The organism is Streptomyces sp. NBC_01352 (genome assembly GCF_036237295.1).
GTDB classification, from domain to species: domain Bacteria; phylum Actinomycetota; class Actinomycetes; order Streptomycetales; family Streptomycetaceae; genus Streptomyces; species Streptomyces plumbiresistens.
In genome coordinates this window covers 5,027,373-5,083,776 of record NZ_CP108354.1, presented here as the reverse complement: position 1 = coordinate 5,083,776, position 56,404 = coordinate 5,027,373, and the positions used below count along the sequence as shown (strand labels likewise).

The window sequence follows — 56,404 nt, the reverse complement described above, 5'->3', positions numbered from 1 at the left end:
GGAGCGGGGCGGAACCAGGCGGCGCGGGCCTTCGCCGCCGCCCTGCAGTGCGTGAGCCCGGACCGCGCACTCGGTGGGATCCCCGGCTGCGGGTTCTGCGACGGGTGCCATACGGCGCTGGTCGGCACCCATGCCGACGTGTCCACCGTCGCCGCCGTCGGGTCGCAGATCCTCGTCGACGACATGCGGGACACCGTCCGCAAGTCGTTCACCTCGCCGGCGAACGGCCGCTGGCAGGTCATCCTCGTCGAGGACGCAGAGCGGCTTAACGAGAAGTCGGCCAACGCCGTCCTCAAGGCCGTGGAGGAACCCGCCCCCCGCACGGTCTGGATGCTGTGCGCCCCCTCCATCGAGGACGTGCTGCCGACCATCCGCTCCCGCTGTCGCCACCTGAACCTCTCGACGCCGGCGGTCGACGCCGTCGCCGACATGCTCGTACGCCGGGAGGGCGTCGAACCGGCCGCCGCGATGGCCGCCGCGCGCGCCACGCAGGGGCACGTCGAGCGGGCCCGCCGCCTCGCCACCGACCCCGCCGCCCGCGCGCGCCGGGCAGCCGTACTGAAGCTGCCGCTGCGGGTCGAAGACGTCGGCTCCTGTCTCAAGGCCGCCCAGGAACTCGTCGACGCGGCAGCGGACGACGCAAAGCAGCTCGCCGAGGACATGGACGGCAAGGAGACCGACGAACTCAAGACAGCGATGGGTGCCTCCCAGGGCGGCCGGATGCCGCGTGGCACCGCGGGCGTGATGAAGGACCTGGAGGACAAGCAGAAGCGACGCCGCACGCGTACGCAGCGCGACAGCCTCGACCTCGCCCTGACCGACCTCACCGGCTTCTACCGCGACGTCCTGGCCCTCCAGCTCGGCTCTCGCGTGGCGATCTCCAACGCCGACGCGGAGGAGGCCCTGGAGCGGCTCGCCCGCGCCGGCTCCCCGGAGTCCACGCTCCGCCGCATCGAGGCGATCGCCGCGTGCCGCGAGGCCCTCGACCGCAATGTGGCTCCGCTGCTCGCGGTGGAAGCGATGACGATGGCGCTGAGAGCAGGCTGAGGCTGAGGTGAGCTGAGGGGAGGGGCGCGGAGGGGGACGGGGCGGGGAGAGGTTGACCATGTCACTCGTACGAGCCATGGCGTGCACGGAGGGCATTCGGATGGCTGCACAGAGTTACGCTCGGTCGATGTACACCAGGCGCAGCTTCCGCCCCCTCACCACGGCAGGCCAGACCGATCCGCCCGTCCGGCGTTCCCGAACACGCAGAGCCCGCACCAGCAGTGTTCTCCTCGCCGCCGCCGCACTGCTCGTCTCCGCCTGCTCCTCCGGGAGTACGACGAGCTCCGGCAGCGCGGCGGCTCATGCGGCGCTTGTCGCGTTGCCGGAGGCCACGCCGGCCGCCCTCGCGTCGTACTACGGACAGAAGGCGAACTGGCGCAGCTGCGGCGTCCCCGGCTTCGAGTGCGCCACGCTGAAGGCACCGCTCGACTACGCGAAGCCGGCCGACGGCGACGTCCGGCTCGCCGTGGCGCGCAAGAAGGCCACGGGTCCGGGCAAGCGTCTCGGGTCGCTGCTGGTGAACCCGGGAGGGCCGGGCGGCTCGGCGATCGGCTACCTCCAGGCGTACGCCGGGATCGGCTACCCGGCCGAGGTCCGCGCCCGGTACGACATGGTGGCGGTCGACCCACGTGGCGTCGCCCGCAGCGAGCCCGTCGAATGCCTCGACGGGCGGGACATGGACGCGTACACGCAGACGGACATGACGCCTGACGACGAGCGGGAGACCACCGAACTCGTCGACGCGTACAAGGAGTTCGCGGAGGGCTGCGGCGCCGACTCGCCTCGGCTGCTGCGCCATGTGTCCACGGTCGAGGCGGCCCGGGACATGGACATCGTGCGGGCGGCGCTGGGCGACCCGAAGCTGAACTACGTGGGGGCGTCGTACGGGACGTTCCTCGGGGCGACGTACGCGGGCCTCTTCCCGGAGCGGGCCGGCCGCCTCGTCCTGGACGGCGCGATGGACCCCTCGCTGCCCGCGCGCCGGATGAACCTCGACCAGACGGCGGGCTTCGAGACGGCGTTCCAGTCGTTCGCGAAGGACTGCGTGCAGCAGCCGGACTGCCCGCTGGGCGGCAAGAGCACGACGCCGGCCCAGGTCGGCCGCAACCTCAAGGCCTTCTTCGAGAAGCTCGACGCCCGCCCGATCCCCACCGGCGACGCGGACGGCCGTACGCTCGGCGAATCCCTCGCCACCACCGGCGTGATCGCGGCGATGTACGACGAAGGAGCCTGGGCGCAGCTGCGCGAGGCGCTGACCTCGGCGATGAAGGAGAACGACGGCGCGGGCCTGCTGGTCCTCTCCGACGGCTACTACGAGCGGGACGCCGACGGCCGCTACGAGAACCTGATGTTCGCCAACGCCGCCGTGAACTGCCTCGACCTCCCGGCCGCCTTCGACACCCCGGACGAGGTGCGAAACGACCTCCCCGCCTTCGAGAAGGCGTCCCCGGTCTTCGGCGAGGGCCTCGCCTGGGCCTCCCTGAACTGCGCGTACTGGCCGGTGGGCGCAACGGGCGAGCCGCACCGCATCGAGGCGAAGGGCGCGGCCCCGATCGTCGTGGTCGGCACCACCCGCGACCCGGCCACCCCCTACCGCTGGGCCCGGGCCCTGTCCGCCCAGCTCTCCTCCGCCCGCCTCCTCACCTACGAGGGCGACGGCCACACCGCCTACGGCCGCGGCAGCACGTGTATCGACTCCACGATCAACGCGTACCTGCTCCGCGGCACCCCTCCGGTGGACGGAAAGCGCTGCTCATAACCCGTGCGACCGGCCCCGGGGACCCTACCCCCGGGGCCCGTACGGAGCACCCTCGGAAACTGTGTAGACTTTCCCTCGTTGCTGATCGCACCATGGTGCGGACGGCGTGCCGCCTTAGCTCAGATGGCCAGAGCAACGCACTCGTAATGCGTAGGTCTCGGGTTCGAATCCCGAAGGCGGCTCTGTAAAAGCCTCAGGACTCACTCGCCGTGACCTGGGGCTTTTGCTTTTGACGGATGTGGCGGCGACGGCGAGCGCGGGCCGCGCGGCTGTCAGCGGACTCAGTTTTGGCCCCATTCGTGCGTCCCAGTTGGGGCATGCACATGAAGAGCGCTCGTACGTCATGAGGCGGAAGCTCTGGGCTGAGGTCGGCGAGCTGCCTGCGCGAACAGCTGCGCGGTGCGCCGCTGTTCGCGCAGGTACTCACCAATCATGGGCGAATTCCATGGATGATCATTGCGGCCCTCTGCTCGGCACTTGAGCGAATGTTCCGGGTCGACCCGAAGACCGGATACGTCGGATACATGAACTCGTCTGGCACGATCTCCACCGTCTACCGCCCCAAGGGTGATCCGGTCGACTACTTCTGGAGCCAGTTCAAGTGAGCACCACCCGCCGGTTCGTGGAACGGATCCAGCAGATCGCCCTGGACCGGGGATGGCGTGACCCGGTTCTTCCCGGAAGCCTCCTCAGTGCCTGGGAACTCATGGTCGACCAGTGCGCGAGCGGGTACGAGTCCGATCTCTCCGAGTACCTGAACGACCTGTCGGTGCGTGGCCTTCTCCAGAGCGTCCTCGACGACCCGGACATTCAGGCGTGCGACGAGTACGCCTGGTTCGCCGCGGAGGTCCAGCGCATCGACGGCGGATTCCGGGACGTCCTTCACGACGGCCCTGTAGTCAGGCGCGGTGACTTCTACTGGTGGAACAGAAGGGTGCCGTCGTTCGGACAGCAGGAGTTCGTGGACGATGTCCGTGAGCGGTACTCGGTCGAACTCGGGGAGGTCGACTAGCCTCGATCTTGCGCAGCAGTAGTGAGCCGCTTAAAACTCGAAGGGCAGTGTCGGTGGCGTCGGCATGTGCGCCCTGGCACTGGTGGCCCCCTGGACGGCTTTCCTACTGTTCCGTTTCGCCTGCGAAGCGCAGGGAGATGGATCGCAGGACGTCCGTGGTGGAGATGTCGGTGCGGCCCTCGTCGTGGACCTCGGCGAGCTGTACGAAGGCGAATGAGAAGCAGTTGGCGATGCTCACGATGGTGGGGCCCAGCTCTTCGGTGACGATGGCCGCGGCTGCCTGGCCGCCCGCGTCGGCGGGCAGGTGGATGTGGGGGAGGGTCTCGGCGAGCAGTGCGGAGATGGCGCCGGTGAGCGCGATCTGCTTGCCGGGGTTTTCGCGGACCTGTCGCCGCATCTCGAGTGACTCGGTGAGAATGCCGACGACGCGCTGCATGATCTCTCGCTGATCCATGCGCGCAGCCTAGACGCCCGTCTCCGGCGGCCGCGGAGTCAGTTCTTGACGCTCCCGGCAGTGAGGCCGCCGACGATGAAGCGCTGGAAGATCGCGAAGACGCACACGACCGGGATGCTGATGAGGGTGGCGGTGGCCATCAGGGCTCCCCACGCGGTGCCGTGCAGGCCCACGAAGGAGTTGAGCAGGACGGTGACGGGCTGCACGGCGGGCTCCGAGGCGAGGGTGAGACCGAAGACGAACTCGCCCCAGCCGATGAGGAACGCCAGGCCGGCCACCGCGAACAGGCCGGGCACCATGACCGGCAGGACGACGCGCAGCAGGACGCCCACCGGGCCGCACCCGTCGACCATCGCCGCCTCCTCCAGTTCCCTCGGCACACTCCGCAGGACCGGGCGCAGCACGATCACCGCGAAGGGCAGGGTGAGGGTGGTGTCGGCGGCGATCAGACCGAGGTGGGTGTCGTCGAGGCCGGCCCGGCGTTCGAGGATGAACAGCGGGGCCGCGAGCACGATGCTGGGCGGCAGTTGGGCGATGAGCAGGGCGAGCACCATGGTGCCGGAGCCGCGCATCGGGATCCGGGCGAGCGCGTAGGCGAGGGGGACGCCGAGGAGCAGGGTGAGCGCGACCACTCCGCAGGAGATCACCACGCTGTTGAGCAGGGCCTGGGGCAGGGCGTCGGCGGCCAGCGCCGTCGAGTAGTTCTCCGTGGTGACCGGTACCGGGAGCCACCGCGGGGTGTCGGCCTGGATCCGGTCCGGCTCGGTCAGGCTGGTGTTGACCATCCAGTAGACCGGCAGGAGGAAGGCCGCGGTGATCAGCGTGGCGACGGCGGTGCGCAGCCAGGGGCGGCGGCCCCGGGTCACGCCGCTTCTCCTTCCCTGCGCAGCCTGTGCACATAGAGCCCGCCCGCGAGCAGGGGGACGAGCAGCAGGAGCAGGCCGGCCGCGGCGCCCTCGCCGAAGCGGAAGAACCTGAAGAAGATCTCGTAGACGTAGAGCGACAGGACGCTGGTGGCGTCGACGGGACCGCCGCCCGTCATCACGAAGATGATGTCGAAGACCTTGAAGGTGTAGACGAGCCCGAGCAGCAGTACGGTCACCGACACGGGCCGCATCAGCGGGAGGGTGATCCAGCGGAAGCGCTGCCAGACGCTCGCGCCGTCGATGGCGGCGGCCTCGTGGAGTTCCGGGTCGATGGTGTGCAGCCCGACCAGGAGCAGCAGCATGTTGAAGGGCACGCCGACCCAGACATTGGCGAAGACGACCCCGGCCAGCGAGGTGCTCGGGTCGGTGAGCCAGTCGTGGGACAGGGCGCCCAGCCCCGTCGCGCGCAACAGGGCGTTGTAGGCGCCCGATTCACCGTCGAGCATCCAGCGGAACAGGGTGCCGCTGACCACCGGGGGCAGCAGCCAGGCCACCAGGAGCAGCGACCGCAGCAGCCCGTTCAGCGGGAACGGCCGGGCGAACAGCAGGGCCAGGGCGAAGCCGATGACGAACTGGAACAGCAGCGACGCCAGGGTGAAGACGATCGAGAGGCGCACGGCGTGCCAGAAGTCCGGGTCGGTCACGGTGGCCCGGTAGTTGTCGAGGCCGTTGAAGCGCGAGGCACCGCCGAGCAGCGTGCCGAGGTCGACGTCGTGCACGGACATCCACACGTTGTAGAGCAGGGGGTAGGCCAGGAAGAGGCCGAGGAAGGCGAGGCCGGGGAGGGAGAACAGGTACCCGGCTCGGCGGCGGCGCGCGGAAGGCGAAGCGGGGTGACGCCTGCGGACCGGCCTCCGGTGACGCCTCCTCACCGGCTCCCCAGCGCCTTGTCGATCTTGACGGCCGCGGACTTCGCCGCAGCCGTGGGCGCGGCGGAGTCGGTGAGTACGGCCTGTTCGGCCACGGCGACGGCCTGCGAGGCGTCGGCGTAGTGCGGCCCGTACTGACGCGGACGGGCGACGGGCAGCTGGCTGAGGAAGAGCCTGAGGGCCGGGTCGGACGCCCAGGTGCCCGTGTCCGCCAGGTCCTTGCGGGCGGGAAGGTTGCCGAGCGCCACCAGGTACGGCACCAGGACCGACGGACGCTGGGTGTACTCCAGGACCTCCCAGGCCTTGTCCTGGTGCTTGCTGCTCTCCATCACGACCCAGTTCTCACCGCCCAGGCAGGTGGCGGACGTCCGGTCGCGGGGCAGGGCGACGACCTCCCACTCCAGGTCGGCCTGCTTGAGGGAGGGGAGCTGCCAGGGGCCGTTGATCTGCATCGCGGCGCGCTGGTTGACGAAGCGGGTGTTGACGTCCTGCTGCGTCCAGCCCACGCACTGCTCGGACAGCGAGCCCTTGGCGACGAGGTCGTCGAGGAAGGACAGCGCGGTCGCGCCGTCCGTGGCGAAGGTGTCCAGGTCGCCGCCGGCCTGCCACAGGAACGGCAGGAACTGGAAGACGCCCTCCTCCGTCCTGATCGCGCTCATCGCCAGGCCGTACCGGTCCCCACGGGTCAGCTTCTGCGCCGCGTCGGCCAGCTCGTCCCACGTGGTCGGCGGCTTCACTCCGGCGGAGTCGAGCATCCTGGTGTTGCAGTACAGGGCGAGGCAGTTGCTGTTGTTGGGGATCCCCAGGGTCTTCCCGTCGACCTGGCAGCCGGCCCAGGGGCCTTCGTAGTACGTGCCCGACTGGCCCCACTCCTCGACCCGGCCGGTGAGATCGGCCAGCAGTCCGCTGCCGCCGAGTGAGTTCATGGCGACGTTGTCGACGATGGCGATGTCCGGGAGGTCACCGGAGACCGCGCCCAGGGTGATCTGCCGGTCGAGGTCCGCGAAGGGGAACGTCCGGCGCTCGATCCTCACGTCCGGGACGTTGGACTCGATGTCCTTGACCAGCCGTGCGAAGGCGGGCTGGAAGTTGTCCAGGGTGAAGTAGTCCCACCAGGCGAGGGTGACCGTCCCGCCGCCGCTCTGCCCGCCCGAGCCACAGGACGTCAGGACGGACCCGAGGCCGAGGGCGGCGGCTCCCGCTCCGGCGGCGCGCAGGAAACCGCGGCGGTCGACGGCGTACGACATGCTCTGCTCCCAGGTGTCAGAAGTCGGAATCCGGCAGATCAGGGAAAGCGTCCAGGTCAGGAAAAGCGTCGAGATCCGGGAACTCCCGATCGGGCTCCGAACCGGGCACCGGTCGGCAGGGACCGGTGCTGGCCCGCAGGGAGATCAGGGGTTTCAGCAGGACGTGCCGGGGAGGTGAGTCCGGTGAGGTCAGGCGTCGCATCATCAGGTCGACGGCCACCCGGCTCATCTCCTTGGCGGGGATCTCCGCCGCGGTGAGCTGCGGATCCACCTGCTCCGCCCAGCGCCCGGCCGCCACGCCGACGACCGAGAAGTCGCGCGGCACGGCGCGACCGTGTCGGGTCAGCCCGCGGTACAGGCCCACCAGGGCCGCCTCGTTCATGGTGACCAGCGAGGTGGTCGCCGGATCGTCCAGCAGGATCTGCTCCAGGACCGCCTCCCCGGCGGCGACGTCGTCGTCGCAGAGATACGCACGGGGGGTCAGGACCTGCTCCGCCATGGCCTTGGTGTAGCCCTCGAGTCCGAGGTGCGCGAAGCCGTAGCCGCTCTGGAAGAGATCTTCGGACCGGTTGACGAAGGCGATCCGGCGGTGGCCCAGGTCGGCCAGGTGGTACACGCAGCCGCGCGCCAGCCCCGCGAAGTCCAGATCGACCCAGCCGGTCTCCTCCGCCCGGCTGTTTCTCCCGATGGTGACGAAGGGGAAACCGGCCCTGGCGAGGTGCTCGACCCGGTCGTCCTCCAGCAGGATCTCCATGACGATCACGCCGTCCACCCGCCGCCCGTCGATCATCCGTCGGAAGGACGGGTCGCTCGCCCGGTCGGCGGGGCAGAGGAGAAGGTCGTAGTCGTATGCGGTGGCGGCCTCGGCCACTCCGCCGATGAAGGTGAGCTGCCCCTCGGTGTAGTCGTGATGGCGTCCTGCCGGGGGATAGACGAGACCGAGGGTGCGTGTGCCGCGTGTGCCGCCTTCTGCCGGGGTCGTCCCTGACCTCGCGCGTGCGCTGTCTTTCGCCGGGGTCCTTGCCCCCGTGCGTGCTCCGCCTTCCTCCGCGGCCCCCGCCCCCGTCCCCGCCCTCGTCCCCACGCGCGTGGCGCCCTCCTTCACGCCCCCCGCCCCTGCCCCCGCGCGGATGACGCCCACGTCCGAGACCCCTGCCCCCGCGCGGATGACGCCCACCTCCGAGACCCCTGCCCCCGCGCGGATGACGCCCACCTCCGAAACCTCCGCCCCCGCGCGGGTGACGCCCACGTCCGAGACCCCTGCCCCCGCGCGGGTGACGCCTCCCTGCGAAACCTCCGCCCCCGCGGGCGTGCCGCCTCCCTGCGGAACCTCCGCCCCCGCGCGCGTGCCGCCCCCCGCCGGAACCCCCGCATCCGTGGGCGGGGCGGCTCCGGTGGCGCTGGGATTCTGCGTCGGTCTCGTCATCTTCAGCTGACCGGCAGGGGTTGTTCGGCCCAGATGGTCTTGCCGGTGGGGGTCTGGCGGGTGCCCCAGCCCTGGGTGAGCTGGGCGACCATGTGCAGCCCGCGTCCGCCCTCGTCGTAGGTACGGGCGCGGCGCAGGTGCGGCGCGGTGCTGCTGGCGTCGGAGACCTCGCAGATCAGCGTTCGGTCGCGGATCAGTCGTAGGCCGATGGGGACCGCCCCGTAGCGGATGGCGTTGGTGACCAGCTCGCTCACCACCAGTTCGGTGACGAACGCCGCTTCCTGAAGCCCCCAGAGGGCCAGCTGGCGGGAGGCCTGGGCGCGGGCGTCCGCGACGATCGCCGGGTCGGACGGCAGGGACCAGGCGGCGACCTGGTCGGTGTGCAGGGCGCGGGTGCGGGCGAGGAGCAGGGCCACGTCGTCGTCGGGGCTGTCGGGGAGCAGCGCCTTGAGTACGGCGTCGCAGGTGACCTCCAGCGAGGGGGTGGGGGAGCCGAGGGACTCGCACAGCCGGTCGAGGCCGAGGCCGATGTCGTGGTCGCGGGCCTCGATCAGGCCGTCGGTGTAGAAGGCGAGCAGGGTGCCCTCGGGCAGTTCCAGTTCGGTGGCCTCGAAGGGCAGGCCGCCGACGCCCAGGAGCGGCCCGGGGGAGAGCTTGACCACGCTGACCGTGCCGTCGGGATAGAGCACGACGGGCGGGGGGTGGCCGGCGCTGGCGAGGGTGCAGACGCGGGAGACGGGGTCGTAGACGGCGTACAGGCAGGTGGCGCCGATCTCGCCGGCGGACGGCATCTCCTCGGGGATGTGCTCGTCGTCGTAGGTGAGATGGGTGACCAGGTCGTCGAGGTGGGTGAGGAGTTCGTCCGGGGGGAGGTCCACGTCGGCGAGGGTGCGCACCGCCGTGCGGAGCCGTCCCATGGTGGCGGAGGCGTGCAGTCCGTGCCCGACCACGTCGCCGACGACCAGGGCGACCCGGGTGCCGGACAGGGGGACCACGTCGAACCAGTCGCCGCCCACGCCGGCCCCAGTGCCGGCCGGCAGATAGCGGTACGCGACCTCGACGGCCGCCTGCCGGGGCAGGCCGTGGGGCAGCAGGCTGCGCTGGAGGGTGAGAGCGTTGGCGTGCTCCCGGGTGTAGCGGCGGGCGTTGTCGATGCCGACGGCCGCCCGGCCCGCGAGTTCCGCGGCGAGGACCAGGTCGTCCTGCTCGAAGGGGTCCGAGGAGCTGCCCCGGGCGAAGACCGCCACGCCGAGCGTGATTCCGCGGGCCAGCAGCGGGACCGCCATGATCGAGTGAAATCCGTACGCCCGCACGCTGGCGCTTCTGGCCTCGTGCCGGGTGATCCACTGGACGAAGTCGGGGTCGTCCGTCCCGCTGAGCAGGGGTCGGCCGGTGGCCAGGCAGCGGGCGGGGGGCGAGAACGCGGGGTAGGTGTCGACGTGGCCGAGGTGCACGGCGGCCCCGGGCACTCCCTCGGCGGCGAACCGGTGGGCGGCCCGGCGCAGCACCACGGCCGCGTCGAGCGGGCCCGGGACCGGCTCCTCCCCTCGGGTCACGGAGTCGAGCAGGTCCACGCTGACGAAGTCGGCGAGCCGGGGCACGACCAGATCGGCGAGTTCCTGGGCGGTGCGCTCCACGTTCAGGGTGGTGCCGACACAGGCGCCCGCCTCGTTCAGCAGGGCCAGCCGCTGCCGGGCCCAGTGGTGCTCGCTGCTGTCGAACGCCGCGGTGCCGACCCCGCACACCCGGCCGGTGGAGGGGTCCCTGACGGGCCACATCTCGATGATCCAGGCGTGCTGGCGGGAGGAGGACGGTCCCGGTGCGAAGCGCTCGTAGCGCATCGGCTCCGCGTCCTGGGCCACCTGGTCGACGAACCGCAGGAATCCCTCGTCGGCGTCCTCCCCGTCGAGGACGTCCGGGTAGGGCGAGCCGGTGTCCGCTGACGCCACGGTGTTCGGCCGCCAGTGGCGCGAGCGGGTGGTGAATGTGGACATGGCAACGGAGGACTGGGTGCACGCCCACTCCACCATCCTGCGGTCGTAGCCCGGCTCGGAGGTTTCCGCGGTGGCGGTCACGACGAGCCCCTGGGCCTTTTCGTCGCCGTCCAGCGAGGGGTAGGAGTGCAGGGCCAGCTCGACGCGACGGCCGTCCTGGTGACGGAAGGCCGCCGTGCCGCTCCACTCCCGCGAGTCGATCCGGGTGAACCCGGCCGGGCGGGAGCCTTCCACGGCGAGCAGGCCGGCCGCGGAGTGCCCCACGACGTCCGAGGCGCGGTAGCCCAGCAGCCGCCGAGCTCCCTCGCTCCAGCCCGTGACGGTGCCTCGGGGGCTGATGGTGGCCGTGGCGGCTCCGGTGTCCATCCTTGCTCAATTCGCGCCGGGCGTGTCACTCATAGTCCTCAGCGTGCCCGTCGCACCAGAAACGGACAAGTCGGACTTGGTCGAGTGGGTTGCGGTGCCGTCCGGCGATGTCGTCGGGCGATGTCGTCGTCATCATGTCGTCGTCATCGCCCGACGTTTGTCATCGCCCGACTGTTGTCATTGCCGGACTTGTACTTAGGGAGTCCTTACAGTGAACGGCTAGCATCGCGAGCGCGATGGCCGGCCGGGATTGGGGTGAGAACGTGCGGGAACCGAGGATCGGTGTCGCCGTGGTGACCATGGGGAACCGGCCGGCGGAAGTCGACGCGCTGCTGGAGTCCGTGGCCAAGCAGGACCTGGCCCCCCGGCGCATCGTGATCGTCGGCAACGGTTGCCGCCTGCCCGAGTTCGCCGCGCGGCTGTCGCTGCCCGGCGAGGTCACCACCATCGACGTCGAGGAGAACCTCGGCTGTCCCGGCGGGCGGAACGTGGCGCTGGCCCGGCTCCGGGAGTTCGGGGACGTCGACGTCGTGGTCGAGCTGGACGACGACGGGCTCCTCGTCGACGCCGACGTGCTGCGCCGCGCGGCGGAGCTGTTCGCCGCCGACCCGCGCCTGGGCATCGTCGGCTTCCGCATCGCCGACGAGCTCGGGGAGACGCAGCAGCGGCACGTCCCCCGCGTCGGCTCCGCCGATCCGATGCGCGGCGGGTACGTCACCGGGTTCCTCGGCGGCGGACACGGCTTCCGTATGACGATGCTCGGCGAGATCGGGGACTGGCCCGCCGAGTTCTTCTTCGCCCACGAGGAGACCGACCTGGCCTGGCGGGCCGCCGACGGCGGCTGGCGGATTCTCTACGCGCCCGAGCTGCTGCTCCAGCACCCGAAGACCTCGCCGGCCCGGCACGCCATCTACTACCGGGTGAACGCCCGCAACCGGGTCTGGCTGGTCCGCCGCCGGCTGCCCCTCGCGCTGATTCCCCTGCACCTGGGCGTGTGGATGCTGCTCACGCTGCTGCGGGTGCGGTCGGCGGCGGGATTGCGCGCGTGGTTCGGCGGATTCGTCGAAGGCGTACGGGAGCCTGCCGGCGAGCGGCGCCCGATGCGCTGGCGGACCGTCTGGCGGCTCAGCCGACTGGGACGGCCGCCGGTCATCTGACGGCGTTGCGGCCGGGCGCCTGAGCCGGCAACACCCTTTTCCTCAGAGAGGGGGATTCACTTCTTTCCCTCAGGGAGGGGCAATTCACTTCGCGTCCGCGTAACACTCCACCACCGCCGTGCTGAACGGAAACCGCACCGGCGTCTGACCGAACGTCAGCCGGCCCGCCAGCTCCGCCGCCTCCCGGATCGCCGCCACGACGGCCTCGGCCTCCTCCTCGGGACAGTGCACGATCACCTCGTCGTGCTGGAAGAACACCAGTTCGGCCGCCATGTTCGCGCAGGACTGCCGCAGTGCGGCGAGCAGCAGTAACGTCCAGTCGGCGGCGCTGCCCTGGACGACGAAGTTGCGGGCGAAGCGGCCGCGGGCGCGGGCGTCGGTGGACGCGTACCCGGGCACCCACTGACGGTCCCCGGACTCGTCCTCCGCGGCGGGGATGCCCGCCTCCTCGGAGGCGTCGTCGCCCGTCCCGGCCGCCGGTGGGCAGGTCCGGCCGAGCCAGGTCCGCACGAGCCGCCCCTCCTCGCCCGCGCGGGCCGCGTCGTCGACGTAGGCCACCGCGCGCGGGAAGCGGCGTCTGAGCGCGGCGAGGTTCTTGAGCCCGTCGCCGGAGGTCTGGCCGTAGACCGCGCCGAGCACGGCGAGTTTGGCCTGGGCGCGGTCGCCGGAGAAGGCGCGGTCGGAGACGGACTGGTACAGGTCGGTCTCCCGGCCGGCCACCTCCATCAGCCCGGGGTCGCGGGAGATCGCCGCGAGGACGCGCGGCTCCATCTGGTCGGCGTCGGCGACGACGAGCCGCCAGCCGGGATCGGCCACCACGGCCCGACGGATGACCTTGGGGATCTGCAGCGCGCCTCCGCCGTTGGTCACCCAGCGGCCGGTGACGGTCCCGCCCGCCTGGAACTCGGGCCGGAAGCGGCCCTCGCGCACCCAGTCCTGCAGCCAGGACCAGCCGTGCGCGACCCAGATGCGGTACAGCTTCTTGTACTCGATCAGCGGCTTCACGGCCGGATGGTCGACCGACTCCAGCTCCCAGCGCCGGGTCGACTTCACCTTGATCCCGGCCTGCGCGAACGCCTTGACCACGTCGGCGGGCAGGTCGGGGCGGACCCGGCGGCCGAAGGCGGCGGACACCTCGTCGGCAAGTTCGGCCAGGCGCCGGGGCTCACCACCGCCCGCGTACCGCTCGCCGAGCAGTTCGTGCAGCACCCGGCGGTGGACGTCGGCGCTCCACGGCAGTCCGGACCGGTTCATCTCGGCGGCCACCAGCATCCCCGCCGACTCGGCCGCCGTCAGCAGCCGCATCCGGTCCGGGTGCGCGGTGGCGTCGTGCCGGCGCTGCTGCTCGGCGTACACCTCGACCAGGTCCGTCAGCGGCAGGTGCACGGACTGCGGCTCGAACAGGGGCGACTGCGAGCCCGGTTCGGCGGACCGCTGCGGCGGATCCGGCGGTACGGGGCCGCCGCGCAGCCGGGCCAGGGCGGCGGCCGCCGAACGCGGCTCGCCGGAGCGCCCCTCGTGGCCCAGCAGCAGTGTCTCCGCGTCCTCGACGTCGTAGCACCGCTCCACTCGCACCCCCGTGGCGAGCAGACGCGGGTACGTCTCGGCCGTGGACCGCCACACCCAGCGCGTGACGTCCGGCAGGCCCCGTACCGCCTCGGCGGGGTCCGGCGCCCGCCGCACCGGCCCGGCGAGCAGCCCGCCGGGGCCGAGGGGGGCGAACTCCACGCCACCGTCCTCGGCCGGAGCGAGAGCCCACCGGTCGGTCATGCTGCGAGTGTGGCAGGAGGGTCTGACAATGACCTCTGACCTGCTCGGACCTGCTCCGACCTGGCTCTGAGCTGGATGCGACCTGGTCCGGCCTGCTTTGACCTGGCTCCGACCTGCTCCGACCTGCTCCGACCTGCTCCGACCTGCTCCGACCCGGTCCGGCCTGGTCCGGCCTGGTCCGGCCTGGTCAGTCCTGTTCGCCGAGCTTCACCGTGACCTCGGCGAGTGCCGCCGCGATGTTCCCCTCCACCGCCGGCTTGGTGATGCCGAGGCCGGACAGGACGCCCTCGCCGTTCTCGAACTCCAGCAGGGCGAGCAGGATGTGCTCGGTGCCGATGTAGTTGTGGCCGAGGCGGAGGGCCTCGCGGAAGGTGAGCTCCAGGACCTTCTTGGCGTCGGAGCCGTAGGGGACGAGCTCCGGGACCTCCTCGGCGGCGGGCGGCAGCACGGCGGTGGCGGCCTGGCGTACGGAGTCCAGGAGGACGCCCTGCGCGGTGATCGCCTTGGCGGCCAGACCGTCCGGTTCGGCCAGCAGGCCGAGGACCAGGTGCTCGGGGCGGCCCTCGGGGTTGCGGGCCGCGACGGCCTCGTTGTGGGCGGCCATCACCGTGTTGCGGGCGCGGGGCGTGTAGCGGCTGAAGCCGGCGTCCGGATCGAGGGCCGCCGACTCCTTCGGCACGAACCGCTTCTGCGCGGCCTGCCGGGTGACGCCCATGCTCTGGCCGATGTCCGTCCAGGAGGCGCCCGAGCGCCGTGCCTGGTCCACGAAGTGGCCGATCAGATGGTCGGCCACCTCGCCGAGGTGCTCACCGGCGAGCACCGCGTCCTGGAGCTGCTCGAGGGGCTCGGCATGGACCTTCTTGATGGCCGTGATGAGGTCGTCGAGACGTACGGATGACGTGATGTTGGGGTTCGTCGTCATGTGTCAACCTTAGGTTGACAGTGAGCAAGTGTCAACCGCGGGTTGACATCAGCAGACACCATGACGCGAGTTCCGGAGTGAGACCGGAGTGAGACGATCGTCCGGTGAGCAGCACCGTCGAACGCGCCTTCCAGGCCGCCCTCTACGCCGACACCGACTCCGCCCTCGACACCGGCGCCTCCCTCCTCGCGGCCGACCCCACCGCGGACGCCGAACTCGACCGGCGGGGCCAGGAGTTCGTGGCGACGGCCTGGCGGCGCGGCTGGCAGCCCGCCGACGTCGTGCGGATCGTGCGGCGCGAGCTGGACGACGTGCACGCGCGCGTGCTGTCCGCGCTGATCCGCGCCCAGGCGGCGTACGACCGTCCGCGCGGCCCTCGCTGGACCGCCCAGCTCGACGAACTGGCCGCCGAGGCCGCCGAGGCCGCCGAGGCCGCCGAGGCCCCACCCCGCACGGACCGCTTCTCGTACGCGACCGTCGTCCTGGAGCTGTACCGCCTCCTCCTGAGCCTGCCCGCGATCGAGCCCCTGGAGCAGCCCGCCGCCGCCCGGCACCACTCCAAGTCCGAGTCCCGCATGCTCGCCCGTATCCGCGCCCTCCTCGCCAAGGCGGAGGCGACCGGCTTCCCCGAGGAGGCCGAAGCGCTCAGTTCCAAGGCGCAGGAGCTGATGGCCCGGCACAGTGTCGACGAGGCGCTGCTCGCTGCCGGGGCGCCCGCGGCCGACGCCCCCGGCGCCTGCCGGATCGGGGTCGAGCCGCCGTACGAGCAGGCCAAGGCGGTGCTGCTGGACGCGGTCGCCACGGCGAACCACTGCCGGGCCGTGTGGAACGAACCCTTCGGCTTCACCACCGTCGTCGGTTTCGAACCGGACCTGGAAGTGGTCGAGCTGCTCTACACCTCGCTGCTCGTCCAGGCCCAGTCCGCGATGGCGAAGGCGGAGGCGGCGCAGCGCGCGGGCGGCCGTAAGCGGACCAAGGCCTTCCGGCAGTCCTTCCTCGCGGCCTATGCCCACCGCGTCGGCACGCGTCTGGCCGCGGCGGCGGACACCCAGGTCACCGACGATCTGCTGCCGGTCCTCGCCACCCGCGAGGTCGCCGTCACCGACCACCTCGACCGCATGTTCCCGGAGACCACCACCACCCGCCTGCGCGGCGTCAGCGACGAGGCGGGCTGGACGGAGGGGTCCCAGGCGGCCGACCGGGCCCAGGTCCGGGCGCGCCGGCCGCTCGGCTGAGGAGGCCGCCGAGGCGGAGAAGGCCGCCGAGGAGGCCGCGCACCTGTCGCCGGGTCAGTCGCCGACCTGCTGGAACCCGCTCACCGTGGCGTCGGGCTCGCTCCCGTCGCCCTTCAGCGCGACCTCGCCGTACGACCACGGGAAGCCGTGCGTGGCCGTGGCTCCGGGCAGGCTGAACTTTCCGGTCTTCACGGCGAGGCTCTGCGCGCCGCCCGCCTCGCCCCGGACATAGGTGATGGTGAAGGACACGGCCTGGTTCGCGGCGAGGGTCAGCTTCTGGGCCGTGGCGGCCGGGTCCGCGGGGACGTCCGTCGAGGTGTCGCCCGCCTGGAGGCCGACGGTGGGGAGGCCGTCGAGGGTGCACTCGGTGGCGCTGTTGGTGATCGTGACGGGGACGGTGCCCGTGTCCCCGGCGGCCGGGGCCTCGGCGGCGGGCCCGACCTCGACGGTGACCTCGTCGAGCTTGCAGGCGGTGCTCGCGGTGCTCTCCTTGCCGGTCTCCGCGGCACCGCCGCCGTCGTCATTGCTGCCGCTGTCGTCGCAGGCGGTGAGGAGGAGGGCTGCGGCGAGGGCGGCTGCGGCCAGGGAAGGGGCGGTGCGCATGAGGGTCCTCTGAGTGAGCGTGATGCCGATAGTCGAGTGCATGGATCATCACGCATCAGGCGGTGGTGCGGTTGCCCGCCCCGCCCGGGAGACCCGGTCGCCCGGGACGGAAACTCAGGACCCCAGGCTCGCCGTCGGCAGCTCGCTCGGCAGCTGTCCGCCCTCCGACCTGGTGTAGGTCTCCGTGCCGAGACCGCCCTCCCAGGTCACCTCGAGCGTCGACCCGCCGACGGAGTCGACCGTGCCCTCGGCCCGGTTCTTGCTGCCGTCCGAGCATTTGAGGCGGATCGTTTCCGCGCCCGCCTCCTTGCTCGCGGTGCCGCTGCACACCGCCCCGTCGGTGGCGAAGAGCCCGGCCTTGGCGCCGGTGATCACCAGCGCCACGGCCTTGCCGTCGGTGGTGGCGAGCCAGCTGCCCTCCAGCTCCTTGGACGCGCCCCCCTCGCTGCCGCCGGTCACGCCGCCGGTGTCCGCGCTCCCGGACGGGCTCCCGGACGCACTCGCGCTCGCGGACGGGCTGGGGCCGCCGGAACCCTCGTCGTCGGAGCCGCCGTCGCCGCTGCACGCGGTCAGGGTGAGCGCACCGGCCAGGGCCGCGGCCGCGGCGGCGGTCCGCACCCGCCGCCGCGCCGCCGTACACGAGAAGGTCGCCGAAGTCACTGGAAGCTCCCAAGCTGTAGCCGGTCGCCCCGTCGGCCGAGTCGGCCGGAAAGGACCGCAGCAAGCTACCAGGGCGTAACCGGGCCTACCAGGACGACTTGCGAACGCCCGGCAGGTACCCCGCGTGCGCCTGCTCACGCAGCCCCACCCGGGAGAGCCCGAAGGCACGGAAGTAGCCGCGGGGCCGCCCGTCCACCTGGTCGCGGTTGCGGACACGGGTGGCGCTGGCGTCCCGCGGCTGCCGGCGCAACTCCTCCTGGGCGGCGAGCCGTTCGGCCACCGTCGAGGACGGCCGTCGGATGATCTCCTTCAGCTCGGCCCGGCGGGCGGCGTACCGCGCGACGATCACCTGCCGCTGCTCGTTCTTCGCGATCTTGCTCTTCTTCGCCATCAGACCTTCACCCCTCGCGCCCGGATCCGGGCCACGGCCGCCTCGACGCCGATCGTGTCGACGGTCTTGATCCCCTTGGTGCTCAGCCGCAGCCGTACGTGCCGGCCCTCGCTCGGCAGCCAGTAGCGCTTGGACTGGATGTTGGGGTCGAAGCGGCGCGAGGTGCGCCGGTGGGAGTGGGAGACGCGGTTGCCGAAGCCGGGCTGGGCGCCGGTCAGCATGCAGTGGGCGGACACGGGTGATGCACCTCTCTCGAAGCAGTTGTAGAAATGGAATTCATTTTCAGTAAGATATCAGCATGGCTCGCAACGAACTCCGCCCGGTCATCAAGCTCCGGTCCACCGCCGGGACCGGCTTCACCTACGTCACCCGCAAGAACCGCCGCAACGACCCGGACCGCATGACGCTGCGCAAGTACGACCCGGTCGCCCGCCGCCACGTCGACTTCCGAGAGGAGCGCTGACCACCGCCATGCGCAAGGGAATCCACCCGGAGTACCACCCCGTCGTCTTCCGCGACCGCGCCGCGGACTACGCCTTCCTCACCCGCTCGACGATGACCAGCGAGAAGACGGTCGAGTGGGAGGACGGCAACACCTACCCGGTCGTCGACGTCGAGATCTCCGACGTCAGCCACCCCTTCTACACGGGCACCGCCCGCGTCCTGGACACCGCCGGGCGCGTCGAGCGCTTCGAACGCCGGTACGGAAAGCAGGGCTAGCGCCGTGGCCGTGCCTTCCGCACTCTCCGTCGTGATCGTCGGCGGGCTGCACGCCGACGCCCGCAGGGCGGCCGTCGCGCGGCTGCTCGCCGACGTGCCCGGCAGCGTCGTACTCCACCACGACCTGGCGACCGCCGCGGCCGGCACCGTCGTACGGACCATCCGCGACGCCACCGGCATCATCGACGCCGGCGAGGCACCTCTGGTCAACGACTGCGCCTGCTGCGCGCTCCGCGAGGACCTGGTGCCCGAGCTGCGCCGGCTCGCCGAGGTCGGCGCGACCCACCTCGCGGTCGTCGAGCTGTGGGACTCGGTCGAGCCCAAGGCCATGGCCGAGGTGGTCACGGCCGGCGGGCTCACCGTCACCGGCGTGATCACCGCCGTCGACCCGGCGCTCGTCCTGCCGTACCTGGCCAACGGCGACGACCTGGCCGACGGTGGCCTCGCCGCCGCGGCCACCGACCAGCGGACGGTCGCCGACACCTTCGCACGGCAGCTGGAGTACGCGCCCGTCCTCGCCCTCGCCGACTCCCCGGAGGCCGACGACGAGGACCGGGAGCTGCTGGCCCAGCTGCATCCGACGGCCCGCCAGGTCCCGATCGGCCACGGCGACCTGGCGGGCGCCCGGCCGGAACTCGCCCGCGCCGCCCGCGCCGGCTTCGACGTGGAAGCCGCCGCGGCCGCCCAGCACCCCGCGTGCGCCCTGCTGCCCGCCGAGGCGGACGCCCACGGCGTGTCCACCCTCGTCTGGCGCCGGCACCGCCCCTTCCACCCGGAGCGGCTGTACGAGGCCCTGGAGGACATCACCTGTGCCGCCGCCCGCAGCCGGGGCCGGTTCTGGCTCGCCGACAAGCCGGACGCGCTGCTGCACTGGGACGCGGCCGGCGGGGCGCTGTGCGTGGAGAGCGCGGGCCCCTGGCTCGCGTCCCTCCCGGACGCGGCCTGGGAGATGGTCCCGCCGGTGCGCCGCGCCGCCGCCGCGCTGGACTGGCACCCCGAGCACGGCGACTGCTGCCAGCACCTCGTCTTCACGTCCCCCGGCCTCGACCGCGACGGACTGGAGTCGCTGCTGGAGTCCTGCCTGCTGACCGACACCGAGTACGCCGCCGGGCGCGACGCCTGGAAGCGGCTGCCGCCCGCCTTCGACACCCTCCTGGAGGTCTGACCCCGCCATGCCGCCCCGCAAGACCGACCGCAAGCCCGTCAAGAACCGGCCCAATCCGCTGGATCAGGCCAAAATCACGTACATCGACTACAAGGACACCGATCTGCTGCGGAAGTTCATCTCCGACCGCGGCAAGATCCGCAGCCGCCGGGTCACCCGCGTCACCGCTCAGCAGCAACGACTGCTGGCCCGCGCGATCAAGAACGCGCGGGAGATGGCACTGTTGCCGTACTCCAGCCGCTGACGGCGGCTCCCCGGTATCGCACCGTGAGCACCGGCCGGGCGACGGTCCATTCCCGGCCATCGCCCGGCCGATGGAACACGAACGCCGTGCAATGCGTCTCTTTCCAAGGCAAGCCTTGGTGCGCGGCGGCATCGGCAAAACGTCCGTCAAAGCTGTAACCGCAGGAACACCCCCCGTGCACGTGCATCTGCAGATGCATCCGCCCATGCGTCTGCACATGAACAGGGCTATGATCCGGTCCAATTGACCAATGCATCAATGGCCTCATCAGCCAGTGCACCACCGGGGAGCGACCTGTGGACCACGACGTGTACGACGTTGACGACGCGTCCGGCGTGTACAACGGCATGCCGGCCCCCAGGCTGGACGGGGTGGCCTGGCAGAAGAGCAGGCACAGCAACTCGCAGGGCTCCTGCGTGGAGTTCGCCCGGCTCCCCGGCGGCGAGGTGGCCGTACGCAACTCGCGCTTCCCTGACGGACCGGCGCTGGTCTACACCCGCGCCGAGATCGAGGCGATGCTGCTCGGCATCAAGGACGGCGAGTTCGACCACCTGATAGCGAGCTGAGCCGGGCCGCTCCGGACCGTAATGTCACAGTTGCACCGCGTAACGCGCGTAGAACCCCGGCGTCAGAAAACGCCGGGGTTCCTCATTCGCCGGACTGCGGCTGGGGCAGCCGGAACAGCGCCCAGACGACCTTCCCGCCCAGCGTGCCCGCCAGCGGATGCCAGCCCCAGCTGTCGCTGAAGGAGTCGACGAGGAACAGTCCGCGGCCGGACTCCGCCGAGAAGTCGTCTGCCTCGCGGGCGATGGGACTGTCCGCGCTGGGGTCGCGCACCGCGCACACCAACCGCTCGGTCCACCGCATCAGATGCAGCCGCACGGGCGGGCTCTGCTCCGGTACGCGCGGGGTGTTGGCCGGCAGTGCGTGCCGCAGCGCGTTGGTCACCAGCTCCGAGACCACCAGACAGACGTCGTCGAAACGGTCGCCCAGATCCCACCCGTCCAGTGTTCTGCCGGTGAACTGGCGTGCCTCGCGCACGGCTTCGTAGCGAGCGGGCAGTGCACACGAAGCGGCGTTGGACACGGCCGCGGGGTCCAGCGGCGGAAGGCCCTGCCGTAACGGCTCGAGCATGGTCGATCCATTCGTCCCCATGCGAGGCACTCCCGGGAGGTCGCGGTCGTTGCGATGCAGCGGTTGCGCGGGACCATGGTTTCGGATGCGTACAGCAGATGCAAGGGCAGATGCACGTGCACGTGACCGAATTGGACCCTCCCGTACCGCTTGTTGGCCAATTTTTCCGCCATCTTCTCCCCGACTTCTTGCCCACTCCTCCCCAGAACCTGTCTGCCCGCTGTGCGGATGGATCAAATATTTCCATCTCTGTAATCGGACGAGTACTGCTCGGAGTGTTTTAGTGGCAGACTTCGGCGTCTGAAGACGGTTGGGGAGGCTGACGAACGTGAGCGCGGGAGAGCCCGGATCGGTGGTGCGGCGGATGCTGCTCGGCTCGCAACTCAGGCGACTGCGTGAGGCACGCGGGATCACCCGTGAGGCCGCGGGGTACTCGATCCGCGCCTCCGAGTCGAAGATCAGCCGGATGGAGTTGGGCCGGGTGAGCTTCAAGACACGGGACGTGGAGGACCTGCTGACGCTGTACGGCATCACGGACGAGGCGGAGCGCAACTCGCTGCTCTCCCTCGCCAAGGAGGCCAACGTCGCGGGCTGGTGGCACAGTTACTCGGACGTGCTGCCGAGCTGGTTCCCCACCTATGTCGGCCTGGAGGGCGCGGCGTCCCTGATCCGCGCCTACGAAGTCCAGTTCGTGCACGGCCTGTTGCAGACCGAGGCGTACGCGCGCGCGGTCGTGCGGCGCGGCATGAAGGGCGCGAGCGCGGAGGACGTCGAGCGGCGCGTGGCGCTGCGCCTGGAACGGCAGAAGTACCTCCTGGAGGACGACGCCCCCGAGTGCCACATCGTCCTTGACGAGGCCGCCCTGCGCCGCCCCTACGGCGACCGCGAGGTGATGCGCGGCCAGTACCAGCACCTGATCGAGATCTCTGCGCGCCCCAACGTCCGGCTGCAGATCATGCCGTTCAGCTTCGGCGGGCACTCCGGCGAGAGTGGCGCGTTCACGATCCTCTCCTTCCCGGAGTCCGATCTGTCCGACGTCGTGTACCTGGAGCAGCTCACCAGCGCGCTGTACCTGGACAAGCACGAGGACGTCGCCCAGTACGAGAAGGCGCTGAAGGAACTCCAGCAGGACAGCCCAGGGCCGGACGAGAGCCGGGACCTTCTGCGGGGTCTCCTCCAGCTTTCCTAGGGTTCTCCCCAGGTTCTCCCCAGAAGATTGCCCAGAGTGCCCAACTCGCTTGAGACGCAAGTACGATGACGTGTGATCAGACCGTGACGTTGATCGTGTGTCTGCTAGTGATTTGGGGATCACATGTCGTCCTACTTCACCGACCTGGCTCAGCAGTTCATCGACGGTGAGTGGCGCCCGGGCACCGGCTCCTGGGACATCATCGACTTCAACCCGTACGACGACGAGAAGCTGGCATCGATCACGATAGCCACGGTCGACGAGGTCGACGAGGCGTACCAGGCGGCCGCCCGCGCCCAGAAGAAGTGGGCCGAGACCAACCCGTACGCGCGCCGCGCCGTCTTCGAGAAGGCCCTCAGACTGGTCGAGGAGCGCGAGCAGGAGATCGCCGAGGTGATCATCGCCGAGCTCGGCGGCACCCGGCTGAAGGCCGGCTTCGAGCTCCACCTCGCCAAGGAGTTCCTGCGCGAGTCGATCCACCTGGCGCTGCGCCCCGAGGGCCGGATCCTCCCGTCGCCGGTCGACGGCAAGGAGAACCGCCTCTACCGCGTACCGGTCGGCGTCGTGGGCGTGATCAGCCCCTTCAACTTCCCGTTCCTGCTGTCGCTCAAGTCGGTCGCCCCCGCGCTCGCCCTCGGCAACGCCGTCGTCCTCAAGCCGCACCAGAACACACCGATCGTCGGCGGCTCCCTGGTCGCGAAGATCTTCGAGGACGCGGGCCTGCCCGGCGGTCTGCTCAACGTCGTCATCACGGACATCGCGGAGATCGGCGACGCCTTCATCGAGCACCCGATCCCGAAGGTCATCTCCTTCACCGGCTCCGACAAGGTCGGCCGCCACGTCGCCACCGTCTGCGCCGCGAACTTCAAGCGCTCGGTCCTCGAACTGGGCGGCAACAGCGCGCTGGTGGTCCTCGACGACGCGGACATCGACTACGCCGTCGACGCGGCCGTCTTCAGCCGGTACGTCCATCAGGGACAGGTCTGCATGGCCGCGAACCGGGTCCTGGTGGACCGTTCGGTCGCCGAGGAGTTCACCGAGAAGTTCGTCGCCAAGGTCAAGACTCTCAAGGTCGGCGACCCGCGCGACCCCGAGACCATCATCGGCCCGGTCATCAACTCCTCCCAGGCGGACGCCCTTTCCGGTGTCGTCGAGCAGGCGATCGCCGAGGGCGCCACGGCGCTCGTGCACGGCACCACGACCGACAACCTGGTCGAGCCGTCCGTCCTCACCGACCTCCCCGCCGACTCCGCCCTGCTCCGGCAGGAGGTCTTCGGCCCGATCGCCTTCCTCATCCCCTTCGACGGCGAGGAGGAGGCCGTACGCATCGTCAACGACACCCCGTACGGCCTGAGCGGCGCCGTCCACACCGGTGACATCGAGCGCGGCGTGAACTTCGCCAAGCAGATCGACACCGGCATGTTCCACGTGAACGACGGCACGGTCCATGACGAACCGCTCGTCCCCTTCGGCGGCGAGAAGCACTCCGGCATCGGCCGCCTGAACGGCGACAACACGGCGGACTCGTTCACCACGCTGAAGTGGATCTCGGTGCAGCACGGGCGGAGCGGGTTCCCGTTCTAGGTTTCACCGGCGGCCTTTCTCCGGCCGCTGTTTCTTCGGCTGTCGCGGCCCTTGCGGACAGAAGCTGACCGCAAGGGCCCGTAGCTTCGTCGGTGTCGGGGGAAACCCCGGATCATTCCGAATCCGACGAAAGGCGGCCGGTCATGGTCACTCACGTGCGAGCCGAGGCGCAGGGCGACGAGCGCGGTGCGCTGCTCTCCTTCCTGGCCGAGCAGCGCGGCGGCATCCGGCGCGCGGTGCTCGGGCTGACGGACGAGCAGGCCTCGTCGCGACCCAGCGCCAGCGAACTGTCCCTGGCCGGCCTGCTCAAGCACGTCGCCGAGGTCGAGCAGGGATGGGTGGCCCGCGCGAAGGGCGAGGCGCCGGTGGTGAAGCGCGACGAGTCGAACTGGCACGAGTGTTTCGAGCTGGTGGATGACGAGACCGTCGAGGCGCAGCTGGCGTACTGGGAGAAGGTCGCCGCCGACACGGAGGCGTTCGTCCGCTCGGTCCCGAGCCTCGACGACACCTTCCCGCTCCCGAACGAGCCCTGGTTCCCGCCGGACGAGGCCGTCTCCATGCGCTGGCTCGTGCTGCACCTGATCCGAGAGACGGCCCGGCACGCCGGCCACGCCGACATCGTCCGCGAGTCCCTGGACGGCGCCACCGCCTTCGAACTGGTGGCCAAGGAGCAGGGCGCCTCCTGGGGCTGACCCGCGGCGCCGCGACGCGGCGGCCTAATCTGGACCGCATGTCAGCGATCCGTCTCCTCGTGCTCGGCGCGGTGCGCCAGCACGGCCGGGCCCATGGCTACCAGGTGCGCAACGACCTGGAGTACTGGGGCGCGCACGAGTGGTCCAACGCCAAGCCCGGCTCGATCTACCACGCGCTCAAGCAGATGGCCAAGCAGGGTCTGCTGCACGCGCACGAGATCGCGCCGTCCACCGCGGGCGGGCCGCCGCGCACGGAGTACGAGCTCACCGAGGCCGGCACCGAGGAGTGCTTCAGGCTGGTGCGCGAGGCGCTGACCTCGTACGACCAGAAGATGGACCTCAAGTCGGCGGCCATCGGCTTCATGGTGGAGCTGCCGCGCGCCGAGGCCGTGGCGCTCCTGAAGGAGCGGATCCGGCGCATCGAGGAGTGGCGCTCCGCCGTCACCGAGCACTACGTGCCCGAAGAGGGCCCGGAGCAACTCGGCCACATCGGCGAGATCATGAACCTCTGGGTCCACACGGCGGACGCCGAAGCCGAGTGGACCCAGGGGCTGATCGCCCGCATCGAGGGGGGCGCCTACACCTTCGCGGGTGAGGGCGAACCCTTCGTCGGCATCCTGGCCGAGGGCGAGGAGAACCCGTACGCGACGGATGAGCGGCATCCGGGAGACGCCCGCTAATCAAGTTTGACCAATGCGATACGCGGTGATACTTTGCTGAGGTAGTCAAGTTTGACTAACGAGTGGGCGGACGAGTGAGCAAGGGAGTGGCAGTGGCCGACACGGCGATCACCGTCGAAGGCGCACACAAGAAGTACGGCGACAAGAAGGCACTGGACGGACTCGACATGCGGGTCGGGCGAGGGACGGTGCATGGCGTGCTCGGGCCGAACGGCGCGGGCAAGACGACCCTGGTCCGCATCCTCTCCACCCTGCTGCGGCCCGACGCGGGCCGGGTGGAGGTGGTGGGCTACGACCTCGTGACGCACTCCCAGGAGGTTCGCTTCCGTATCGGACTGCTCGGCCAGCACGCGGCCCTCGACGAGGAGCTGTCCGGCCGCCAGAACCTGGAGATGTTCGGCCGGCTGTACCACCTGGGCGCCCGGCACGCGCGCGTGCGGGCCGTCGAGCTCCTGGAGCGCTTCGGCCTCGCCGACACCGGCCGCAAGCCCGTCAGCGCCTACAGCGGCGGCATGCGGCGCCGCCTCGACCTGGCGGCCTCCCTCATCACCGACCCCGAGGTCCTCTTCCTGGACGAACCCACGACCGGCCTTGACCCGCGCGGCCGCGCCGAGGTGTGGGCCGCGGTCCGCTCCCTCGTGGGCGCCGGTACGACGGTCCTGCTGACCACGCAGTACCTGGAAGAGGCCGATCAGCTCGCCGACCGCATCTCGGTCGTCGACCGGGGCCGCGTCATCGCCGACGGCACGGCGGACGAACTGAAGGCGCTGACCGGGGGCGACCGGATCGACGTGGTCCTTCGGGACGCGGGCCAACTGGGCGCGGCGGGGGCCCTGTTGCCGCTCGCCGCGTCGCAGGTGTCCGTCGACGCCGACCGCCGGCTGCTCAGCGCGCCGGTCACCGACCGCATGGCGGCACTGTCCGGTGTCGTACGGGCACTGGAGGAGGCCGGCATCGAGGCGGAGGACGTGGCCCTGCGCCGCCCGACGCTGGACGAGGTGTTCCTGCACCTCACCGGCGGCGACCGAGAAGGCGACCAGCGAGTGGGCGACCACCGGGTGAAGGAGGCCGCGTGAGTACGAGCACGAGTACCAGCACAAGCACGTACGCCACGAGCCGGCACGCCACGCGCGCGTACGCACTGACCGATTCCTGGACCATGACCCGGCGCGAACTCGCCCACTGGGCGCGGCAGCCGGTGCAGGTCGTGGTCGGCCTGGTCTTTCCCGTGATGCTGCTGCTGATGTTCGGCTACCTCGTCGGCGGCGGGCGGGAGGTCGAAGGGGGCTACGTCGACTACCTGGTCCCCGGCATGCTCGCGCTCACCATGGCCTTCGGCCTGGAGGGCACGATGCTCGCCGTCACGCAGGACCTCAACAAGGGCGTGATCGACCGCTTCCGGTCCATGCCGATGGCCAACAGCGCGGTATTGGTGGGCCGTTCGGCCGCCGACATGCTCCAGTCGGCGGTGGGTCTCACGGTGATGATCGGCGTCGGGTACGCGATCGGCTGGCGGCCGCACGGCGGGGTCTCCGGCCTCCTCGGAGCCGTCGGGCTGCTCCTGCTGTTCCGTTTCGCCATGCTGTGGATCGGCATCCACCTGGCGATGCTGGCCGGGAAACCGGAGCTGGTGCAGGCCGTGCAGATCCTGGTCTGGCCGATCGGCTTCCTCTCCAACGCCATCGCGACCCCCGAGTCCATGCCGGGGTGGCTGGGCACGGTGGTCGAGTGGAACCCGATGTCCCAGACGGCGACGGCGGTACGGGACCTGTTCGGCGGGCCGGGCGGGGAGCCGGGGCATGTGTGGGCGGCGGTGGTGTGGCCGCTGGTGCTGCTGGGCGTGTTCTTTCCGTTGGCGGTGCGGAGGTTCCGGGGGTTGAGCAAGTAGGGCGGGGCGGACAGTTGGAGGGGCGGAGGGGCGGAGGGGCGGAGTGTCGGCGGGGCGGCACAGCGGCGGGCGGTAGGGCGGCGGGGCGGGCGGCAGGGCGGCTCCGAAAAGTCGTCGTGGGGGAGTGGGAACCCGGATGCGGCGAGCGGTGTACCAGAAATGACAGTGCATCGCGGCCGGGCGGATCCGGTGGATCTGTGGTGATCGGGGGGTTCCCATGAGGTGGGTCAGGGGCAGGGCGGTGGTGGCCGCAGCGCTGGGCGTGCTGGCGTTGGCGACGGCTTGCGTGGACGCGGGGGCTGAGGACGGGCGTACGGGGGCCGGGCGGGACGCACGTGCGGGCGAGAGAGGGGATGCGGGGGCCGCCGGGGCCCCTCGTGTCCCGTCCGCGCCGGACCTGCCCGGCTTCGTGGCCGGCACCGGCTTCGCGTCGGACGGCAGCGGGTTCGCGCTGTTCGCGGAGTGCGGAAAGTCGCGGTGCCGACACGGAGTCGCCGTGCTCGACCGGGGCGCCGGCGCCTGGCGGCTGGGGCGCTCGCCGTTGCCGGACGTGACGGGCGACCTCGGGATCACGGCGGGCCTGGTCGTGCTGGGCCCCGGCCGCGCGCTCATCACCGAGGGCGCCTGGCCGCCGCCGGACGGTACCTGGTTCACCGCAGACGGGGGCCGCAGCTGGAAGCGGGGCTCCAGCGAGCCCTCGGGCACGACGCCGGTCGTGCCCGAGGGGGGCGCCCTGGTCGAGGACTGCCTCCGGACGGACCCGGAGGGGAACGGCTGCGAGCGGTCCCGCCTCGCCGCGATCCTGCCGGACGCGGGGGAGTACAGGACGTTGGCGACCCAGCCTCCCCTGACAGGCGCGGTGCGGCCGGCGGGGGAGGTCGCGGAGGAAGCCGAGAGCGGTCCCGTGCGCGGGCCGGCCGCGAGCCTCCTGTTCGCCGCCGGCAGCGACCCGCACTCCGGTCGGCCCGCCCTCGCCGTCAGCGAGGACCGGGGGCGCAGCTGGCGACTGTCCCGGCTGCCGGGGGCGGCGGAGCACGGCTCGGGTGCGCACGTGGTCGGCGCCGCGCGGTCGAAGGTGCTGTACGCGGTCCAGCCGGGCGTCCCGCCCGACGAGGACGACGTGAAGAACGGCCTGCTCGCCCTGTACCGCAGCACCGACGGCGCCCACACCTGGGCGCGGGTCTGGAAGCACCGGAAGGGCGTGGAACCGCGCTCGTCGCTCGGCGCCCCGGTCGCTGCCTCCGATGGCAGCCTGACGATCTACGGCGAGGCAGGCGTCTGGCGCAGCACCGACGGCGGGCGTTCCTTCACAGGGGCCGGCTCCCAGGGAATCGCGGGCTCGGTCACCCCGACCCCGCTCGGCTACCTGTGGAGCGACCCCCATGGCGCCGGGAGCTTCCGCATATCCGCCGACGGGGTCCACTGGACGTCGTTCGACCTGGGCGACGGGAACTGACGGGGGCGCACCGCACAGCCGGCTCAGTGATGGAAACCGGTGGCCGCTTCCTTGTCGTGGGTCAACGGGTGCGGCTGTCGGCGCAGTTCGGGCACCAGCCGCCCCAGGTCCTCCACAAACAGCTCGGCGAGGTCGACCGAGAACCCGTTGCGGCACACCACCCGCAGGACGGACAGGTCCTCACGGTGGGGCGGGAAGGTGTAGGCGGGCACCAGCCAGCCCCGCTCACGCAGCCGCCGGGACACGTTGAAGACGTCGTACGCCCCGGGCGCGGTCGTGAAGGCGAACACCGGCAGCTGGCCGCCCCGGGTCGGCAGCCGGAAGTCGCCGAGCGCCTCCATGCGTTAGGCGATGCCGAGGGCCACGTCCCGCGTGGACTGCGGGGCGGGTCTCCTCAGGGGATAGGGGGTTCGTCGGCGGGTTCAGACGACCGGGGTTCCGTCCTTGCGCAGCTGCATCTGCGGACGCCCCGTCACCAGGAGCCAGGCGGGCAGGGAGGCGATGCAGAGCAGGGCGAGGATCGCGGGGGAGGCCACCAGCACGGCGGCCGTGAACAGGCTCACCCAGCCCTGCCGGGTGATGGCGAGAAGCATTCCGAGGACGCCCGCGGCGACACCGACCGCCGGGTGCACGGCCGGCACCAGGGCATGGGCACCGAGCCCCAAGGCGACGCCGACGAACACGGCCGGAAAGATCCGCCCGCCCCGGAAGCCGCAGGACGCGGCGACGAGCAGCGCGGCCAGCTTCACCACCGCCATCGTCGCGAACTCGCCCGCCGACCAGCCCTCGGGGCTGCGGGCCAGCTCGCCGACCTCGTCCAGCCCCTTGAAGAGCGTCAGATGCCCGCCCAGGGCCGCCAGCAGGCCCAGTACGAGCCCGCCCGCCGGAAGGGCCAGCATCGGGTGCCCGAGCCGGGCGAAGGCGCCGTGGACGTAAGGGAAGGCGTACACGGCGACCATGCCGAGCAGCGCCGCCGCCGACGCGACCACCAGCACCGCCAGCAGGTCGCCCCAGCCGGGCCGCCCGATGGCGGGCAGATGCAGATCGAAGGTCGGACGGGCCACCAGGGCGGTCGTCAGGGCGCCGGCCGCGGCCGCGACCAGCGGCGCGAAGACGTTGTCCCACAGCGCCCCCTTCAGCTGCTTCCCGGCCAGCGCCTCCGAAATGAGCAGCGCCGCCGCCACCGGCGTGCCGAACAGGGCCCCGATCGTCGCCGCCTCCGCCAGCGCCGGCCACAGGCCGCCCGGAACCCGCGGGAGCAGCCGGCTGCCCAGCCAGAACGCGAGCCCCACGTTCACGGCGATGATCGGGTTCTCAGGACCGAGACTCGGCCCGCCCGCGAGCATCAGCCCGGTCGCCAGCACCAGCCCGGGCAGCACGGCGGGCGGGAGAACGGGAGCGTCGAGGCCGGTGGTGGCCGGGTCGGGACCGGCGTGCCCGGGCACCTTCCACACCACTAACCCGACCGCCACGCCCGTCGCGGTGAGCACGACGAGCATCCACAGCACGGAGTACCGGCCGATCCCCAGCGCGTCCGGCAGGTCCTGCCACAGCACGTCCTGGAGCTTCCCGGCTGCCGCGCTCACCCCGACGAAGAGCAGGCTCGCGCCCACCCCTACGACGAGAGCGGGGAGGATCAAAGGCAGCAGGGTGCGCGCCGGGGTCGCCGGGGCGGCGGGTGCCTGCTGCACGGTGTCCTGGGCCACGGGCTCACGATAAGCGGACAAAACCGGCCGAACATCCGGAGGGATCCGGCCGGGCCCGCCGCCTCGCACCTGGCCGGGGAATCCGGGAAATCCGGCTTGCACCTCACGTCACGTGAGGACCCACCGTGGAGTGCGTACCGAGAAGGGAGCGGACGAAGTGAGCTATTCCGTGGGACAGGTCGCCGGTTTCGCCGGAGTGACGGTGCGCACGCTGCACCACTACGACGACATCGGCCTGCTCGTCCCGAGCGAGCGCAGCCACGCGGGCCACCGGCGCTACAGCGACACCGACCTCGACCGGCTGCAGCAGATCCTGTTCTACCGGGAGCTCGGCTTCCCGCTCGAGGAGGTCGCCGCCCTGCTCGACGACCCGGCCGCGGACCCGCGCGCGCACCTGCGCCGCCAGCACGACCTGCTGACCGCCCGGATCGAGAAGCTGCAGAAGATGGCGGCGGCCGTGGAACACGCCATGGAGGCACGCACGATGGGCATGAACCTCACACCACAGGAAAAGTTCGAGGTCTTCGGCGACAAGGACCCCGAGCAGTACGCCGAGGAAGCCGAACAGCGCTGGGGCGACACGGAGGCGTACGCCGAGACACAGCGCCGCGCCGCGCGCTACACCAAGGACGACTGGCAGCGCATGCAGGCCGAGGTCAACGACTGGAGCGAGCGCTACAACGCCCTGATGGACGCCGACGAACCGCCGACCGGCCAGGCGGCGATGGACCTGGCCGAGGAACACCGGCAGCACATCTGCGGGTGGTTCTACGAATGCTCGTACGAAATCCACCAGGGCCTCGGCGAGATGTACGTCTCCGACGAGCGTTTCAAGGCGTTCTACGACTCCATGCGCCCGGGGCTCGCCGAACACCTCAGGGATGCGATCAAGGCGAACGCGAGCCGCAGCACGTCGTAACCGCTGGCCCAGGGTGCACAGCTTTGTCCCAGGCGGACCACAGTGCATCCTGGGGACGCCCATGGAACCTGGGCCACGACAGCTGCGTTGATACTTTTGGGCAGTCAGCCTCAGCCCGTCCCCCATCAGCAGGAGCCACAATCCCGTGACCACGCTCGCGCTCGGCCCCGAGTGGCTCAGCCCCGACTACCTCATCGAGACCTTCAGCCTGCCCGGCATCCTGCTGATCGTCTTCGCCGAGTCCGGGCTCTTCGCGTTCCTGCCCGGCGATTCGCTGCTGTTCACGGCGGGACTCTTCGTGGCGGAGGGGAACTTCATCAGCCAGCCCCTGTGGCTGGTCTGCACGCTGATCGTGCTCGCCGCCGTTCTCGGCGACCAGGTGGGCTACATGATCGGCAAGTTCTTCGGCCCGAAGCTCTTCAGCCGTGCCAACTCCAAGCTCTTCAAACAGGAGAACCTGGAGAAGGCCCACGAGTTCATGGAGAAGTACGGTCCCAAGGCGATCGTCCTGGCCCGCTTTGTGCCGATCGTGCGTACGTTCGCCCCCATCGTGGCGGGCGCCGGCCGTATGAAGTACCGCACGTTCCTCACGTACAACATCGTCGGCGGCGTGGCCTGGGGCGTCGGCATCACCGTCGCCGGCTACTGGCTCGGCCAGATCGACTTCATCAAGACGAACATCGAGGCGATCCTCATCCTGATCGTCTTCGTCTCCGTGGTCCCGATCATCGTCGAGTACCTCCGCGAACGCTCCAAGAAGAAGCGCGCCGCCGCCCAGGCCCCGGTCGCCGCCTACCAGCCCCCGGCCATGGACGACGCGACGACCCAACTCCGCCGCATCCCCCCGACGGACCAGCCGTACGGCAACCAGGGGAACCAGAGCCAGCAGGGCCAGCAGGGCCGGCAGGGCGACCAGGGCCAGCAGCAGTACGGCTACGACGAGTACTACGGCCAGCCCTCGCAGCAGCAACAGCAGCAGCCGTACGCCCAGCAGTACCCGCAGGGCTCCCAGCAGTACCCGCAGGGCTACGGACAGGACCAGTACGGCGCACAGCAGGGCAACAACCAGCAGGACCCCTACAACCAGGGTTACTGACAGGCGGCCATGGGAGGCGGGGCCGTGTCACTGTCGGCAACGAGGCTCGTGGCCGAGGCTCGTGGACGCCCGGCGCTCAGAACCCGCGGGTGCGTTTCGCGGCCCGCCGCCCCGCCGCACTCCCCGCCCCCGGCAACCGCAGGAACAGCCGCGAGATCTCCGACCCGAGGTTGACGCCGATGGCGATGGCCATCGCGAGCGCCGCCGCCTTGGACAGCGACACCAGCCCCTCGTCGACCTGGTTCTGCGCGATGGCCAACAGCCCGAAATACGTTGCGGAACCCGGCAGGAGGGGCCCGATCGCCGCGGTCGTATAGGGCAGCGCGGAGGCGAACCGGTACCGGGACAGCATCTGGCCGAACAGGCCGACCAGCCCCGCCGCCACCGCCGTGGACGCGACCGGCGAGAGATCGCCCGTGTAGTGCATCGCGCCGTACACCGACCAGGCGACCCCACCGTTCAGCGTCACCGCCAGCACGGTGGAACGTTCCTGCTGGAGCAGCACCGCGAAGGTCAGGGACAGCAGCATCGACGCGCCGATCTGCCACAGCGGATCCGCGCCGATGCCCAGGGCGGCGTCCGGGTTGAGGCTGGCGCCGAGCTGCACGCCCACGTAGAGCATGATCAGCACGCCGACGACGATGCCGACGAAGAGGTACATGACCTCCAGCAGGCGCGCGGAGGCGGTGATGTAGAAGCCGGTCAGACCGTCCTGGACGCCCGCCACCAGCGCCCGCCCGGGCAGCAGGGCGAACAGCCCACCGGTGACGACCGCGGAGGCCTTCACGTCCACGTGCGCGAGGGTCAGCGCGATCCCTATCGCGGCCGGCGGCATCGCGGCCACGGTGAACTGGTAGAACTCCGGCAGCCCGCGTCCCGCGCACAGCCACGCCAGCCGGTCGCCGAGCATCGCGCCGAGCGCGGCCGCGACGAAGACGATGTAGTCACCGCCGACGAGCACGGAGGCCGCACCCGCCAGCAGCCCGCTCGCGGAGGTCAGCACCCAGCCGGGATACGGGTGCCGGTTGCGCCGGATCTCCGCGAGCCGCCGGTAGGCCTCCTCGAGGGAGATCGCCGTGTCCGGGTCGCTGAGGTCGTCGACCAGCCGGAACACGGCCGCCAGGCGCGTGTAGTCGGTGCCGCGGCGGCGGACCGTCCGGGAGGCCGTCACCGGGTCCTCCACCAGGGACGGCTGGTACGAGATCGACAGCAGGGTGAAGGTGACGTTCGGCTCGCAGCGGTCCAGGCCGTAGGAGCGGCAGACCGCGAACATCGCCGCCTCGACGTCCTCCGCACCCTCACCGCCGGCCAGTAGCAGCTCGCCGATACGCAGCGTCAGGTCGAGCACCCGCGGGACGGCCGGGCCCTCCTCCTCGACCTTCTGCAAGAGCTCCGGAGCGGGCCGCTCGGCCACCGGCATCCGCAGCATCGTGCGCATCCGGTCCTGCCAGGGCGCGTTCTTCGTGAGGCTGATCAGGGGGATGCCGGTCGCCGGAGTGAACGCGGCCGGAGCGTCCTGGGCGCTGTAGGTGCGCGGCGGACTGAACGCCGACCCCTCGGACTCCGCCACGGGCGTCTGCGGCACGCCGAGCCCCTTGGGAACCGCGAACTCCGACGTGGTCTCGGACTCCGTGGCGACACCCCTGGGCGCGGCCAGCCCTTCGGGAACCGCGAACTCCGATGTCGTCGAGGAGTCGGCCGGATCCCCGGAAACGCCGGTGGGAGCGGTGAACCTGCTCCTGGCCTCGTCCGACCGCGGCTTGCGGTCCTTCGCGTCCGTCACTCCGTAGCGCTCCCTGTACGACACATGCAGCAAGCCTCAGTATGCGCACACATACGCGAAGGGGCCGCACGCGCATGCGTGCGGCCCCTTCGCAACAGCAGGCTCAGTGACCGCCCTGGTCCTTGAAGCGCTTGTACGACCGCTCGATCTCGGCCTCGGCCTCGGTGCGGCCGACCCAGTCGGCGCCCTCGACCGACTTGCCGGGCTCCAGGTCCTTGTAGACCTCGAAGAAGTGCTGGATCTCCAGACGGTCGAACTCCGACACGTGGTGGATGTCCCGCAGGTGCTCCACGCGCGGGTCGTGCGCCGGGACGCACAGCAGCTTGTCGTCGCCGCCGGCCTCGTCCGTCATACGGAACATGCCGATCGCGCGGCACTGGATGAGGCAGCCCGGGAAGGTCGGCTCGTCCAGGATGACCAGGGCGTCCAGCGGGTCTCCGTCCTCGCCGAGGGTGTTCTCGACGAAGCCGTAGTCGGCCGGGTAACTGGTCGAGGTGAAGAGGCGACGGTCCAGGCGGATCCGACCGGTCTCGTGGTCCACCTCGTACTTGTTCCGCGAACCCTTCGGAATCTCGATCGTGACGTCGAACTCCACCGGTGGCTCCTCCATGATCAGCACATAGTTCTGGTGGTTAAGTGTCCCTCACGCAGGTGTGTGATCGCGAAAGGGGCTGGTGGTCGTGCCAGAGCGGAGGCCTTGGCGGGCCGCGAGACCGCATGTGACGCGGGTCGCGGACGCCGTACGACCGCGTCTGGCACAGGCCGCGGACGCCGTACGACCGCGTTTTGCGCGCGCCGCGACGGCCGCGAAGCCGAGGCTCGCACGGATCGCGCGGGCCGCGAAGCCGCAGGTCGCGCGGATCACGAGGCCGAAGACACCGAAGACCTGGCAGTACACCGCGGGCGCCGCCACCGCCGGACTGGCGCTGGCCGCCGCAGTGGTGACCGCCGCGGGCCCCTGGGACTCCACCGGTCAGCGTACGGCGGAGCGGGACCGGGCGGTCGCCCAGGAGCGAACGGGTGGCGCAGATCACGACGGCTCGTCCGGTTCGGTGGGCGGGGCGCCCCGGCCCGCCCCCAGCGCCGCCTCCGTGCTCGCCGGCCTCGGCGGTGCCACGAACGGCGCCAAGAGGGCCCCGACCGGCCCGGCCCTCGCCGAGGTCCTGAGCCCCCTCCTGAGGGATCCGGCGCTCGGCGCCCGCTCCACGGCGGCGGTCGTCGACGTCGCCACCGGCAAGCGGCTCTACGGCACGGGCGCCGACGAGGCCCTGACCCCCGCCTCCACCACCAAGATCGCCACCGCCGTCGCCGCCCTCTCCGCCCTGGGCGCCGACCACCGCCTCACCACCCGCGCCGCCCTCGAACCCGACACCGACGAACTCGTCCTCGTCGGCGGCGGCGACCCCACCCTCACCGCCCGGAAGGACGCCGAGGGCTGGGCGAGCCTGCGCACCCTCGCCGACGACACCGCCGCCGCCCTGAAGAAGCGCGACATCAACCAGGTCACGCTCTCGTACGACACCACCCTGTACGCCGGTTCCGAACGTCATCCCATCGGAGTCAACGACAACCTCGCCCTCGTCACCGCCCTGATGGCCGACGAGGCCCGCACGGACGACTCCGCGAGCGGCCCCGCGCCCCGCGTGCCGGACCCGGCGGCGGACGCGACCCGTACCTTCGCCGAGCTCCTCGAGGACAACGGCATCAAGACGACGTCCCCCGGCCCCTCCAAGGCCACCGGCCGCGCCGAGTCCCTCGCCACGGTCTCCTCGCCGCCGCTCTCCGCCCTCGTCGAACGCATGCTCACCAACAGCGACAACGACATCGCCGAGGCCCTCGCCCGCCAGACGGCGGTCGCGACCGGCAAACGCGCCGACTTCGACGGCGCCGGCCGGGCCATCGGCGCCCAGCTGAAGAAACTCGGACTGCCCGTGTCGGGCGCCGCCTTCAAGGACGGCAGCGGCCTCGACCGGAACGACAGACTCACGGCGGACCTCCTGACGGCCCTTCTGGTGAAGGCCGGCGACCCCACCCGCCCGGAACTCCGCCCCGCCCTCACCGGCCTCCCGGTGGCCGGCTTCACGGGCACCCTGACCAGCCGCTACACGGACGGCGCGGCAGGGATCGTACGAGCGAAGACAGGCACCCTGACCGGCGTGAACACGCTGGCGGGAACGGTGGTGGACCAGGACGGCCACCTGCTGGCCTTCGCGTTCCTCACGTCGAACACGACCGACCCGGCGGCGGCGCAGTCGGCGCTGGACAGGACCGCGACGGCTCTGGCGGCGTGCGGTTGCAGGTAACGCGGCCCCGTCAACCTCGCGCGGCCCTGCCCCAAGCGGTAGCGCTCACGTACGGTTGACGCATGACGAGCATCGGTGGTGCCGAGATGGTCGACTGGAATCTCGCGGTCGCGACCGCGACCCGGCTCGTGCGGCCGGGCCCCGACGTGAGCCGTGACGAGGCCAGGGCCGTCGTCGCGGAGCTGCGTCGGCATGCCAAGGCCTCGGAGGGACACGTCCGGGGCTTCACTCGTTTGGGGACGGAAGACACCCACGACACCCCGGTCCTCGTCGTCGACCGACCGGGCTGGGTCCGGGCGAACGTCGCCGGCTTCCGGGAGCTGCTGAAGCCGCTGCTGGACAAGATGCAGGAACGGCGCGGCAGCACCCCCGGCGGCGCGGTCCTCGGCGCAGTAGGCGGCAAGGTGACGGGCGTCGAGCTGGGGATGCTGCTGTCCTTCCTGTCCTCGCGGGTCCTCGGCCAGTACGAGACCTTCGCCCCGGCCACCCGCGAACTCCCGGCGGGAGCGAACGGCGGCGGCCGTCTGCTCCTCGTCGCCCCGAACATCGTGCACGTGGAGCGCGAACTCGACGTACAGCCGCACGACTTCCGCCTGTGGGTGTGCCTGCACGAGGAGACGCACCGCACGCAGTTCACGGCCGTGCCCTGGCTGCGGGACCACCTGCAGGGCGAAATCCAGTCGTTCCTGGGGGAGACCGAGGTCGACCCCATGACCGTCCTGGAACGCGTCCGGGAGGCCGCCCAGTCGCTCGCCGGCGGGCGCCCCGAGGGCGAGGAGGACGAGGGCGGCAGGTCCATCGTGGAGATCGTGCAGACGCCCGCCCAGCGGGAGATCCTCGGCCGCCTCACCGCCGTGATGTCCCTCCTGGAGGGCCACGCCGACTTCGTGATGGACGGGGTCGGTCCGGACGTCGTGCCGACCGTCGCCGAGATCCGCGAGAAGTTCCAGCAGCGTCGCGCCAAGGGGGCCTCCCGACTGGACATGGCCCTGCGCAAGCTGCTCGGGCTGGACGCCAAGCTCCGGCAGTACCGCGACGGCGAACGCTTCGTGCGGGCCGTCGTCGACCAGGTCGGCATGGACGGCTTCAACCGCGTGTGGACGTCCCCCAACACCCTCCCGACCAAGACGGAGATCGCCAAACCGGCGGACTGGGTCGCGCGGGTGCATCGCAAGGCCGAGTCGTGAACAGCGCGCCGAGGTCGTGAAGCGAATCCGGCCGACGGCAGGCGAACGCCCCTCCAATCACCCGTCCGAGGGACCGTGAGCGATGGGTAGGCGTGCAATGCTCGGGGAACGGCCCGGTTCTGTCACCATCTACACACTCTGAGTGACCGAACCCGGGCTCACCCCCGAAAACTTCATGAAGGGAACCGGACATGGGTCCCCATCCTGCGGTCGCGGCGATACGCCTGGCGGTCCGCCGCGTCCTCCACGACATCCTCACCGAGCACAGCCGTACGACTGCCGGTCGTACGACCGAGAGCGGTACGACCGAGAGCCGTACGACCGGCGAGCCCGGCGCCTTTGACGACCCCCCGCACGAGCGCGCGCCGTCGCCGCTCGTGCTCGTGGCGTGCTCCGGCGGCGCCGACTCCATGGCCCTCGCCTCGGCCCTCGCCTTCGAAGCCCCCAAGCTCGGCCTCCGCGCCGGCGGCATCACCGTCGACCACGGCCTGCAGCCCGGCTCCGACCTGCGCGCCGACGAGGTCGTCCTGCGGCTGCGTGAACTCGGCCTCGACCCGGTCGAGTCCACCGCCGTGACCGTCGGCCGCGAAGGCGGACCCGAGGCGGCCGCCCGTGACGCCCGCTACGCCGCCCTCGACGCGGCCGCCGAACGCCACGGCGCCCTCGCCGTCCTCCTCGGCCACACGCGCGACGACCAGGCCGAGACCGTCCTGCTGGGCCTCGCCCGCGGGTCCGGCATCCGCTCCCTGTCCGGAATGGCCGCTGTTTCCGGGGGGCCGGGGGCCGCCCGCCGTTACCGCCGCCCCTTCCTCCAGCTCGACCGGCAGACCGCCCGCAAGGCCTGCATGGTCCAGTCCCTGCCCGTCTGGGACGACCCGCACAACGCAGACCCGGCGTACACCCGCTCCCGGCTGCGCCACGAGGGCCTGCCCGCGCTGGAGAAGGCGCTCGGCAAAGGCGTCGTGGAGGCCCTCGCCCGTACGGCCCAGCTCTCCCGCGACGACGCCGACGCCCTCGACGCCTGGGCCGGTCAGGCCGAGGCCGCCGTCCGGGACGCCGCAGGGCTGCTGGAGTGCGCCAAGCTCTACGCCCTGCCGCCCGCCGTACGCCGTCGCATCCTGCGCCGCGCCGCCATCGAGGCCGGCGCCCCGGCGGGCTCGTTGTTCGCGCGTCACATCGAGGAAGTCGACCGGCTGATCACCGGCTGGCGCGGCCAGGGAGCCATCAATCTCCCGGGCAAGGTCGTGGCCCAGCGGCAGGGTGGCAGACTGGTGATTCGGCAAGGCTGAATCCCGGCCTCTCCGTGCACCTCGGCGAGGGGCAGGGCAGCCGGTTGGACGACCGAAAGTGATGCGGGTGGACGCGAAAGACATGGGTGCCGACCTCAAGTCGGTGCTCATCACCAAGGAAGAGATCGACGCGAAGCTCATGGAGCTCGCCGCGAAGATCGACGCGGAGTACGCGGGCAAGGACCTGCTGATCGTCGGCGTCCTCAAGGGCGCGGTGATGGTCATGGCGGACCTCGCCCGGGCGCTGTCCACCCCCGTCACCATGGACTGGATGGCCGTGTCGTCGTACGGCGCGGGCACCCAGTCCTCCGGTGTGGTGCGGATCCTCAAGGACCTCGACACCGACATCAAGGGCAAGCACGTCCTGATCGTCGAGGACATCATCGACTCCGGACTGACCCTGTCCTGGCTGATCTCCAACCTTGGCTCGCGCGAGCCCGCATCCCTCAAGGTGTGCACTCTGCTGCGCAAGCCCGAGGCCGCCAAGGTCGCCATCGACGTCCAGTGGGTCGGCTTCGACATCCCGAACGAGTTCGTCGTCGGTTACGGCCTCGACTACGCCGAGAAGTACCGCAACCTCCCGTTCGTCGGTACGCTCGCGCCCCACGTCTACGGCGGCTGAGCCAGACAGCCCAAGCCCTGTAAGACGATCGGGAACCCCAGCGGGTTTCGCGCCGTTGGAGCATGCAGACGGGTTCACCGGCTGTCCTGTGCGGCTTCGGTCCACAATGCTGGGGTACCGTCAGAAGAACTGTCTTATCAAACTCACTATGGCAGGAGGGACGGGGCGGCACCGCTCCGTATGGATGGACGTGAAGCGATACTTCCGTGGGCCGGTCATGTGGATCGTGCTGGCCGTCCTTGCCGTGGTCGTGTTGATGCAGGTCGTCGGCTCGTCCGGTGGCTACAAGACGGTGGACACCGGCCAGGTGATCCAGGCGATCAATGACAACAAGGTCGAATCAGCCAAGCTGACCACCGGCGACGAGCAGACCGTGAAGGTCCAGCTCAAGGACGGCGTAAAGGTCGAGGGCAGCTCGAAGATCCAGGCGAGCTACATCGGCGACCAGGGTGCGACCCTCGCCGGCACCTTGCAGAACAAGTACCAGGACAAGCAGATCCCGGACGGTTACACCGTCTCGCCGACGAAGCAGAACGCTTTCGTCGGGATCCTGCTCTCCCTGCTCCCCTTCGTCCTCATCGTGGTCGTCTTCCTGTTCCTGATGAATCAGATGCAGGGTGGCGGCTCCCGAGTCATGAACTTCGGGAAGTCCAAGGCGAAACTCATCACCAAGGACACCCCGAAGACGACGTTCTCGGACGTCGCGGGCTCGGACGAGGCCGTCGAGGAGCTCCACGAGATCAAGGAGTTCCTGCAGGAACCGGCGAAGTTCCAAGCCGTCGGGGCGAAGATCCCCAAGGGCGTACTGCTGTACGGCCCTCCCGGCACCGGCAAGACCCTGCTCGCGCGTGCCGTCGCGGGCGAGGCCGGCGTGCCGTTCTACTCGATCTCCGGTTCCGACTTCGTCGAGATGTTCGTCGGTGTCGGTGCCTCCCGAGTGCGTGACCTGTTCGAGCAGGCCAAGGCGAACGCTCCGGCGATCGTCTTCGTCGATGAGATCGACGCGGTCGGCCGCCATCGCGGCGCCGGCCTCGGCGGTGGTCACGACGAGCGCGAGCAGACGCTGAACCAGCTGCTCGTCGAGATGGACGGCTTCGACGTCAAGGGCGGTGTGATCCTCATCGCCGCGACGAACCGGCCGGACATCCTCGACCCGGCACTGCTGCGTCCCGGCCGCTTCGACCGCCAGATCGCGGTCGACCGTCCGGACATGCAGGGCCGTCTGGAGATCCTCAAGGTCCACCAGAAGGGCAAGCCGGTCGCGCCGGACGTCGACCTGTCGGCCGTCGCCCGCCGCACCCCCGGTTTCACCGGCGCGGACCTGGCGAACGTGCTGAACGAAGCGGCGCTCCTGACGGCGCGCAGCGACCTGAAGCTCATCGACAACCACATGCTGGACGAGGCCATCGACCGTGTTGTGGCGGGCCCGCAGAAGCGGACCCGGATCATGTCGGACAAGGAAAAGAAGATCACCGCGTACCACGAGGGCGGCCACGCCCTGGTCGCGGCGGCTTCCCCGAACTCCGATCCGGTCCACAAGATCACGATCCTCTCGAGAGGCCGTGCTCTGGGCTACACGATGGTCCTGCCGGACGAGGACAAGTACTCGACCACGCGCAACGAGATGCTGGACCAGCTGGCTTACATGCTGGGCGGCCGCGCGGCCGAGGAACTCGTCTTCCACGACCCGACCACCGGCGCTGCGAACGACATCGAGAAGGCCACCGCAACGGCCCGCGCGATGGTCACGCAGTACGGCATGACGGAGCGTCTCGGCGCCATCAAGTTCGGTGGCGACAACACCGAGCCGTTCCTGGGACGTGAGATGTCGCACCCGCGTGACTACTCGGAAGAGGTCGCCGCGCTCGTCGACGAAGAGGTCAAGAAGCTCATCGAGAACGCGCACAACGAGGCCTGGGAGATCCTGGTCGAGAACCGCGACGTGCTCGATCAGCTGGTGCTCCAGCTGCTGGAGAAGGAGACGCTGAACAAGGAGCAGATCGCCGAGATCTTCGCTCCCATCGTCAAGCGTCCCCCGCGGCCGGCCTGGACCGGCTCCTCCCGCCGCACGCCGTCCACCCGTCCGCCGGTGCTTTCCCCCAGGGAGCTCGCACTGACGAACGGCGCCAACGGCGCGACGCCGGCGATCTCCACCGCGAAGTCCACCGCGGCGGAACCCGCCCCGGTGGCCGAGCCCGCCCCCGAGGAGCGTCCGGAGAGCTGACTCCTCGGACACTTCGGGGCACGGTGACCTCACCAGGCCCGGAATGGATGCCGCGCCCCCCAGGTTCTAGCCTGGGGGGCGCGGCATTTTGCATGTCCGCAGCGAGGCGCGTGGTCCACACGCGCGACAGGCACAGGAACGAGGCACCAGATGACCGACCCCGTGACGCTGGACGGCGAGGGCTCGATCGGCGATTTCGACGAGAAGCGGGCCGAGAACGCCGTACGCGAACTGCTGATCGCGGTCGGTGAGGACCCGGACCGCGAGGGGCTTCGGGAGACGCCGGGGCGGGTGGCGCGGGCGTACCGGGAGATTTTCGCGGGGTTGTGGCAGAAGCCCGAGGACGTGCTGACGACGACGTTCGACCTGGGGCACGACGAGATGGTGCTCGTGAAGGACATCGAAGTCCTGAGCAGCTGTGAACACCACCTGGTGCCGTTCGTCGGCGTCGCCCATGTCGGGTACATCCCGTCCACCGACGGCAAGATCACGGGGCTGTCGAAGCTGGCCCGGCTGGTGGACGTGTATGCCCGCCGGCCCCAGGTGCAGGAACGACTCACCACGCAGATCGCCGACTCCCTGATGAAGATCCTCGAGCCGCGCGGGGTGATCGTCGTCGTCGAGTGCGAGCACATGTGCATGTCGATGCGGGGGGTCCGGAAGCCCGGGGCGAAGACCATAACGTCGGCGGTCCGGGGCCAGCTGCGTGACCCCGCCACCCGTAATGAGGCGATGAGCCTCATCATGGCCCGCTGAGCGGCCTCCTGATCGTCCGGCGGGTCAGGCCGCCGAAGCCGCCCCCGTGTTGTGGTCGTCGTCCTCCGGGAGCCTGCAGACGCGCTCCAGGAAGATGGCGGCCGCTATGACGGCGATGCCCGCGAGGACCGAGAAGCCGGCGTAGATGGCCTGGTCTCGGCGGGCGGGGATGTCGAGGGACTCCAGGAGGAAGACGCCGGTGCCGCCGTACATCCCGGAGACGAGGGCGGCGACCAGGGCGCTGGCCTGGCCGAAGACGACCGCGCGGGCCGCCATCAGCGGGTCGACGCCCTTGGCCTCGGGGCGGCGCTCGCGCTGGGCCTTGAGGCGGGCGCGGATCGAGAGCGCCGTGGACAGCAGGACCGCGGCGATCAGGGCGAGGACGATGGGGGCGGCCAGGGGGACGCTGGGGAGGGTCCCGACCGAGTTCCAGAGGCGGGCGCCCGCCCAGGACAGGATCCCGGCGACGGCGAAGACGCCGGCCAGCAACCTGATGCGCAGCTCTCTCACGGTGTCCCTTCAGCTCCCCGGCCGTGGTCGCGGACGGTGGTCGTGATGACCCGTCCGGTCCGGCCGTCTCGGCGGGCCGCCCCAGGGTCGTCTTGACCTTAACGGCTACTCGGGCAGCCGGAGTTCCAGGTCCTTGCGAGGTTCCACGCCCTCGCGGGTGACGGTGTCGAGGAGGGTCGCGACCGCGCCCCGGCCGGGCAACTGGGCCTCGGGCTCCACGTCGTGCCAGGGGGCGAGCACGAAGGCGCGTTCGTGGGCGCGGGGGTGGGGGAGGGTGAGGTTCGGGTCGTCGGTGACGACGTCGGCGTACGCGACGATGTCGACGTCGAGGGTGCGCGGGCCCCAGCGCTCGTCCCGGACGCGGTTGAAGGCCTCCTCGACCGCGTGCGCCCGCTCCAGCAGGGAGGACGGGGGCAGCGTCGTCTTCAGGACCACGACCGCGTTGAAATAGGACGGCTGGCTGCCGGGTTCGACGCCCCACGGCTCCGTCTCGTACACGGGGGAGACGGCCTTGATGCGGAGGCCGGGGGTGTCCTCCAGGGCGTCGATGGCTCCCTGGAGGGTCTCCAGGCGGTTGCCCAGGTTGGAGCCGAGGGCGATCACGGCGCGTTTCGGGTTCTGGAGGGTGGTGTCGGCGGCGTCGACCTTCTCGACGACGGAGGCGGGTACCGGCTGTACGGTCGGGTCGCTGTGACCCTCGGTGAAGAACGCGGTCATACTCGGCTCCGGGTGATGGTGACGGTCACGTCGTCGAAGGGGACGGTGATCGGCGCGTCCGGTTTGTGGACGGTGACCTCGACCTCCTGGACTCCTTCGTGCTTCAGACAGGCCTGGGTGATGCGCTCGGCGAGCGTCTCGATGAGGTTGACCGGCTCGCCCTGGACGACGGCCACGACCTCCTCCGCCACGATGCCGTAGTGCACGGTCTTCGCCAGGTCGTCGTCGGCGGCGGCCGGACGGGTGTCCAGGCCGAGGACGAGGTCCACGATGAAGGTCTGGCCCTCCTCGCGCTCCTTGGGGAACACGCCGTGGTGCCCGCGGGCCTTGAGGCCGCGCAGCGCGACACGATCCACGCGAATCACTCCTGCAATCGTCGGTGACGGCCGGTCCCTACCGTGTGCGGGCGGTACACCGGCCTCGAACGAATCTACCTGCGAGCACTGACAGGGCCGGGGCACGGGGCCGCGGGCCCGAGCCGGGGCCGGAGGTTTCACCTTGTGTTTCCCCCGGGGAACCCGACGGCTCACGGGCTGGTAGCCGCCCCTACCCCGGGTCCGTGATTCCAACCACTTCTTGGTCCGTGCGGGCGACGGGGACCTGTCGGCGTCCTTCCTGTGGGGCGCCTACCCGCTCAGGCGGGGGTGTCGTCGCTTTCGTCCTCGTCGTTTTCGGCCAGAACCGGGGACGCGTGGTGCGACCAGAGCTTCCAGCCGTCGGGTGTGCGGCGGAACACGTTCGTGGCGACGACCAGCTGGCCGACGAGCGGGCCGAGTTCCTCGCCGCCCTCGGGGGCGGGGCCGCCGCTGAGGATGTTCTCCGTGCAGGTCACCAGGGCGGTGTCACCGGTGATGGAAACATGCACATCTGTGAGGAAAAACTGAATATAGTCCGTATTTGCCATGATCAAGGCGTAGGACCTGAGGACGTCGCCGCGGCCGGTGAGCACAGGCCAGCCGGGGTGCACGCACGAGATCACACCGGTGTCCGCCGGATCGTGGTACTCCTCGTCGACGCCCAGGTCGGACGGGGTCAGCCACATCGAGGTCAGCTCCTCGAAGTCGCCCCGCTCCATCGCCTCGTAATAGGTGGCGTTGGCGAGTTCGACCTGCTCGACCTCGGTGTGGGGGGCGCTCACAGGGCTCCCTCTGCGCCGTTGTCCGCCGCGCGTGCGCCTTCCACGGCGCGTGCGACCCGTACCGCGTCCGCCGTCGCGCGCACCTCGTGCACGCGCACCGCCCATGCGCCGGCGTGCGCCGCGAGCGCGGAGACGGCGGCCGTCGCGGCGTCGCGCTCGCGTGCGGGCGGCGGCGCGCCCTCCGGTCCGGCGAGGACCCGGCCGAGGAACCGCTTGCGGGAGGCGGCGACCAGCAGCGGGTGGCCGAGGCCGAGGAGGCGGTCGAGGTGGGCCAGGAGGGTGAGGTCGTGTTCGGCGTCCTTGGAGAAGCCGAGGCCCGGATCGACGACGATGCGGTCGGGGGTGACGCCCCCGTCCAGAACGGCCTGCACGCGCGCGTGCAGTTCGTCGACGACTTCGGCGACGACGTCGTCGTACACCCCCCTGACGTTGCCGCCCTCCAGGAAGCCGCGCCAGTGCATGACGACGAAGGGGGCGCCCGCGGAGGCCACGGCCGGGATCATCGCGGGGTCGGCGAGGCCGCCGCTGACGTCGTTGACGAGGGCGGCGCCGGCCGCGAGGGCCCGTTCGGCGACGCAGGCGCGCATGGTGTCGACGGAGACGGTGACGCCCTCGGAGGCGAGGCCGCGGACCACGGGGATCACCCGCTTGAGCTCCTCGGCCTCGTCGACCCGGGTGGCGCCGGGGCGGGTGGACTCGCCGCCGACGTCGACCAGGTCGGCGCCCTCGGTGACCAGGTCCAGGCCGTGCTTGACGGCCGCTGTCGTGTCGAAGAAGCGGCCGCCGTCGGAGAAGGAATCGGGGGTGACGTTCACGACTCCCATGACCGCGCAGCGGCCCCATTCCGGAAGGCCCGCGACGCGTCCACGTCCGCTCTGCTTGCTCATACGTTCAGCGTAGGCCCAGGGCGGGGCCGCGAGCCCCGGGGCCCGGCCGTGGCGAGGGGCGGGCCCCCGGGGCCGTCACCGTGACCGCGGCCTGTCCGGGTGGCTGCGTCACGCCGCGCGGACGTCCCGCTCCGTGACGGCGTGGGCGCACGCGCGCGAGGGGGCCGTACGGCGTCGCAGGAAGCGCGGAAGGGGGAGGGCCAGGTTGACGAAGCCCTCCGCCTGCATGGCGGCGAAGCCGATGCGGGGCAGGTCTCCGGAGGCGCGGTAGACGACGAAGCGGGGCTCCCAGCGCGGCTGGAACTTCGCGTTGAACTTGTACAGGGACTCGATCTGGAACCAGCGGGACAGGAAGACCAGCAGCCCGCGCCAGACCCGCAGGACCGGGCCCGCGCCGATCTTCTCGCCGCGGGCCAGTGCCGAGCGGAACATCGCGAAGTTCAGGGACACGCGCGTGATGCCGAGCCTCGGTGCCGCCTGGAGTGCCGCCACGATCAGCAGTTCGTTCATGCCGGGGTCCGCCGACCGGTCGCGCCGCATCAGGTCCAGGGAGACGCCGTCCGTGCCCCACGGCACGAAGTGCAGGATCGCCATGAGGTCGCCGTACTGCCCCGGCCGGCCGTCGGCCTTGTGGGCGGTGGCGATGAGACAGTCGCCGTCGGCCGGGTCGCCGATGCGGCCGAGCGCCATGGAGAAGCCGCGCTCGGTGTCGGTGCCGCGCCAGTCCTCGGCGGCGCGGCGGATGCGGTCCAGCTCGACGTCGCCGAGGTCACGGACGCGCCGTACCCGGGTCTCGTAACCGGCGCGCTCGATGCGCTTGACCATCTGGCGCACATTGCGCATCGCACGGCCGGCCAGGGAGAAATCCGCGACGTCCACCACCGCCTCGTCGCCCAGTTCGAGGGCGTCGAGGCCGGTCTCGCGGGTCCAGACCTCGCCGCCGGTCTCGGAGCAGCCCATGACGGCGGGGGTCCAGGAGTGGGCTCTGGCCTCGTCCATGAAGCGCTCGATGGCGCCCGGCCAGGCCTCGACGTCACCGATCGGGTCGCCGCTGGCCAGCATCACGCCGGAGACGACGCGGTACGTCACCGCCGCCTTGCCGCTGGGCGAGAAGACCACGGCCTTGTCGCGGCGCAGCGCGAAGTGGCCGAGGGAGTCGCGGCCGCCGTGCTTGTCCAGGAGGGCCCGCAGCCGGGCCTCGTCCTCCGCCGTGAGGCGCGCGGCCGGGTGTTCGGGGCGGAAGGCCAGGTAGATCGTCGTGATGGCGGTGAGCAGGCCGAGGGCGCCCAGGGAGACCGCGACCGTCCAGGAGGTGTTGCCCTGGTAGTCGACCGGGCCCTCGAAGCCGAACAGGCCGTACAGGACGTGCGTGATGCGGTCGGCCAGGCTGGGGTCGCCCACCAGGTGATCGGGGTGGACGCTGACGATGACCAGTCCGAGAGCGAGGGAACCGGCGCCCATGAGGACGAAGTTGGCGAGTGCCCGCCACCGGCTGCGCGGGTCGGGCAGCGCGGAGAACTGGTCGCGGTGGCGCAGCAGGGGCGCGAGCAGCGCGAGCGAGATGAGGACTCCCACGAGCGAGTGCCGGTAGGTGAACTGCGCCATCGCTCCGGCCGGAAGCAGCACCACGGCGGCGCGCCAGGCCCGGCGCTTGGCGCGCTTGAGGCCGTGACCGAGCAGCAGCAACAGGATGCCGGCGCTGAGCGCGAGCGCGGCCGCGAACGGACCGAGCGCGCCGGGCAGCACCTCGGCGATGGTGTGCATACGGCTGTGCCTGAAGCGCGGGAAGACGCCCGCGGCGATGTCCACGAGGCCCACGAGGGCACACGCTCTGCCGACGAGGGCCGGGACGGCCTCGGGGCGCGGACCACTCAGGACGCGCCGCATCCGGTGTGATCGGGTCGGAACCTCGCCCGACATTTCCTCATCTGTCCTGACAGACATCGCATCCCGTTGTTCCGCGAGAGACCTTGGATCCGGGCCCGATTCGGGCATCCGGCGACATTGCGCCCTCTAGGACGGTGTCTCGGTGGGAGAGGTTCACTCACCTCCTCAAAACCGGTCCAAAGCCCTGGGCAAGTCCCGGGCAAGTCCTCGCGAAGGAACCCATGGGTCTCACGAGCAACAAGACGCTGCTGCTGGCGGTGCTCTGCGCCGTGCTGCTCTTCGTCGGCACGGTGTGGCTGTGGCCGCGGCTGGCACGGCGGAACCTGCGGGCCGTGGGAGGACGCGTCGGCCTGCTGCTCGCCATCCAGTTGGCACTCTTCGTGTCCGTCGGCCTCGCCGCCAACCAGGCTTTCGGTTTCTACGCCTCCTGGGCTGACCTGTTCGGGCGGGAGACCGACCAGGGCGTGGTGGTCGACCACACCGAGGGTCTCCGTTCGGGCGGCCCTCTCCGGGTGGTCGACACGCAGCGGGTGAAGGAGACGGGCGGTCTGAGGCCGCAGGTCGGCGGGCAGATCCAGAAGGTCGCCATTGTGGGCCGTACGACCCGTATCGCCACGCCCGCGTACGTGTATCTGCCGCCGGAGTACTTCCAGCCGCAGTACCGAACGCGAACGTTTCCCGCGGCCGTCGTCCTCACCGGTTATCCGGGTACCGCTCAGGCGCTCGTGGACAAACTCCGCTATCCGCGCACGGCATGGAAGCTCGCCGAGAACGGACGTATGCAGCCGATGATCCTGGTGATGCTGCGGCCGACGGTGGCGCCGCCGCGGGACACGGAGTGCGTGGACATCCCCGGCGGTCCGCAGACCGAGTCGTTCTTCGCAAGGGATCTGCCCGACGCCGTACTCGCCCACTACAGGGTGGGCGAAAAGCCGGGCAGCTGGGGCATCATCGGCGACTCCACGGGCGGCTACTGCGCGCTGAAGCTCGCCATGCACCACCCCGAGGTGTACGCCGCCGGGGCGGGGCTGTCCGCGTACTACAACGCGCCGAGCGACCCGACCACGGGCGACCTCTTCCACGGCGACAGGGAACTGCGCGACCGGGCCAACCTCTGGTGGTACCTCAAGCACAGGCCCGCGCCCGACACTTCACTGCTCGTCACCAGCAGCAAGGCCGGCGAGGCCAACTACAAGGACACGTTGAAGTTCATAGAGCGGGTGAAGAACACCGGGCGGACACGGATCTCGTCGATCATCCTCGAAAGCGGCGGGCACAACTTCAACACCTGGCGTCGGGAGATTCCCGCGACGCTGCAGTGGATCGGCGGGCGGCTGGGCGACCACTGAAAACGATCTTGCAGTTCTCGCCGTTCCGGTCGGCCGCGCGTGGTGCCTCTTGCCAATCCTGCCGAATTCGATGCGGATCTGTTTCCTGATGACCTGTGAAGTCTTCGGGATGGCGGTGTTTTTACGGCCCGGGGCACCATCATTCGCCTACGCGCGGTAAGTTTCTGGCCATGCCACGTGGACGTCACCGCCATTCCCCGCCTTTGCACAGGATCCTGCCCCCGTCGGCGATCGCAGGAGTCTCTCTGGTCTGCGCTCTCGGCCCCTGGGTGTTCACGGAACAGACAGTGCTCCGTGGGCTGGCCGCGGCCGCCGCGGTGACGGCGGTCGTCGGTGCGGTCGTCATGCGTCACTGGGACACCCAGGCGGGCAAGCAGGTCGCCGACCTCACGCGCGCGCGTGCGAGCGACGAGTGGCGCTACGAGGAGCGGGTCGCCGAACTGGAGACCGACCTCGACGAGTCGCGCGAGCTGCGCGTCAAGCTGGAGCAGCGGCTGCGGGCCAAGCGCGCCGAACTCGCGGGCCTGCGCAACGAACACGCGGCGCTGCTGCGGCGGTACGCCACGGCGGAGACCGAGCGGGCCAGCGCCCTTGAGGGCCGTCGTCTGCTGGAGATAGAGGCGTCGGGTCCGGCCCGTGAGCTGCTGCCGGCGCCGGCCGCGCCCGTGGCGGAGGCGGGGGCTGTGGCTGCCCCGGCCGATCCGGAAGTCGACGAGACTTCCGAGGCGGAAGAAACCGAAGAGACTGCCGCGGCAGTACCGGCGGCGGAAGACGAACCGGAGGCTCCGGCGATCTTCTCGCCGGAGGGTTCCAAGCTGTTCCTGCGGGCACAGGGAGCGCTGGCGCGCTTCGGCGACGACGGCGACGGCACGGTGAAGGCCGAGCCGAAGAACGAGTCCAAGTCCGAGGCGAAGAACGACTCCAAGGGCGTGAACAAGGCCGGCCCCAAGGACGCCAAGAAGGGCGAGCCGGTGAAGGTCGCTTCGGCCGAGGCGCCGGCGGCCGGTGCCGCCGGCGGCACCGAGGCGGAGGCCGCGCAGGAGGACGAGGCGCAGGGGAAGCCCGAGGCGGTCGACGGGCATTCGCGCGCGGCCGCCGTCACCACGGCCAAGACCGCCCAGCCGGGCCGGCAGTCCTCCGGACACTTCGTCGCCCCGACGGCGGTGGCGGTCGTGCCGACGACGCCCGCGCGGCGTCCGCTGGTCGAGGGCGGCTTCGACTTCTTCGGTGCGCAGAAGGGCGCGGCCCCGGCCGCGCTGGCGGCCGTCCAGAACGAGGACCTCGCCGACGTCGTCGGCCAGGAGGCCCTCGCGCTCCACAAGGCCGAGGCCGAGGCGGAGTTCAAGCCGGCGGACGAGGAGTCCCGTGGCGTGGGCCAGGTCATCGACCTGACGGCCCACGACGAGACCGAGCAGATCGACGTGCAGGGGCTGCGGAGCGCGGTTTCGTAACGCGGTTTCGTAACGACGGGGCCGGCCAGGAGCCCGCGGCTAGGGCGCCATCCACCTGTCCGGCCGCGCCTCGCTCCGCCCCGTCCGTGACCTCTCCGCCTGCCCCCGCAGCAGTTCGGCGGCCTCCTGAGCATCCCTCAGCCGCGCTGTCACGGTCTTGTTGGCCCCGGTGTCCACGTGGACGTCGGCGACGCGCCAGACGCGCGCCCAGGGCCCCTGCGCGAGCCGTACGCTCTGCACCTTCGCGTGCGGAACCAGCGACAGGCTCCGCCGCAGCAGTCCGCGCCGGGCCACGAACACGGCGTCGGTGACGGCGAGTCCGTAGCCCCGCCACCACAGCGGCACGCAGCGCGCGGCCCGCCGGGGCGGCCGGGACAGCGCCGACAGCGGCGGCACGGTCACCCCGGGCAGCACGCGCGCGACGACCGTCTCGGCGACCTCCCGCGGAGCGACCGGCACCAGCACGGAGTTGGACGACCCGGCCACGTCCAGCTCCACCCGCACCCAGCCGCGCCGCCGCCACAGCAGCGGCTCCACGATCCGTACGGTCTGCACACGCCCCGGCGGCACCGTCTCGTGCGTACGGTCCAGCAGCCCGTGGTCGATCCGCAGCCCGTCCGGCGACTCGCCCACCGTCCAGTCGTACTCGGTGACGAACCGCCCCACGCTGCTCGCGCCCGCCGCGCCGAGCAGCGGCAGCGCGGTGGCGAGGACCGTCCACACGCTGTGGGTGGCCAGCCACAGCACCGTCGGTACGACGAGGGCGGCGACCAGGGTGCCCCAGGTCGCGCCGGTCAGCACCAGCGAGACGGCGAGGACGCCGGGCGGCACGCGCAGCAGCTCGCGGGAGGGCGCCTCGCCGACCTCGTGCGCCGTCTCGGGCGCGAAACCGGCGGCGCGCGCGAGGAGTTCGGCGCGCAGCGCGCGTGCCTCGCCCTCGCCCAGGAAGGCGAGTTCGTCCTTCTTGTCCGCGCCCACGACGTCGAGTTTGAGTTTCGCGACTCCCGCGACCCGCGCGAGCAGCGGCTGGGTGACGTCGACGGCCTGGATCCGTTCGAGCCGGATGTGCGCGGCACGCCGGAACAGCAGGCCGGTACGGATGCGCAGTTCGGTGTCCGTCACCGCGAAGTGGGTGAACCACCAGGTCAGGAAGCCGTAGAGAGCGGCGGCCGGGACGAACACGGCGAGAGCGATCAGCAGCGTGGTCGTGGTCAGTCTGGTCAGCTGCTGCTGCGCCTGGTTGGGGTCGTGCACCGCCCACCCGATGATCACGGCGATCGGCGCCCACGCGCGCCTGAGCGGCGTCACGGGGTGCAGCCGCCGCTCGGTGACGGGTGGCTTCTCGCGTATGGCGTCGTCCACGCCCGGTGCCGTCACAGGCCGGCCGATCGGGCCTCGCCGAGCTCGGTGAGCCGGTCGCGCAGCCGTTCCGCCTCGTCCGGGTCGAGGCCCGGGATGGTCGCGTCGGTCGCCGCCGCAGCGGTGTGCAGCTGCACGCTGGCCAGCCCGAAGTGGCGTTCGACGGGCCCGGAGGCGACCTCGACCAGCTGCATCCGTCCGTACGGCACGACGGTCTCCTCCTGCCACAGGACGCCCCGGCTGATCAGCAGGTCGTCGGCGCGCTCGGCGTAGCGCCAGGAACGCCAGTTGTGGCCGAGCATCACCCAGCCCCACGCCATCAGGGCCAACGGCAGCAGCGCGAAGGCGGCCCAGGCCAGGCCCACGACCAGGCCCAGCAGAAGTCCGAGCCCCACCGTCAGCAGCCCGAGCCACACCACCAGCAGCAATCGCCGCATTCGCAGCAGCCCCGGCGGGAGCCCGGTCCACACCGGCTCGTCCCGCGTGGTCCCCGTGTCGGCCGTGCTCCCCGTCTCCATACCGCCAGCGTACGTAGGAGAGACTGTGTGCATGACTCCTACGACGGAGACCATGGTCGGCATCGGCGGCGCCGCGGAGAGCACCGACATGGTGCTCAACATCGGGCCCCAGCACCCGTCCACTCACGGTGTACTGCGCCTCAGGCTTGTCCTGGACGGCGAGCGCATCATGCGCGCGGACCCGGTGATCGGCTATATGCACCGGGGCGCGGAGAAGCTCTTCGAGGCGCGCGACTACCGCCAGATCATCATGCTCGCCAACCGCCACGACTGGCTGTCGGCCTTCTCGAACGAGCTGGGCGTCGTCCTCGGGGTGGAGCGCATGCTCGGCATGGAGGTCCCCGAGCGCGCGGTGTGGACGCGCACGCTCCTCGCGGAGCTGAACCGGGTGCTGAACCACCTGATGTTCCTCGGTTCCTACCCCTTGGAGCTCGGCGGGATCACCCCGGTCTTCTACGCGTTCCGCGAGCGCGAGGTGCTGCAGAACGTCATGGAGGAGGTCTCCGGCGGGCGTATGCACTACATGTTCAACCGCGTCGGCGGCCTCAAGGAGGACCTGCCGGCCGGATGGGCCGCACGCGCGCGGGGGGCCGTCGCCGCCGTGCGCTCCCGCATGGACCGCTTCGACGACCTGGTGCTCGGCAACGAGATCTTCCGGGGGCGCACGCGGGGCGTGGGCATCCTCGCGCCGGAGGCCGTGCACGCGTACGGCGTGAGCGGGCCGATCGCGCGCGCCTCGGGCGTCGACTTCGACCTGCGCCGCGACGAGCCGTACCTGGCCTACGGCGAGCTGCAGGACACCCTGAAGGTGGTGACCCGGAAAGAGGGCGACTGTCTCGCCCGCTTCGAGGTCCTCCTGGAGCAGACGCACAACGCCCTCGACCTCGCGGACGCCTGCCTGGACCGGCTCGCCGGCCTGCCGCCCGGGCCGATCAACCAGCGGCTCCCCAAGGTCCTGAAGGCGCCCGAAGGCCACACCTACGCGTGGACCGAGAACCCGCTCGGCATCAACGGCTACTACCTCGTCAGCAAGGGCGACAAGACCCCGTACCGGCTGAAGCTGCGCTCCGCCTCGTACAACAACATCCAGGCGCTCGTGGAGCTGCTGCCGGGCACGCTGGTCGCGGACATGGTGGCGATCCTGGGGTCACTGTTCTTCGTGGTCGGGGACATCGACAAGTAGGCCGCCGAGGGGCGCGGCCAGGGCTCCTGCCGGCTCGAGTCCGACCGGCTGGAGCAGCCACCCGAAGTCGCCGAGCCCGCCCGACGCCGTGAGCTCGGTGGCCTCTGAGGCGCTCGCGAGGGCGCGCACGTAGGCCGCGGGCTGCGTGGAGGCGAGCGCGAGCGGGGGGCGTGCGCCGGAGAGGTCCAGGGCGCGCAAGGCGTCGCGCTGGGTCAGGACGCGCCCTCCCGGGAGCGCGCACGCGTCCAGGGCGACGTGCGCGGTGATGTCGCACGACCCGTCCGGCACGGGCGCCGTCTCGCGTCCCTCGCGGAATCCGGTGAGCGTCCCGAACAGGGGGCGCGCGCGTGCGGTGTGCGCGTAGTCCACCGCCACCACGAGCCCCCGGTCGACGGTCGCGACCGCCGACGCCCACGCCTCGTCCCGGGGCAGACCGATCTCCGCCCGCAGCCCCTCCTCGGCCGGCAGCGGCCACCAGCGCGCGAGCCACTCCGCCTCCGCACCGGAAACCGGCTCCCCGAGGCGCTCGCGCCCGTCCCGACGTACGAGCACCAGCCGGGGTACGCCCGCGGAGTCCACCTCGGCGATCTCCACCGGCACGTTGTCCAGCCACTCGTTGGCGAACAGCAGCCCGGTGACGCCCTTCGGGGGGTCGGCCAGCCACTCGATCCGGTGATCGAGACCTTTGGGGCGGTCTGCGACCTCGACGGCGTACCCGCGCGCGCGGGAGGCCACGTCCGCGGGCAGGGCCGCCAGTACACCGGCGGCCAGCTCGCCCCGCCCCGCGGCCATGTCGACGAAGTCCAGCGTCTCGGGCCGCCCCAGAGACTCGTCGACCCGGCACAGCAGCCTGGCCACGGCCTGCGCGAACAGCGGCGACGCGTGCACGGACGTACGGAAGTGCGCGCCCGGCCCCTCGGGCCTTCGATAGAAGCCGTCCGGCCCGTACAGGGCGGCCTCCGAGGCCGCTCGCCAGCCGCGCCACTCGCCCACTGTCCCTTGCGTCACGCCGTCAGGTTAGGCGTACAGGGGAACGGAGCCTCCACCTTGCGGAGTATGCGCGGGGCGTACGGATCGGTCCTCCGGTTGACCCCTGCACGCATCTCGCTTCCCTACGCTGGGTTACGTGCAGCGCCTCTATGACTTCCTCCGCAGGCACCCGACGTGGGTCGACAGCTTCTGGGCCGTCTTCCTGTTCGGGATCTCGGTGGTGGGCGAAACCGCCCGTCAGGAGGCGCGGGGCACCGACGCCCCGGCGGTGGTCGTCCCGATCGTTCTCCTGTTGTGCCTGGTCATCGCACTGCGCCGGCGTATGCCGGAGAAGATGCTGGTGCTGGCCGTGGTGCTCGGAGTGGCGCAGCTCGCGCTGAACGTGGAGACGACGGCCGCCGACTTCGCCTTCCTGGTGATCGCCTACACCGTGGCCGCGACGGGCGCGCGCTGGGCCTCCCGGCTCGCGCTGGCCGTAGGCCTGTGCGCCGCCCCCCTGGCGCAACTGCGCTGGTGGAACGACGACACGGGCACGCTGGGCAACCTCGCGCAAATGATCTTCCTGACGGTGCCGTTCGTGCTGGCCTGGGTGCTGGGCGACTCGATCCGCACCCGCCGCGCCTACTTCGCACAGCTGGAGGAGCGCAACGCGCGCCTGGAGAAGGAGCGCGAGGCTCAGGCCAAGGTCGCGGTCGCCGCCGAGCGCGCCCGGATCGCGCGCGAACTGCACGACGTGGTCGCGCACAACGTGTCGGTGATGGTGGTGCAGGCCGACGGCGCCGCCTACGTCCTCGACGCCGCCCCCGACCAGGCCAAGAAGGCCCTGGAGACGATCTCCTCCACCGGCCGCCAGGCCCTCGCCGAGATGCGCCGCCTGCTGGGCGTGCTGCGCACCGGAGAGCACCAGGAGGGCGGCGAGTACGTCCCGCAGCCCGACGTCGAGCAGATCGACGACCTCGTCGAGCAGTGCCGGGGGTCGGGCCTGCCCGTCGACTTCAAGATCGAGGGCACCCCGCGGCCCCTGCCCAGCGGCGTCGAGCTCACCGCGTACCGCATCGTGCAGGAGGCGCTCACCAACACCCGCAAGCACGGCGGGCCGAACGCGGGCGCCAGCGTGCGCTTGGTCTACTTCGACGACGGCCTCGGCCTGCTCGTCGAGGACGACGGCAAGGGCGCACCGCACGAGCTGTACGAGGAGGGCGGCGCCGACGGCGCCGGCCACGGCCTGATCGGCATGCGCGAACGGGTCGGCATGGTGGGCGGCACCCTGGACGCGGGCCCGCGCCCGGGCGGAGGATTCCGCATCAGCGCCCTGCTCCCGCTCAAACCGGCGCACTGACGCCGACCTATGTCCTTCATTGACACCTGTAACGACCCGTGCAAGGCCCCCTGTAACCCCCTGAAGACCTTTAAAGAGAGGCCCCGATGACGATCCGCGTGATGCTCGTCGACGACCAGGTGCTGTTGCGCACCGGGTTCCGGATGGTGCTCGCCGCCCAGCCGGACATGGAGGTCGTCGCTGAAGCGGGCGACGGCGTCGAGGCCCTGGAGGTGCTGCGCTCGACCGCCGTCGACGTGGTGCTGATGGACGTCCGCATGCCGAAGCTCGACGGCGTGGAGACCACCCGCCGCATCTGCATGGAGGCCGACCCGCCGAAGGTCCTGATCCTGACCACCTTCGACCTCGACGAGTACGCCTTCTCCGGGCTGAAGGCCGGCGCCTCCGGCTTCATGCTCAAGGACGTGCCGCCCGGCGAGCTGCTGGCCGCCATCCGCGCGGTGCACAGCGGCGACGCGGTGGTGGCCCCCTCGACCACGCGCCGTCTGCTCGACCGCTTCGCGCCCATGCTGCCGAGCGCCGGCAAGGAGCCCCAGTTCAAGGCGCTGGAGCGGCTCACCGACCGCGAGCGCGAGGTCATGGTGCTGGTCGCGCAGGGGCT

General features: G+C 71.0%; 55 protein-coding genes, 1 tRNA gene and 1 pseudogene (2 of these 57 only partly in view). 31 read left to right on the top strand and 26 right to left on the bottom strand.

All coding sequences use genetic code 11. The features are described from left to right. From OG252_RS23565 to OG252_RS23550, 4 genes are all read left to right on the top strand, one after another. Positions 1-1,047: the 3' portion of a DNA polymerase III subunit delta' gene (locus tag OG252_RS23565; RefSeq protein WP_329338456.1), read on the top strand. 159 nt of this gene lie to the left of the window's left edge; 1,047 of the gene's 1,206 nt are visible here — the last part of the coding sequence; the start codon falls outside the window, past its left edge; it ends in the stop codon at positions 1,045-1,047. A 127-nt stretch (positions 1,048-1,174) separates the two neighbouring features. Next, positions 1,175-2,806, top strand: coding sequence for an alpha/beta hydrolase (locus OG252_RS23560; protein WP_329338454.1), 1,632 nt, complete (start codon positions 1,175-1,177; stop codon positions 2,804-2,806). A 108-nt stretch (positions 2,807-2,914) separates the two neighbouring features. Next, positions 2,915-2,988, top strand: a tRNA-Thr gene (locus OG252_RS23555). 419 nt (positions 2,989-3,407) lie between these two features. Then, positions 3,408-3,818: a hypothetical protein gene (locus OG252_RS23550; protein ID WP_329338452.1), complete on the top strand. Its 411-nt coding sequence runs from the start codon at positions 3,408-3,410 to the stop codon at positions 3,816-3,818. A 103-nt stretch (positions 3,819-3,921) separates the two neighbouring features. On the opposite strand, the gene OG252_RS23545 is transcribed toward OG252_RS23550, so the two are convergent. From OG252_RS23545 to OG252_RS23520, 6 genes are all read right to left on the bottom strand, one after another. Beyond that, positions 3,922-4,272: a hypothetical protein gene (locus OG252_RS23545; RefSeq protein WP_266435858.1), complete on the bottom strand. Its 351-nt coding sequence runs from the start codon at positions 4,270-4,272 to the stop codon at positions 3,922-3,924. Between the two features lie 38 nt (positions 4,273-4,310). After that, complete coding sequence (locus OG252_RS23540; protein ID WP_329338450.1) at positions 4,311-5,138, bottom strand: carbohydrate ABC transporter permease; 828 nt, start codon at positions 5,136-5,138, stop codon at positions 4,311-4,313. Beyond that, a complete protein-coding gene (locus tag OG252_RS23535) occupies positions 5,135-6,070 on the bottom strand; it encodes a carbohydrate ABC transporter permease (RefSeq protein WP_329338448.1) in 936 nt (311 codons plus the stop codon). Before OG252_RS23535 ends, OG252_RS23540 begins: the two co-directional genes overlap by 4 nt. Beyond that, the gene (locus tag OG252_RS23530; RefSeq protein ID WP_329338447.1) at positions 6,067-7,314 is read right to left on the bottom strand and encodes an ABC transporter substrate-binding protein; all 1,248 of its coding nucleotides are present in this window, start codon (positions 7,312-7,314) and stop codon (positions 6,067-6,069) included. The genes OG252_RS23535 and OG252_RS23530 overlap by 4 nt, the downstream gene beginning before the upstream one ends. 16 nt (positions 7,315-7,330) lie before the next feature. Then, positions 7,331-8,518, bottom strand: a complete 1,188-nt coding sequence (locus OG252_RS23525; RefSeq protein WP_443068501.1) for a LacI family DNA-binding transcriptional regulator — start codon at positions 8,516-8,518, stop codon at positions 7,331-7,333. Between the two features lie 224 nt (positions 8,519-8,742). Further along, entirely contained in the window at positions 8,743-11,100 is a 2,358-nt protein-coding gene (locus OG252_RS23520) for an ATP-binding SpoIIE family protein phosphatase (RefSeq protein ID WP_266435848.1), read from the bottom strand. Between the two features lie 263 nt (positions 11,101-11,363). On the opposite strand from OG252_RS23520, the gene OG252_RS23515 reads away from it, so the two are divergent. Further along, positions 11,364-12,257: a glycosyltransferase family 2 protein gene (locus tag OG252_RS23515; RefSeq protein WP_266448235.1), complete on the top strand. Its 894-nt coding sequence runs from the start codon at positions 11,364-11,366 to the stop codon at positions 12,255-12,257. A gap of 84 nt (positions 12,258-12,341) precedes the next feature. Here OG252_RS23515 and OG252_RS23510 read toward each other — a convergent pair whose 3' ends face one another. After that, a complete protein-coding gene (locus OG252_RS23510; protein WP_266435846.1) occupies positions 12,342-14,027 on the bottom strand; it encodes a bifunctional 3'-5' exonuclease/DNA polymerase in 1,686 nt (561 codons plus the stop codon). A gap of 187 nt (positions 14,028-14,214) precedes the next feature. After that, the gene (locus OG252_RS23505) at positions 14,215-14,949 is read right to left on the bottom strand and encodes a Clp protease N-terminal domain-containing protein (RefSeq protein ID WP_266435843.1); all 735 of its coding nucleotides are present in this window, start codon (positions 14,947-14,949) and stop codon (positions 14,215-14,217) included. Positions 14,950-15,053: 104 nt separating this feature from the next. Between OG252_RS23505 and OG252_RS23500 the strand changes: the two genes are divergently transcribed. Next, positions 15,054-16,184, top strand: coding sequence for a DUF2786 domain-containing protein (locus OG252_RS23500; protein WP_266435841.1), 1,131 nt, complete (start codon positions 15,054-15,056; stop codon positions 16,182-16,184). Positions 16,185-16,238: 54 nt separating this feature from the next. Here the strand turns inward: OG252_RS23500 and OG252_RS23495 are convergent, their stop codons facing one another. The 4 genes from OG252_RS23495 to rpmB all read right to left on the bottom strand — a co-directional run bounded on the left by OG252_RS23495 (position 16,239) and on the right by rpmB (position 18,074). Next, positions 16,239-16,787 (bottom strand): DUF4232 domain-containing protein, encoded by a 549-nt coding sequence (locus OG252_RS23495; RefSeq protein ID WP_329338441.1) that lies wholly within the window; start codon positions 16,785-16,787, stop codon positions 16,239-16,241. A gap of 114 nt (positions 16,788-16,901) precedes the next feature. Continuing rightward, positions 16,902-17,447 (bottom strand): hypothetical protein, encoded by a 546-nt coding sequence (locus tag OG252_RS23490; RefSeq protein ID WP_266435836.1) that lies wholly within the window; start codon positions 17,445-17,447, stop codon positions 16,902-16,904. An 85-nt stretch (positions 17,448-17,532) separates the two neighbouring features. Continuing rightward, positions 17,533-17,838, bottom strand: a complete 306-nt coding sequence (gene rpsN / locus OG252_RS23485) for a 30S ribosomal protein S14 (RefSeq protein ID WP_266435833.1) — start codon at positions 17,836-17,838, stop codon at positions 17,533-17,535. Further along, complete coding sequence (rpmB, locus tag OG252_RS23480) at positions 17,838-18,074, bottom strand: 50S ribosomal protein L28 (RefSeq protein WP_266435831.1); 237 nt, start codon at positions 18,072-18,074, stop codon at positions 17,838-17,840. Before rpmB ends, rpsN begins: the two co-directional genes overlap by 1 nt. A 62-nt stretch (positions 18,075-18,136) precedes the next feature. Here rpmB and rpmG point away from each other — a divergent pair, with 62 nt between their 5' ends. The 5 genes from rpmG (at position 18,137) to OG252_RS23455 (ending at position 20,533) form a co-directional block, all read left to right on the top strand. Beyond that, entirely contained in the window at positions 18,137-18,301 is a 165-nt protein-coding gene (gene rpmG / locus OG252_RS23475; protein ID WP_046260352.1) for a 50S ribosomal protein L33, read from the top strand. 8 nt (positions 18,302-18,309) lie between these two features. Beyond that, positions 18,310-18,558 (top strand): type B 50S ribosomal protein L31, encoded by a 249-nt coding sequence (locus OG252_RS23470; protein WP_266435824.1) that lies wholly within the window; start codon positions 18,310-18,312, stop codon positions 18,556-18,558. 4 nt (positions 18,559-18,562) lie between these two features. After that, the gene (locus tag OG252_RS23465) at positions 18,563-19,723 is read left to right on the top strand and encodes a CobW family GTP-binding protein (RefSeq protein ID WP_443068423.1); all 1,161 of its coding nucleotides are present in this window, start codon (positions 18,563-18,565) and stop codon (positions 19,721-19,723) included. A gap of 7 nt (positions 19,724-19,730) precedes the next feature. Then, entirely contained in the window at positions 19,731-19,967 is a 237-nt protein-coding gene (gene rpsR / locus OG252_RS23460) for a 30S ribosomal protein S18 (RefSeq protein ID WP_266435819.1), read from the top strand. A 296-nt stretch (positions 19,968-20,263) separates the two neighbouring features. Continuing rightward, entirely contained in the window at positions 20,264-20,533 is a 270-nt protein-coding gene (locus OG252_RS23455) for a DUF397 domain-containing protein (protein WP_329338434.1), read from the top strand. 82 nt (positions 20,534-20,615) lie between these two features. Here the strand turns inward: OG252_RS23455 and OG252_RS23450 are convergent, their stop codons facing one another. Then, the gene (locus OG252_RS23450; RefSeq protein ID WP_329338432.1) at positions 20,616-21,122 is read right to left on the bottom strand and encodes an ATP-binding protein; all 507 of its coding nucleotides are present in this window, start codon (positions 21,120-21,122) and stop codon (positions 20,616-20,618) included. Positions 21,123-21,465: 343 nt separating this feature from the next. Here OG252_RS23450 and OG252_RS23445 point away from each other — a divergent pair, with 343 nt between their 5' ends. The 7 genes from OG252_RS23445 to OG252_RS23415 all read left to right on the top strand — a co-directional run bounded on the left by OG252_RS23445 (position 21,466) and on the right by OG252_RS23415 (position 28,590). Next, the gene (locus OG252_RS23445) at positions 21,466-22,290 is read left to right on the top strand and encodes a helix-turn-helix domain-containing protein (RefSeq protein WP_266448232.1); all 825 of its coding nucleotides are present in this window, start codon (positions 21,466-21,468) and stop codon (positions 22,288-22,290) included. A 123-nt stretch (positions 22,291-22,413) separates the two neighbouring features. Continuing rightward, on the top strand, positions 22,414-23,874 hold the full coding sequence (locus OG252_RS23440) for an aldehyde dehydrogenase family protein (RefSeq protein WP_329338430.1): 1,461 nt from the start codon (positions 22,414-22,416) through the stop codon (positions 23,872-23,874). Between the two features lie 143 nt (positions 23,875-24,017). After that, positions 24,018-24,566 carry a DinB family protein gene (locus OG252_RS23435; protein ID WP_329338428.1) on the top strand — a complete coding sequence of 183 codons (549 nt, stop codon included), beginning with the start codon at positions 24,018-24,020 and terminating at the stop codon, positions 24,564-24,566. A 38-nt stretch (positions 24,567-24,604) separates the two neighbouring features. Beyond that, positions 24,605-25,246: a PadR family transcriptional regulator gene (locus OG252_RS23430; protein WP_266435807.1), complete on the top strand. Its 642-nt coding sequence runs from the start codon at positions 24,605-24,607 to the stop codon at positions 25,244-25,246. A gap of 92 nt (positions 25,247-25,338) precedes the next feature. Next, positions 25,339-26,322, top strand: a complete 984-nt coding sequence (locus tag OG252_RS23425; protein WP_329338426.1) for an ATP-binding cassette domain-containing protein — start codon at positions 25,339-25,341, stop codon at positions 26,320-26,322. Between the two features lie 83 nt (positions 26,323-26,405). Further along, the gene (locus tag OG252_RS23420) at positions 26,406-27,134 is read left to right on the top strand and encodes an ABC transporter permease (RefSeq protein WP_266448227.1); all 729 of its coding nucleotides are present in this window, start codon (positions 26,406-26,408) and stop codon (positions 27,132-27,134) included. Positions 27,135-27,351: 217 nt separating this feature from the next. Further along, positions 27,352-28,590: a WD40/YVTN/BNR-like repeat-containing protein gene (locus tag OG252_RS23415; RefSeq protein WP_329338424.1), complete on the top strand. Its 1,239-nt coding sequence runs from the start codon at positions 27,352-27,354 to the stop codon at positions 28,588-28,590. A gap of 23 nt (positions 28,591-28,613) precedes the next feature. On the opposite strand, the pseudogene OG252_RS23410 reads toward OG252_RS23415, so the two are convergent. Further along, positions 28,614-28,982 (bottom strand): annotated as a pseudogene (locus OG252_RS23410) (glutamate decarboxylase); the annotation flags it as partial. Positions 28,983-29,012: 30 nt separating this feature from the next. Beyond that, positions 29,013-30,296, bottom strand: a complete 1,284-nt coding sequence (locus OG252_RS23405) for an ion channel protein (protein ID WP_329338422.1) — start codon at positions 30,294-30,296, stop codon at positions 29,013-29,015. Between the two features lie 157 nt (positions 30,297-30,453). On the opposite strand from OG252_RS23405, the gene OG252_RS23400 reads away from it, so the two are divergent. Further along, complete coding sequence (locus OG252_RS23400) at positions 30,454-31,215, top strand: MerR family transcriptional regulator (protein WP_266435800.1); 762 nt, start codon at positions 30,454-30,456, stop codon at positions 31,213-31,215. Positions 31,216-31,360: 145 nt separating this feature from the next. Then, the gene (locus OG252_RS23395) at positions 31,361-32,311 is read left to right on the top strand and encodes a DedA family protein (protein ID WP_329338419.1); all 951 of its coding nucleotides are present in this window, start codon (positions 31,361-31,363) and stop codon (positions 32,309-32,311) included. A 76-nt stretch (positions 32,312-32,387) separates the two neighbouring features. Here the strand turns inward: OG252_RS23395 and OG252_RS23390 are convergent, their stop codons facing one another. Beyond that, complete coding sequence (locus OG252_RS23390; RefSeq protein WP_329338416.1) at positions 32,388-34,094, bottom strand: threonine/serine ThrE exporter family protein; 1,707 nt, start codon at positions 34,092-34,094, stop codon at positions 32,388-32,390. A gap of 103 nt (positions 34,095-34,197) precedes the next feature. Further along, the gene (locus tag OG252_RS23385; protein WP_030599677.1) at positions 34,198-34,689 is read right to left on the bottom strand and encodes an inorganic diphosphatase; all 492 of its coding nucleotides are present in this window, start codon (positions 34,687-34,689) and stop codon (positions 34,198-34,200) included. A gap of 124 nt (positions 34,690-34,813) precedes the next feature. On the opposite strand from OG252_RS23385, the gene dacB reads away from it, so the two are divergent. The 6 genes from dacB to folE all read left to right on the top strand — a co-directional run bounded on the left by dacB (position 34,814) and on the right by folE (position 42,475). Next, positions 34,814-36,397: a D-alanyl-D-alanine carboxypeptidase/D-alanyl-D-alanine endopeptidase gene (gene dacB, locus OG252_RS23380; protein ID WP_329338414.1), complete on the top strand. Its 1,584-nt coding sequence runs from the start codon at positions 34,814-34,816 to the stop codon at positions 36,395-36,397. A gap of 62 nt (positions 36,398-36,459) precedes the next feature. Beyond that, positions 36,460-37,584: a zinc-dependent metalloprotease gene (locus OG252_RS23375; protein ID WP_266435789.1), complete on the top strand. Its 1,125-nt coding sequence runs from the start codon at positions 36,460-36,462 to the stop codon at positions 37,582-37,584. Positions 37,585-37,775: 191 nt separating this feature from the next. Continuing rightward, entirely contained in the window at positions 37,776-38,873 is a 1,098-nt protein-coding gene (gene tilS, locus OG252_RS23370; protein ID WP_329338411.1) for a tRNA lysidine(34) synthetase TilS, read from the top strand. 61 nt (positions 38,874-38,934) lie between these two features. Further along, a complete protein-coding gene (hpt, locus tag OG252_RS23365; protein ID WP_329338410.1) occupies positions 38,935-39,495 on the top strand; it encodes a hypoxanthine phosphoribosyltransferase in 561 nt (186 codons plus the stop codon). Between the two features lie 184 nt (positions 39,496-39,679). Next, positions 39,680-41,719 (top strand): ATP-dependent zinc metalloprotease FtsH, encoded by a 2,040-nt coding sequence (gene ftsH / locus OG252_RS23360; RefSeq protein WP_266435783.1) that lies wholly within the window; start codon positions 39,680-39,682, stop codon positions 41,717-41,719. A gap of 150 nt (positions 41,720-41,869) precedes the next feature. Next, positions 41,870-42,475, top strand: a complete 606-nt coding sequence (folE, locus tag OG252_RS23355; RefSeq protein ID WP_266435780.1) for a GTP cyclohydrolase I FolE — start codon at positions 41,870-41,872, stop codon at positions 42,473-42,475. Positions 42,476-42,499: 24 nt separating this feature from the next. On the opposite strand, the gene OG252_RS23350 is transcribed toward folE, so the two are convergent. From OG252_RS23350 to OG252_RS23325, 6 genes are all read right to left on the bottom strand, one after another. After that, positions 42,500-42,985 carry a DUF3180 domain-containing protein gene (locus OG252_RS23350; protein WP_266435778.1) on the bottom strand — a complete coding sequence of 162 codons (486 nt, stop codon included), beginning with the start codon at positions 42,983-42,985 and terminating at the stop codon, positions 42,500-42,502. A 105-nt stretch (positions 42,986-43,090) separates the two neighbouring features. Continuing rightward, a complete protein-coding gene (gene folK, locus OG252_RS23345) occupies positions 43,091-43,702 on the bottom strand; it encodes a 2-amino-4-hydroxy-6-hydroxymethyldihydropteridine diphosphokinase (protein WP_266435777.1) in 612 nt (203 codons plus the stop codon). Beyond that, the gene (gene folB, locus OG252_RS23340; RefSeq protein WP_266435775.1) at positions 43,699-44,058 is read right to left on the bottom strand and encodes a dihydroneopterin aldolase; all 360 of its coding nucleotides are present in this window, start codon (positions 44,056-44,058) and stop codon (positions 43,699-43,701) included. The genes folK and folB overlap by 4 nt, the downstream gene beginning before the upstream one ends. Positions 44,059-44,336: 278 nt before the next feature. Then, complete coding sequence (locus OG252_RS23335) at positions 44,337-44,840, bottom strand: nuclear transport factor 2 family protein (RefSeq protein ID WP_266435774.1); 504 nt, start codon at positions 44,838-44,840, stop codon at positions 44,337-44,339. Then, positions 44,837-45,727, bottom strand: coding sequence for a dihydropteroate synthase (gene folP / locus OG252_RS23330; RefSeq protein ID WP_329338407.1), 891 nt, complete (start codon positions 45,725-45,727; stop codon positions 44,837-44,839). The genes OG252_RS23335 and folP overlap by 4 nt, the downstream gene beginning before the upstream one ends. Positions 45,728-45,835: 108 nt before the next feature. Next, the gene (locus tag OG252_RS23325; RefSeq protein WP_329338405.1) at positions 45,836-47,647 is read right to left on the bottom strand and encodes a phosphatidylglycerol lysyltransferase domain-containing protein; all 1,812 of its coding nucleotides are present in this window, start codon (positions 47,645-47,647) and stop codon (positions 45,836-45,838) included. A 188-nt stretch (positions 47,648-47,835) separates the two neighbouring features. Here OG252_RS23325 and OG252_RS23320 point away from each other — a divergent pair, with 188 nt between their 5' ends. Together OG252_RS23320 and OG252_RS23315 are read left to right on the top strand one after the other, a co-directional pair. Continuing rightward, entirely contained in the window at positions 47,836-48,963 is a 1,128-nt protein-coding gene (locus tag OG252_RS23320) for an alpha/beta hydrolase (RefSeq protein WP_266435769.1), read from the top strand. A gap of 170 nt (positions 48,964-49,133) precedes the next feature. After that, entirely contained in the window at positions 49,134-50,414 is a 1,281-nt protein-coding gene (locus OG252_RS23315; protein WP_329338402.1) for a hypothetical protein, read from the top strand. A gap of 39 nt (positions 50,415-50,453) precedes the next feature. On the opposite strand, the gene OG252_RS23310 is transcribed toward OG252_RS23315, so the two are convergent. Further along, a complete protein-coding gene (locus OG252_RS23310) occupies positions 50,454-51,791 on the bottom strand; it encodes a PH domain-containing protein (protein ID WP_329338400.1) in 1,338 nt (445 codons plus the stop codon). Then, positions 51,788-52,291, bottom strand: a complete 504-nt coding sequence (locus tag OG252_RS23305; RefSeq protein WP_329338398.1) for a PH domain-containing protein — start codon at positions 52,289-52,291, stop codon at positions 51,788-51,790. Before OG252_RS23305 ends, OG252_RS23310 begins: the two co-directional genes overlap by 4 nt. A gap of 31 nt (positions 52,292-52,322) precedes the next feature. Between OG252_RS23305 and OG252_RS23300 the strand changes: the two genes are divergently transcribed. After that, the gene (locus OG252_RS23300) at positions 52,323-53,474 is read left to right on the top strand and encodes an NADH-quinone oxidoreductase subunit D (protein ID WP_266435761.1); all 1,152 of its coding nucleotides are present in this window, start codon (positions 52,323-52,325) and stop codon (positions 53,472-53,474) included. Here OG252_RS23300 and OG252_RS23295 read toward each other — a convergent pair. Continuing rightward, positions 53,439-54,482 (bottom strand): SAM-dependent methyltransferase, encoded by a 1,044-nt coding sequence (locus tag OG252_RS23295; RefSeq protein ID WP_329338395.1) that lies wholly within the window; start codon positions 54,480-54,482, stop codon positions 53,439-53,441. The genes OG252_RS23300 and OG252_RS23295 overlap by 36 nt on opposite strands. Positions 54,483-54,600: 118 nt before the next feature. On the opposite strand from OG252_RS23295, the gene OG252_RS23290 reads away from it, so the two are divergent. Next, positions 54,601-55,803: a sensor histidine kinase gene (locus tag OG252_RS23290; protein WP_266435757.1), complete on the top strand. Its 1,203-nt coding sequence runs from the start codon at positions 54,601-54,603 to the stop codon at positions 55,801-55,803. Positions 55,804-55,889: 86 nt separating this feature from the next. Continuing rightward, on the top strand, positions 55,890-56,404 hold the 5' portion of the coding sequence (locus OG252_RS23285) for a response regulator (RefSeq protein ID WP_266435755.1). The gene runs 157 nt beyond the window's last position; the window shows 515 of its 672 coding nt (coding positions 1-515); its start codon is at positions 55,890-55,892; its stop codon lies beyond the right edge, outside the window.

What these genes read in the sequence shown, in the direction of transcription:
- OG252_RS23470 (WP_266435824.1), top strand. Translation starts at nt 18,310, where the DNA reads ATGCGCAAGGGAATCCACCCGGAGTACCACCCCGTCGTCTTCCGCGAC.
- OG252_RS23520 (WP_266435848.1), bottom strand. Translation starts at nt 11,100, where the DNA reads ATGGACACCGGAGCCGCCACGGCCACCATCAGCCCCCGAGGCACCGTC.
- OG252_RS23430 (WP_266435807.1), top strand. Translation starts at nt 24,605, where the DNA reads ATGTCAGCGATCCGTCTCCTCGTGCTCGGCGCGGTGCGCCAGCACGGC.
- OG252_RS23505 (WP_266435843.1), bottom strand. Translation starts at nt 14,949, where the DNA reads ATGACGACGAACCCCAACATCACGTCATCCGTACGTCTCGACGACCTC.
- OG252_RS23305 (WP_329338398.1), bottom strand. Translation starts at nt 52,291, where the DNA reads ATGGAGACGGGGAGCACGGCCGACACGGGGACCACGCGGGACGAGCCG.
- OG252_RS23495 (WP_329338441.1), bottom strand. Translation starts at nt 16,787, where the DNA reads ATGCGCACCGCCCCTTCCCTGGCCGCAGCCGCCCTCGCCGCAGCCCTC.
- rpsR (WP_266435819.1), top strand. Translation starts at nt 19,731, where the DNA reads ATGCCGCCCCGCAAGACCGACCGCAAGCCCGTCAAGAACCGGCCCAAT.
- rpmG (WP_046260352.1), top strand. Translation starts at nt 18,137, where the DNA reads ATGGCTCGCAACGAACTCCGCCCGGTCATCAAGCTCCGGTCCACCGCC.
- OG252_RS23315 (WP_329338402.1), top strand. Translation starts at nt 49,134, where the DNA reads ATGCCACGTGGACGTCACCGCCATTCCCCGCCTTTGCACAGGATCCTG.
- OG252_RS23560 (WP_329338454.1), top strand. Translation starts at nt 1,175, where the DNA reads ATGTACACCAGGCGCAGCTTCCGCCCCCTCACCACGGCAGGCCAGACC.
- OG252_RS23420 (WP_266448227.1), top strand. Translation starts at nt 26,406, where the DNA reads ATGACCCGGCGCGAACTCGCCCACTGGGCGCGGCAGCCGGTGCAGGTC.
- folK (WP_266435777.1), bottom strand. Translation starts at nt 43,702, where the DNA reads ATGACCGCGTTCTTCACCGAGGGTCACAGCGACCCGACCGTACAGCCG.
- folP (WP_329338407.1), bottom strand. Translation starts at nt 45,727, where the DNA reads ATGAGCAAGCAGAGCGGACGTGGACGCGTCGCGGGCCTTCCGGAATGG.
- OG252_RS23530 (WP_329338447.1), bottom strand. Translation starts at nt 7,314, where the DNA reads ATGTCGTACGCCGTCGACCGCCGCGGTTTCCTGCGCGCCGCCGGAGCG.
- OG252_RS23325 (WP_329338405.1), bottom strand. Translation starts at nt 47,647, where the DNA reads ATGTCGGGCGAGGTTCCGACCCGATCACACCGGATGCGGCGCGTCCTG.
- rpsN (WP_266435833.1), bottom strand. Translation starts at nt 17,838, where the DNA reads ATGGCGAAGAAGAGCAAGATCGCGAAGAACGAGCAGCGGCAGGTGATC.
- OG252_RS23450 (WP_329338432.1), bottom strand. Translation starts at nt 21,122, where the DNA reads ATGGGGACGAATGGATCGACCATGCTCGAGCCGTTACGGCAGGGCCTT.
- OG252_RS23440 (WP_329338430.1), top strand. Translation starts at nt 22,414, where the DNA reads ATGTCGTCCTACTTCACCGACCTGGCTCAGCAGTTCATCGACGGTGAG.
- OG252_RS23435 (WP_329338428.1), top strand. Translation starts at nt 24,018, where the DNA reads ATGGTCACTCACGTGCGAGCCGAGGCGCAGGGCGACGAGCGCGGTGCG.
- OG252_RS23445 (WP_266448232.1), top strand. Translation starts at nt 21,466, where the DNA reads ATGCTGCTCGGCTCGCAACTCAGGCGACTGCGTGAGGCACGCGGGATC.
- OG252_RS23545 (WP_266435858.1), bottom strand. Translation starts at nt 4,272, where the DNA reads ATGGATCAGCGAGAGATCATGCAGCGCGTCGTCGGCATTCTCACCGAG.
- OG252_RS23300 (WP_266435761.1), top strand. Translation starts at nt 52,323, where the DNA reads ATGACTCCTACGACGGAGACCATGGTCGGCATCGGCGGCGCCGCGGAG.
- ftsH (WP_266435783.1), top strand. Translation starts at nt 39,680, where the DNA reads ATGGACGTGAAGCGATACTTCCGTGGGCCGGTCATGTGGATCGTGCTG.
- folE (WP_266435780.1), top strand. Translation starts at nt 41,870, where the DNA reads ATGACCGACCCCGTGACGCTGGACGGCGAGGGCTCGATCGGCGATTTC.
- tilS (WP_329338411.1), top strand. Translation starts at nt 37,776, where the DNA reads ATGGGTCCCCATCCTGCGGTCGCGGCGATACGCCTGGCGGTCCGCCGC.
- OG252_RS23415 (WP_329338424.1), top strand. Translation starts at nt 27,352, where the DNA reads ATGAGGTGGGTCAGGGGCAGGGCGGTGGTGGCCGCAGCGCTGGGCGTG.
- OG252_RS23375 (WP_266435789.1), top strand. Translation starts at nt 36,460, where the DNA reads ATGACGAGCATCGGTGGTGCCGAGATGGTCGACTGGAATCTCGCGGTC.
- OG252_RS23320 (WP_266435769.1), top strand. Translation starts at nt 47,836, where the DNA reads ATGGGTCTCACGAGCAACAAGACGCTGCTGCTGGCGGTGCTCTGCGCC.
- hpt (WP_329338410.1), top strand. Translation starts at nt 38,935, where the DNA reads ATGCGGGTGGACGCGAAAGACATGGGTGCCGACCTCAAGTCGGTGCTC.
- OG252_RS23510 (WP_266435846.1), bottom strand. Translation starts at nt 14,027, where the DNA reads ATGACCGACCGGTGGGCTCTCGCTCCGGCCGAGGACGGTGGCGTGGAG.